A 57,671-nucleotide genomic window follows, 5' to 3' on the forward strand; every position below is an offset into this window, starting at 1 on the left:
ACAAGCTGGATGAAAGAACCGTGGTGGTGGGAGATCTCAGTCAACGGCAAATGGTGATGAACGAACATCGAGAGCGGAACAAGTACCTCAACCGAGCAGTGTTCAACGACTGGGGCTTGTATCCCTTCACACAAATGCTCATCTACAAATGCCAGTTGTACGGAAAAGACCTCCACTTTTTAGATGAACGCGAGACGTCGAAAACCTGTAGCGGCTGTGGGCACAAGCAAGCCATGCCGCTCTGGAAACGGACGTATTGTTGCACGGAATGCGGACTCGTCATGGATCGCGACGACAATAGCGCCGTCAACATCTTGATGAGGTTCCTTGCCCGGCTGGGGCCACACACGGGCGATCCCGTGCGGTGTGCGGTCGTTTTCCCCGCAATCGACAATGTAAATACGTTTGAACACATTTAGAATGGCAGATAGGTATGCAGGAGAAGAGTATCCTTGTTGTTGGTAGTCTGAACATGGACCAGGTTGTGCATGTGCCACATATTCCCCAGCTGGGGGAAACATTATTAGGGGCAGGTTCGCTACGGCTTATTCCCGGTGGCAAAGGAGCCAACCAGGCGGTAGCAATGGCGAAGCTGGGCGCGCCTGTGACCATGGCAGGGCGAGTAGGAAGCGATCCTTTTGGAGCGCAGCTTATTAGCTCATTGCGGGCAAATGGGGTCGATGCGGGACTGGTCGTTGTCGATGAACAAGAAATGACCGGCACGGCATTTATTTTTCTCGCACCCGATGGTGATAATGCTATTGTGGTGGCTTCCGGCGCCAACATGCAGGTCGGGCAGGATCAGGAGCAAATGAGGCGTATTTCTGAGGCGCTTGTGCCTGCCAGGGCGCTGGTGTTACAACTGGAGATTCCATTGGAGACCGTTAAGACATTGATCGCAGCAGCGCATGACCGGAGCGTACCGGTAGTGCTGAATCTGGCTCCTGCCCAGCCGCTGCCGTGGGAGATACTCCAACAGGTGGATATATTGATCGTCAATGAGAATGAAGCCAGCCTGCTCAGTGGTCAACGTGTAGAGAGCCGCGAAGATGCCTACATTGTGGCTACCGTCCTGCGCGAACATGGCATATCCACGGTCGTCATCACCCTGGGCGCGCAAGGCGCTTTACTTGCTCATGACGATGGTATGGGGGGCACAAACATCGTCTATCAAGACGCCCCAAAAGTGCAGGTCATCGATACCACTGCCGCGGGCGATTGCTTTGCCGGAGCACTGGCGGTGGCTTTGACGGAAGGCCAGACGCCCCAGGATGCCCTACGCTTCGCCGTCTATGCCGGAGCCTTGAAGGTGACGAAATTCGGCGCCCAGACGGGACTACCAGGTAGGGCAGAGGTGGAGGCGCTACTGCGAGCATCGTAGCCAAAAAATTTCATAGCAATTTCATCCCTCATATGCTATCCTCTATTACAATCAAAGCAATAAAGAGGTGAACAGATGACAGTCTATCCGCAGCGTCGAACCTCTGAGCGGGACGACAGGAGTGAAGGAGTTTCTACCATGTCAATCAGCTACCACGATGTCGAAAAGCTCCAGGCGCTTTACCCCAACCATCAAATCGAATTGAAAGAAGGTAAACTTATTCTTATGGGTCCATCGGATGCCATATCAGCTATAATCGGAGCTCGTTTCATAGCATTCTTAAGTCCCTGGGTATTTCGCAATAATCGGGGGCAGGTCCTGGATTCGAGTATCGGTTATCGTTTACCTGATGGTGATCTGCTGTCTCCTGCTGTCTCTTTTGTTTCACGAGAGCGGCTCAAACAATTTCCTCTCCCGAACTGTTCCCCGGCTGGGAAATACCCGTTACCAGTATCTGGCCGCCCGTCTTCGACTAATGTTTTTACCAAATAGAGGAATCTAGTGGCACCCCTGCGGGTGCCAGGCACAAGACAACAAGGGAGTCGTGCAAATGCAAGTAGGAGTTGGCCTGCCAACCGGCGTCCCTGGCACATATGGGCAGCTTGTCATAGAATGGGCGCACCGTGCCGATGAAGGCCCGTTTTCTAGCCTGGGCGTTATCGACCGCCTCGTCTACGATAGCTATGAGCCTTTGATTGCTCTGTCCGCTGCCGCCGGTGTTACGCGCAGAGTGAAACTCGCTACCACCATCGTCATCAGTCTTCTACATAATACCGCCATGCTTGCCAAAATGTCCGCCACGCTCGATGCCATTTCCAATGGGCGTTTAGTGCTGGGGCTGGCGGTGGGCGCCCGCGAAGAAGATTATATCGCCGCTGGCGTCGATTACCATGGGCGAGGCAAACGCCTCTCGGAGCAGCTTGCTGCCCTGCGTTCCCTGTGGGAAGATGACCAGCTTCGTCCTGCGGCAGCGCGTCCCGGTGGCCCTCCAATACTCGTCGGTGGGTTGAGCGACTCGGGGTTTGCGCGCATGGCCCGTTATACTGATGGCTATGTGCATGGTGGGGGTCCGCCAAGGGCATTTGCGCGAGCCGCTGATAAGGTGTTCGCGGCCTGGAGCGATGCCGGACGACCGGGTAGGCCCCGGTTATGGGCGCAAGGCTATTTTGCGCTCGGCGACGATGAAGTTGTCGAAAAGGGCAGGCGTTACATGCGCGACTATTATGCCTTTACCGGGCCATTTGCCGAGAGGATTGTTGCCGGAATGCTTACCACTCCCCAGGCCATCGCGCAATTTATCCGCGGCTATGAGGATGCCGGTTGCGATGAACTGGTATTGTTTCCCACCGTACCCGATCTTGCTCAGCTTGACAGGCTGGCCGATGTACTGAATGGGCTGGGAAGGAAACCATCATGAAGATTGTGATTCTTGGCGCGGGTCCGGCAGGACTCTATGCGGGGTTGCTCATTAAAAAAGCCAATCCCGCGCACGATATTTCTATCATCGAACGCAATCCTGCCGATGTCACCTATGGCTGGGGCGTCGTCTTCTCTGACCGCACCCTGGCGTCGTTCCAGCGCGCCGATTATAAAACCTATGAGCAGATTCGCGATCATTTCGTGATCTGGAACGATATCGATACCCGTTATCGCGGTGAAACAATCCGTTGCGGCGGTCATGTGATTGCCAGTATCTCGCGCAAGCTGCTGCTGAACATCTTGCAAAGGCGCTGCGCTGAACTCGGTATCAGCCTCACGTTTGGTCGCGAGATTGCTGATCTCTCCGAACTCGGCAGCTATGACCTGCTGGTTGCCGCCGATGGCATTAACAGTATCGTGCGCAAAACATACGAACCCATTTTCAAGCCGAGCATCGAGTTGGGCAAGGCAAGGTATATCTGGCTCGGCGCAAACAAAGTCCTCGATGCCTTCACCTTTATCTTTCGCGAGAACGAACAAGGTCTTTTCCAGGTGCATGCTTATCCTTTCAGCGGCACCACCAGCACCTTCATCGTTGAATGCGACGAAGCAACCTGGTTGCGCGCGGGGCTTGACCAGGCCGATGAAGCACAAAGCCTTGCCTTTTGCCAGCAGTTGCTGGCCGGTGATCTGAATGGGGCGCAATTGCTCTCGAATAACTCGAAGTGGATTAACTTTGCCACGCTCAAGACCCGCCACTGGCACCATCAGAATATCGTGCTGCTGGGAGATGCCGTTCACACCGCTCATTTTTCGATTGGCTCAGGGACAAAGCTGGCTATGGAGGATGCAATCGCATTGGCGGGCGCACTGGAACAACATTCCGATCTCGAAACCGCTCTTAATGAGTATGAATTGGAGCGCAAGCCGGTGGTCGAAACCTTTCAGCGCGCTGCCCAGGAAAGCCAGACCTATTTCGAGACGCTCAAACGCTACCTTGGCCTGGAGCCGTTGCAGTTCACGTTCCAGCTATTGACGCGCAGTGGCAGGATTACCTATGACGATCTGCGCATGCGCGATATCCATTTCGTCGAAGCGGTTGATCGCTGGTTTGCGTTCAGAGCTTTCGGTGATCTGCCTACTGACGTCGAGGATGGAGAACTATCTCCTGATGATATATCCATAGTTGTTCCGCCCGTCGCTGCCCCTGCCATCATCGCCTCGTCGGCTGCATTCACACTACTGCGGCTGCGGGATCTCGTGCTATCCAATCGTATTGCCGTTTGTCATACGACTCATCGTGCTTCATCCTATTACCCTGTACAAAACGGGCTGCTCAACGAAGCCTACGCTAACCAGCTCGTCAGCCTCGGCCTCAGTGGAGCGGGCCTGGTGCTGACCGAAATCGTCGCTGTTTCCCCTGGTGGACGCATTAGTCCTGATTGTCCCGGCATGTATGATGCTTCCCATGAGTTTGCCTGGGAATGGACGGTTGCGGGTTTTCATGGCAACACGCTGGCGAAAATGGCTATCCAACTCGGTCACGCCGGGCACCGTGGCTCGACCCGCCCGCGTTCAGAAGGCCTGGACAGGCCACTGCGGAATGGCAACTGGCCGCTACTCTCGGCCTCACCCCTGCCCTATACATCCCATAGCCAGGTTCCTAAAGAGATGGATCTTGAAGATATGCAGCGTGTGCGCGATGATTTTGTACGGGCGGCACAAATGGCAGGGGAAGCGCACTTCGACATGCTGCAACTGCACTTTGGTCATGGTTATCTGCTGGCCAGCTTTCTCTCCCCGCTCACCAACAGGCGCACCGATGAATACGGCGGAGACTTGCAGCATCGCATGCGCTATCCATTAGAGGTTTTCGATGCTGTACGCGCGGTCTGGCCAGAAGATAAGCCTATCTCGGTTGCCTTATCTGTTACTGATGGCGTAAAAGGTGGCTTCGAAATAGAGGATGCAATTGTTGTTGCGCAGGCGCTTAAGGAGCATGGTTGTGATATAATCCAGGTACTCGCGGGCCAGACCACTATGGACGGCGAACCCGCTTATGGCCGTGGTTTCCTGACTTCTTTGAGCGACCGCGTGCGCAACGAAGCAGGCATTCCTACGATGGTGGGCGGCTATCTAACCACGAGCGACGAGGTCAATACTATTCTGGCCGCCGGTCGCGCCGACCTCTGTCTCATGGACTCGCCGCACCTGAACGATGCAGCCTGGGCGGCTGCCATTAATATCGAACTAAATGAGGATTTGCTCCAATATAAGGAGCTGCATAGCTAGTTTCAATCCACAGCGAGAGGTCGGGAAAGGGTTCAGCTCCTGCCGCTTTCCATAGGGGAGCATACTGGCAAACCCGAAAAAGTCAAGTGGAAATGTACTAGAGAGGCGGGTACAGCGATATGGCAGACGAAAATAATCTCGTACTTGCGGGAAAACGAGCAGTAGTAACCGGTGCAGGTCGAGGCATAGGACGCAGCATTGCCCTTGCTCTCGCTGGAGCAGGCGCGGACGTGGCCGTGACCGCTCGCACGATAGCTGATCTCGAAACATTAGTCGAGCAGATTTCTGCAATGGGCCGTAAAAGCCTGTCGGCTCCCTGCGACGTAACCGAGCCTGAGCAGGTGCAGTCGATGGCTCAGACCTTTCTTGAAGGTCTCGGAGGAGTAGACATCCTGGTTAATAATGCCGGCAATGCAGGTAGTCACAAGTTCCTGAATCATCCCGACGAGCTGTGGCACCGCATGCTTGCCATCAACCTGACCAGTGTCTACTACGTCACCAAAGCCTTCGTGCCCGCTCTCATAAATCAGCGCAGTGGTCGCATTATCAACATCGCCTCGATTGCCTCGCGTGTTGGCGGCAGCTACATCGCGGCCTATACCGCTGCCAAGCATGGCGTACTTGGCCTGACTCGCGCTCTCGCCGTCGAATTGCTGCCCTATAACATCACGGTGAATGCCATCTGCCCCGGCTATGTAGACACGCCCATGACCGACGCGAGCGTTGCCAACATCTCGAGCCGCACCGGCATGCCAGAGGAGAAGGCGCGCGAAGTCTTAGCAAAAACCAGCCCTCAGAATCGCCTGATAGAGCCGGAGGAGATAGCGGCAATTGCCCTCTTCCTGGCGCAGGATGTGACCAAAGGCATTACCGGGCAGGCGTTCAATATCGATGGCGGCGGCGTGATGTCGTAAGCCGCCAGCTCGTAGGGACCGATTGATCGCGCTCAGCGCCGGTGATGAATTTTTTCGATCAAGACCGGTAATCCGAGCAGTCTACCATGTCATTCTGAGCGGAGCGAAGAATCTTAGCTGGACTCGACGCAGATTCTTCGCTCCGCTCAGAATGACATGCAATGGTAAAGGAATCATGAAAGAGGTGTAGCATGCCCTATCAGAATGACATGCAATGGTAAATGACATGCAATGGTAAAGGAATCATGAAAGAGGTGTAGCATGCCCTACGATTTTCTCTACGAAGTAAGCGACGGCATCGCAACCCTGACGCTGAATCGTCCCGAAGTGATGAACGCGCTCACTTTCGAGGTATACGCCCAGCTTCGTGACCTGTTTGAGACGCTGCGTTACGACGATGCTGTGCGCGCCGTGGTGCTGACCGGCGCGGGGGATAATTTCTGCTCCGGTGGTGATGTGCATGCCATTATCGGCGAATTATTGAAACGCGATATGAAAGGCCACCTGGAATTTACACGCATGACCGGAGCCGTCGTCCATAACATGCGGCAACTAGATAAACCGATTATCGCGGCCCTCAACGGCATGACTGCCGGAGCGGGAGCCGTACTTGCCCTCGCGTCCGATCTGCGCATCGCCTCTGAGAAAGCGCGTTTCGCTTTCCTCTTCACAAAAGTCGGACTGACCGGTGCCGATATGGGTGCTGGTTACCTGCTGCCGCGTGTGGTGGGAGCCGGGCGCGCCTTCGAATTACTGCTGCTGGGCGATACCATCGATGTCGCCACTGCCGAACGCTATGGTCTCGTCAATCTCGTCGTTCCACATGACGAACTGCTATCAAAAGCGCGCGAATGGGCAAAGAGACTGGCCGATGGCCCGGCCCTGGCTATTTCGATGACCAAGCGTATGATTAACTCCGAACTGGATATGGACTTCGTCTCCGCCATCGAAGCTGAGGCCCAGGCGCAGGCCCTGATGCTTATGGGCGATGCCCATCGTGAGTTTTATGAAAGGTTTAAGGCGAGGCAGCAGAAGATCTCATGAAGAGGAACCGCCCGCTGGAACCACCGCCAGGATACCCACTCCAGAAGATGAGGAAGGATCAGGCCCAGGCACGCTAAGGTTGCCTGCAACTTTCCCATCAGAGAGGCGCAGTACCTGTATCTGACCACTGTAGTAATTGGCATAAAGAACATTCGTGCCGGGAACGATCTGAGGCGCAGAAGAAAACTCAATTGAAGCACGCGAGAGAGCGGAATCCGTCCAACGTACATGACCATTATTTGCATCAAGGGAGATGATAGAGGCATTGCTTTTACCATCCTCTCGTGAAACGGTGATTGATACGATTCCGTTCTGCACCGTCAGTGACCAGACGCCTGCTGAAGCAGGATAGTGCCACAGTTGTGTTCCATCTGCCGCTCGCACCGCGTATACGCTTCCGCTTGCCGCGTAGGTAGTGTTGTCCTGGGTCGTCTGGAATTGAACTGTATTGCTATAAACAACACCGTTGAACTCGGTGAGGCTATAAACCTCTCCATCAAGCGAAACACTCCATCTTGCCGCTCCATTGGTTGCATCAAACCCATACAGATGACGATGGCCCGGCTGATCTACAGCAGATGCGGAAATGCAGAGGATGCCGTTCACCACCAATCCGCCAGTGTAATCCGGCTGCTCGTTATCTGTCGGAATCTTCTTTTGCCAGAGAATCACACCATTTTTAGCATTGATGGCATAGAGCGTCGTCGTTGGCGCATCGATTTTGCCAGTATACGTTGTTCCATAGAGTATTTTGTTGGTCGCAGCTTCCAGAGTAAGCCCGGCTGCGGCATCGACAAGATGATCCCGTGTCGCAATGCCCGTTCCGTTATAACGGTGCTGCCAGCGAATCGTTCCCATCACGGCATCCAGGGCTGTTACAATACTATAACCTTTCGCATCCTCTGCTTCTGAAAGATAGACAGTCCCATCAGCAAGCAGTGGGTTTCCTAGAAGATTGAGACTGGCAGTCTGATAATCAACTTTGAACCGCCAGCGTACCGTTCCATCAGCTGTATTGATGGCGTAAAAGTAGTAGCCATTACTACCGGTGCCGAGCGCGTACAGGATATTTCCTATCACCTGTCCGTCCGGCGGAACAGGGTCGGTACCATTCTGGATAGGCATCTTAAAGCTCCAGACTTGCTTATGTGTCGCGGCGTCGTAGCGGTAAATCGTGTTATTCACTATGAGATAGAGCGCATCTGAACGTACAACCGGTTGCTTTGTTGGAGTCTGATGTCCCGTGGCAGGCTTCTGTCCTTGATGAGCTTGCTGTAGCACGACAAGCATGCTTCCGACCAGCAGAATAGCAAACACGATTGCCGCGATCGTGCTGAGGCGGCGCAGGGGTACATTTTGGGATTGCGAACCCTTAAAAACCAGTTTCATGGGCTTGCTCCTATCATTCTGCGTATGGGTGCCCTGACGTATCTCTGGTATTACTGCGCTGCGGGATGCGCGATGCTGCGCAAGACGGTTCCAGACTCGCTCTACCGGTTCATTGCTTGCATTGCCGGCAGAGTAATAGTCCTGTAGGGTGCGGACAATCTGAATATCAAGAGGGTCAGAATGCTGAGTGTTCTGCAGGCCTGCCTGGAAAGCATCGATCTGTTCGTCTACTGTATCTGCATGAAAATGTTCGCGTTCATAATTTGCCATATGAATCCTCCTCTGATCTTATTGTCTGTAAATGCCGCGCAGCGTATTGAGCGCACGTGAAAGCATGGTGCGAATTGCGCCTTCGTTTTTATTGAGAATGGTAGCGATCTCAGCACAGCGCAAACCGGCCATGAAGCGCAGCTCTAACACTTCCTGTTGCGACACCGGCAATTGTTTCAGATAGGCATGAAGATGTTCATACTCTTCCTGTTGTAATGCAAGCTCATCAGGAGTCGCTTCGTCGTCGATGTTTTCGGCCAGGTGATCGAGCGGGACCATACTCCAACGGGAACTTCTTCTGTGGTAATCGATGATCTTATTACGGGCAACCGTCCAGAGCCATGCTCTTCGTTCGTCTTCAGGCATCATCGCAAGTTTTTGTTCATGCTCCATTGCTATCAAGAAAACTTCAAAGAGCAGATCTTCAGCATCGTTTGATGTTTGCGCATGCCGGCATACGTAGGCATACATTTTTGATGCGCATTGCCGGTAGCATTCCGCGATTACTGAGCCATCTCCCGCGGGAATATCTGCCCGGTCATCTTTCCTACCCTGATGGGATGAGTGCATTTTTCAACCCTCACGTCTTTTTGTAGAGATATCTCGTACATAGCAACGTCCAACGGGCAGAAATGTTACATTGTTGTGACACAACAACTCGTGCTATACTGTCACCATGCCGGATTGTTCTGTAGGGCGCACCCTTGCGGTCGCCTGCTGAGGTGATGCAGATGCAAAAAACGATCATCAATCCTCCCACGCTGGCCCGGCCACGAGGCTTCAGCCATGGTGTGCTCGTCACGGGTGGGCAACTTCTCTTCCTGGCCGGTCAGACCGGTAGTAACGCGGAAGGCAATATCATAGACGGAGACCTGGTAGGCCAGTATGAACAGGTTTTGCGCAATCTTCAAACGGTGGTCGAGGCGGCGGGCGGCACTATGCAGGATATTACCAAAATCAATATTTTTGTACGCGACCGCGACGACTACCTCGCGCACCTCAAGTCCCTGGGTCAGGTTCATCGCTCATTCTTTGGCGATTACTATCCGGCCACTGCCCTGTTTGAGATCTCGCGCTTTTTCCAGGACGATGCACTGATCGAGATAGAGGGTATGGCCGTAGTAAATCCAGATTCGAAAGCATAATCTGCTTGAATGGCGTTGCAATGAAAAAGGTTCTCTGGCATGTCATTCTGAGTGCCATGAAAAAGGCTTTTTGGATGTCATTCCGAGCGCAGCGAAGAATCGAAGGCATTCACCCTGGCATGTCATTCTGAGCGCAGCGAAGAATCTGCGTCGAGGCCGCCGGGATTCTGAGCGCAGCGAAGAATGACATGGGGTGGGTACTTTCCTTATAGTATACTGTTCACATAGAGAGAGTAACTACATGGACTTCGAACTGACAGAAGCACAAAAACGAGTCCAGGCCAGGGCGCGCCAGTTTGCTGAGCAAGAAGTTGCTCCGCTGGCACGCGAGGCCGATGAGAAAGGCCGGTTTCCCTTGCAACTTGTGCGTCGCATGGGTGAGCTTGGCTTCCTGGCCGGGCCGATTGATCCAGCATACGGTGGCTCCGGCATGGACTACGTCAGTTATGCCCTGCTGTGCGAAGAATTGGGACGGGTCGATTCCTCTGTGCGTGGTTTCCTGACCGTGCATGCCAGTCTCGTTTCGTTGTGCATTCAGGAATGGGGTACCGAAGAGCAGAAACGCTACTACCTGCCCCGCCTGGCAAGCGGCGAATGGATTGGCTGCTACGCGCTGACAGAGCCGAACGCGGGTTCCGATGTCGCCAGCATGGAGACGACCGCGCGCGAAGAGGGTGATAGCTACATCCTGAACGGCGAGAAAATCTGGATCACCAACGGTACCAGCGCCCGAATCGCCATCGTCTTTGCCAGCCGGGATCGTTCAGCGCGGCACAAAGGCATCTGCGCCTTTATCGTCGATACCGACGCTCCCGGTTTCCAGCGCGAGCCGATGCCGGGTAAAGAATTGGGCCATCGCGCTTCCGAGCATGTCCATATTATCCTAAAAGAATGTCGCGTGCCGAAAAGTGCCTTGCTGGGCGCTCCCGGCGAGGGCTTCAAGCTTGCCATGTCTGCCCTGGATCGCGGTCGCCTGGGTGTGGCTGCCGGAGCAGTAGGTGTGGCGCAGGCGTGTCTTGATGCCTGTGTCGCATATGCAAAAGAACGCCGCCAGTTTGGTCAGCGCATCGCCGATTTCGAGATGATACAGGCGACTCTGGCCGATATGGCCGCCGACGTAGAGGCTTCCCGCCTGCTTGTTTACCAGGCCGCCTGGACGAAAGACCAGAACCTGCCGGCGACGAAAGCTACATCCATTGCCAAGCTCTTCGCGACAGAGGCGGCTATGCGCGCGGCATCGCAAGCGGTCTTACTGCACGGCAATCGTGGCTATTCCAATGAATACCCGGTCGAGCGTTACTACCGCGATATCAAGGGTTTGCAAATCTATGAAGGAACCAGTCATATTCAGCGCATCATCATTGCCCGCGAACTGGTTGGACGCGCACCGTAGGGCCTATTTTGATTTTAAACGGTCAAGATCGGCAATCCGAGCGAGCCCGGCTGTGTCATTCTGAGCGCAGGAGCCGAAGCCCTGAGCAGAGCGAACGGGGAAGAATCTGCAGCGATGGCATACCGAGATTCTTCGCTGCGCTCAGAATGACACGGCTGGCTGATACTTATCGATTTTGATTGTGAAAGTTCGGCATCGGCCCTTGTGGTCGCTCTTTGCATTTAAATCAATGATGTCTATTTTATCTCGAGGAGGAGAAACGTATGGCCTATTCGGAATACTGGAATCCCAAGAACGAAACGATGCCTCGCGAGGAATTGCAGGCGCTGCAACTCCTCAAGCTCCGCCGCATGTGCGATTGGGCGTATGCCAAATCGCCATTTCACCGGCGCAAGTTCGACGCGGCAGGCTTCCATCCCGAACAGCTCAAAACGCTGGATGATCTGCGGCGCATCCCTTTTATGACGCGTGAAGAGTGGATGGAATCCATCTTCAATACTCCCATGTTCGGTGATATCACCACGACCGATCACAACCATGCCATTCGCTATCACCTCACTTCCGGCACCAGCGGGCGCACTCCCATACGCGTGCTGGATGGTACGAAGGACTGGGATTGGATCGCCGAAATGTGGTGCTACGGCCTATGGGGCTTCGGCGTGCGCCCTGAAGACAGCGTGTATTTCGCCTTTGGTTATGGCTCCTTCATCGGCTTCTGGGGCGCGCACTACTGCTGCGAGAAAATCGGCGCGCTGGTCATTCCAGGTGGCGCGCAAACTACCGAGGCTCGCGTTAAACAAATCGTCGAGATGGGCGTGACCACCGTCTGCTCCACGCCTACCTATGCCCTGACGATGTGGCAAAAGGCGCGCGAACTTGGTATTGACCTGGCAAAGGATAGCAAGGTTAACAAGCTGATCTGCTCCGGCGAACCTGCCGGCTCCATCCCCGCCGTCAAACGCCAACTGGAAGAGGCCTGGGGCGCGAAATGCGGCGATACCGCCGGTATGACCGAACTCGGCACCATCATGATCTTCGAATGCTCGCACCAGCCGGGTGGCACACATATCATCGAGGACAACTACATCGAAGAGGTACTAGACCCGGCAACCGGCGAGCCGGTAGGCTATGGCGAACTCGGCGAGCGCGTCGTGACCTCCTTTGGCCGCGGCTTCATCCCCGCCATTCGCTATCGCACCAAGGACATGGTCATGAAGGTTCCGGCCAGCACCTGTAGTTGCGGGCGCACCTGGGATATCTACGATGGTGGCATTCGCGGGCGCTGGGACGACATGAAGCTCATTCGCGGCACCAACGTCTACCCACGTGCCGTCGAATCGATTGTGCGCGAATATCCCGCCATCGACGAATTCCAGATTTACATCTGGCGCAAAGATACGCTCACAGACGAGATCACCATCAAAGTCGAGATCAAGCCTGGCTTCGAGTCACAATGGGAGACTCTGCAGCGCGACCTGGCGAAAGACCTGGCCAACGCCCACGAGGGCCTGCGCTTCAACATCGAACGTGTCGACTACGGCGTCCTGCCACACTTCGAACTGAAGGCGAAACGCCTGGTGGATGCTCGTCCCGTCGCCCAATATAATCAGTAAGAGGAGCAACAACGATGACTACAAGCACTACCGATCTCCTTGGCAAGCCGCTTACCGAACAGGAGCAAGAACTGCTCAATGTCTACGATGCATTGAAGAAACTGGCCGCGCAGGATGACCTTCCGCCCTGCGTGGCCCGCAATGTCCGCCAGGCCCTGGCCTCGATGTGGCAGGCCACCAATGACCTGGACTTGCAGTTTGAGCAGTTGTATGAATATGGCGTGTAGGATTTCTTCATGCAAGAACAGGCCTGCAACGCGCCGGCGCGTTGCAGGCCTGTTCTTGCATGAAGAAATCCTACATCATATCAAATGCTCTTTCAAAAACTCCACTGTCATGCGAATAATCTCGCGAGATCGCGCGTCGTCATTGAAAATATCGAAACCATGCCGACCTGCTGGATGATTTACGAAGGTAAACGGGATATTGCGTGTGCTTGCCTCCTGCACAAACTCGTCGATAGATTTGTTAAGGGCAGGCTGATCAAGCCCGGCTTTCGCAATAAACAGTGGGGGTATATTGCCAGGCTCTGTACGTAGATAGTATACCGGTGAAAATTCCTGAAACGTTGGCTCCTCTTCTGGCGAATAGTGGAAATACTCCTTGTTCAAAATACTCATTCCTCCGTAGTAAGAGACAATGCAGCGAATATATGGAGGCGTGCCCCGCATTGCAGTTCGCAGGCCATATAAAGCACCGGCTGAGAAAGCCCATATACAGAGAGCATGTGCATCTATTCCCAGTGATGAAGCATTCTCACGGACATAGGATACCAGGTCATCGATATCGCTCCCAACCTCATGCAACTTTGTATATCCCTCAATGGAGCGATGGTTAAAGGTAACAGCCACAAAACCTGATGCCGCTATCAATTGTCCGTAAGAAATGTAGAGTCCAATATCCTTGCCTCGTACTAGCAACTCTGGCGATAAATCTCCGCCGGAAACAAGTATGACAGCGGGACGCGTTGTACCCGGTTCCATTTCCCACGGATAGTACACGTCCATTTTTAGCGCAAGTTCGCCAATCTGCTTGAATGTAATGTCTTTCCTGACTGGAACCTGTTCCATGTCAGGAACAGCATACACTAATCGCTTACTGGCTAGCTCGTTGAACGTTGCCTTGTCCATTTGGCCCCCGTGCGGCTATATTTCTAGCAGGTGTATCTTCAAAAATTCTAATGTCGCCTGGATAATCTCCTTCGACCGTGCATCATCATCCAGCATGTCGAAGGCATGCTGCCCCGTAGCATGGTTCATGAAATCGATGTTCACATTTTTCGTGACCGCCATCGTCACAAGACGAGCGATGGATGCATTCAGCCTGGGATCATCCAAACCTGCCCGAACAACTAACAGAGGAGCGACAGTAGCACTTTTATTGACAAGTGCAGCACTTGAGAATTCATCAAGAACTTCCTGCGAAAGGTCAGGTAAAGGCGGTCCGGGAAACTCTGTTTCCTCTTGCGGCTCCTCATAGTACACTTTCAGGTCTGAAATCGCATAGTAGGAAACGATGCAGCGGATATACGCTTGATTATCTCTCAGCGCGGAACGCAGTCCAATCGGACCTCCTGCTGAGCAGACCCAGATGCCGATCTTGTTAGCATCGATGCCCAGCATTTTGCTATCATCGCGCACGAATGCAATCAGATCGTCAACATCGCTTGCTGCCTCGTACAGCTTTGCCAGCATCTCGGTAGAGCGATGGTTAAATGTAACACCGATAAGACCCATTGCCGCAGCCAGTTGTCCCCAGCAAGTGTAAGCTGCCCATTCCTTCGCATCCTTCAGAAATTCTGGTGGCCCATCTCCATGCACAAAAATCACTGCCGGAAGCCGTGTCTCTCCAGTATAGTTGGATGGATAGTACACATCCAGCTTCAATTCGTTCTCATCCACGGTTTTGTAAACGATATCTTTTTGCACGATAGCCTCTTCCATCCCAGGAATGGCATACACAACGGGTTTTAGTCGAAAATCGTCTTGCTCTTGATTGTCGCGGTTGTCTTGTTCTTCCATTTGCCTTCAGAACTCCTTTTCATATTCCTGAATTTCCAGAAGATATAGTAGCATATTCTCGCAACTGGCCCGCTGGCCCAATACTCAATTCTTCAAAACCATACTGAGAACGACCATCGAAAAAAGTTGCACTATGCTAACGGATGGGGTAGGATAAGCAAGCAGCAAAAGAAATGAAGGAGGCCGCAACTATGTCCCTGCAAGACGAAACGTTTACCCTTGGCGTCGAAGAGGAATTTCAGATCGTCAATCCTGATACATACGAATTGAGTCCAGATGCCGATCAACTGGTCCCTGAAGCCCAGAAGTTATTGGGCGAGGGCGTGCAGAATGAAATGATGCTCTCACAGGTAGAAGTGGCTACGCCCGTGTGCCGCACACTCGATGAAGTGCGAGCAGAACTGACACGCATGCGTTCGGGCTTGATAGACATAGCAGGGCGTATGGGAAGGCAAATCGCCGCCGCAGGTACGCATCCATTTTCGCCCTGGCAAGAACAGCTCATCACTCCCAGGGAACGCTATCAACAGCTTGTGCGCCAGCAGCAGCGTATGGTGCGCCAGCAGGTTATTTTTGGCTGTCACGTGCATGTTGGCCTGAAAGACCGCGAGTTGGGTATTCCACTCGTGAACCGCACCCGACTCTGGCTTTCACCACTGCTCGCGCTCGCTGCCAATTCTCCGTTCTGGGCGAGCGAGGACACACAGTATTCCAGTTACCGGACGCCATTATGGTGGGCCACTCCCATGTCTGGTCCCCCGCCGGCATTTGAATCAAAAGTTGATTATGATGAACTTGTACAGGCGCTGGTCGCAACCAAAAGCCTGGAAGATGTAACCAGAATCTATTGGGACATACGCCTGCCGGAACGCTTTCCCACCATCGAATTTCGTGTGATGGATGTATGCATGACCCTAAACGAGGCTGTAATGGCCGCCGGGCTTGTGCGCGCATTAGTACGTACCTGCTACGAACAGGCTTTGCGCAATGAACCGTTTCCGCTGGCGCATACTGAGTTGCTGAGCGCGGCCCATTGGCGTGCCGCCCGCTACGGCCTGGATAGCGATTTGATCGATGTGTACACTGAGCGGCTGGTTCCCGCAACTCAACTCATCGAACAGTTCCTCGCATTTTTACGCCCGGCGCTCGAAGCCGAAGGCGATTGGAAGCATGTCTCATATCAGGTGAATGAACTGCTGCGACGCGGCAATGGGGCCGCAAGACAGCGTGAAGTCTACCGGCGCACAGGGCAATTGAAGGATGTCGTGGAGTACATAGTTGCTGAGACAATTCCTCATCCATAGGTCACAATCTCTTGTAATCAATCCGTAATCCTGGTATACTTGTTCTAAATCGATAAATTATTCAGGCGTTCCGTTCTTTTCTTGTAGTTAGTACAGACCTTTCCGAGGTGGTCATGGATGCACAACCTGCCGTTCCAAGTGTCACAGTCGTCCTTCCTCACGTGCTGCGTGCCAAAATAGGCAACCGCAAGTCGGTAACGGCGAGCGGCAGTACCATTCGTGAAGTTATCCATGCGCTTGACCGCGACTACCCCGGCCTCGAATTCCATATCTGTCACGAAACAGGAGAACTCCGCCCCTACGTTAACATCTTTTTGAATCGCGAAAGCATCCGCTATCTCCAGGACCTTGATACCCCGGTTACACCTGGAGCAACCATTCATATCCTGCAATCCGTCGCAGGAGGCCAACCAGGCACTCACTGACAATTGGTAATTGACTACAAAGAACAATTCCAGGAGGTAAAACATGACTCTGCACAGTCTGAAAAGCAAGTATACTCCCGGCACCACCTTATTAACTGTTGGCACCAAACGTGGCCTTTTTCTCTTAAGCTCGCAGGATCGCGAAATATGGGAGGTCGAGGCTACCACATTGAAAGGCACCCGTGTTTTCAATGCTATTCTTGATCAACGCGACGGCCGGCGTTTGTTCGCAACCGATAACGGCGACTTCTTCGGCACGTTTTTGCGCTTCAGCGATGACTTCGGCCAGACGTGGCAGGAACCGGAACAGGGTATCCAGTTCCCCAAAGATAGCGGCCAGAAACTTACCAACATCTGGCTAATCCAGCCTGGGCGACCGAATGAAGCGGGTGTGGTTTACGCGGGTGTTGATCCGGCCAGCCTCTGGGTCAGCGAAGATAATGGCGCGCATTGGGAAATGAATGCGGGACTGGCGAATCATCCTACACGGGAACACTGGCAGCCCGGTGCCGGCGGTCTCTGCCTGCACACCATCGTTCCTGATCCTACCAATGCATCGCGTATGTGGATAGGCATCTCGGCTGTAGGCTGCATGCGCACAGATGACGGCGGCAAGAGCTGGGTCTTTGCTAACAAAAATACACGCGCCAGTTTCTTGCCTGATATATATCCAGAGTATGGCCAGTGCATCCACCGTTTTGTCCAGCATCCCACGCAGCCCGATGTCCTCTACCAGCAGAACCACTGCGGCATCTACAAAACTTTGAACGCGGGCGATGACTGGATAGACATTCAGCATAACCTGCCCTCGGAATTCGGTTTTCCTATAGCCATTGATCAACATCATCCTGATACCGTGTTCGTGATTGTTGAGGACCCATATGGTCGTCAGAATGTTGGCGAGCATTTTAGTGTGTATCGTACCCGCAACGGCGGCGAAAGCTGGGAGCCGCTTACCGAAGGTTTACCGGCAGGCCCGGGGGTTCGGCTTGGTGTCTTGCGCCATGGAATGTGTACCGATACTTCTGACCCCTGTGGAGTCTATGTCGGTACCAATACCGGGCAGATCTTTGCCACTCGCGATGGCGGTGATAGCTGGCAGCTGATCGCCGACTTCTTGCCGGCAATCTATTCAGTGAACGCGACTGTGATCGCTTAAATCAACTTCAATCTCCTGTTGCCGGGATGATTTTTGTTGGTGCTAAGCGGTGATGAGGTAGCGCCTGGTACCTGGCCTGGTGGGATTAACAGGCCAGGTACCAGGCGCTGTCCCTAATGAATTTTTCCAACCGAATCGAGGAATCCGTGCGTGTCATTCTGAGCGCAGCGAAGAATCTCGGTGCGCCTGGACGCAGATTCTTCGCTGCGCTCAGAATGACACGGCTTCGGTCAGAATGACACGCACGGATGCGCTCAGAATGACACGGCTTCGGTCAGAATGACACGATTGGCACCACTCAGATTACCGATTTTGCCAGGGAAAATTCATCAGGGGGCCGGGGTCAATAATCTGCCATCTAGCAACCTCTGCAACCATTTTTACGCCTCATTCGTGTAACACATTAAGGTTATCTTAGAAATAACTGTAGGGATTACTAATATTACTACCTGTTTTGGGGAACCACATAGCCTTTCAAATTTGAAAGGCTTTTGCAGTTTACAGCTACATGGGGCAGTAAGGACGTTGATGTGCGTGCAGCTAACCCATGTAGTTTCTCAGGTAAAGTGCCGGATAGAGGAAGAACAGAGGTGTATGATTTGAATGTCTCCGCGTCCCCGGAAGCTCCTGATGGGGAAAAACAACCATTCTTCAAACGCGATCCGGCAATGCGGTTGTGGCACTCTATACGCGATTGGATGCGAAAAAGGACGTTCGCGCCGGATTGGTTGCCGGGGAGTTGGCGTCATCCCGTATCTGGCTACGTTGCGGCGGTATTGCTACAGGTACTCGCTGTTATCATCATATGGTTGCTAATCTCCCTCTTTCCTGCCTTCGAGTTCGCCGGGATACTGGGAGTGCTGGCTATCGTACTCGTAGCCGTGAATTGGGGTATTGGCCCCGGCTTACTGGCGACCGTGCTGGGTATCGTCCTGCTCGATTCTTTCGTCTTATTGCCGCACAGTGGCGAGAGCTTTTTTGGGGCGAAAAACGTTGTCGAGGTTTTGTTTTTCCTGGTCAGCGGATGTGTCACCAGCATTACAGCTGGCCGGGGCGAGCATAAAGCGGCACATCAAACAGGGGAATTTGAGGCCATTTTCGAATCGATGGCCGATGGCGTCTTCGTTTACGGCAGCGAGGGCTCTATGCTGCGTATGAATGCTGCGTTTCGCAAGATGGTTGGCCTCAAGGCTGAGAACGAAAGAAGTTTTTTCTCCCAGTCACTCGATGAAAGACGCACACAGCTAACAATGGCCGATGAATTCGGTCAACCCCTACCCTTCGAGCGATGGCCACAGTCCCGTATTTTACGCGGTGAGGTGCTTACTGAAGCAAATACTGCCGATGTAATATTTCATACCTTTGATGGACGTATTTTGCATGTCAATGTCAGCGGCGCTCCGGTGCGCAATGCCGATGGAGAGCCTGTTGCCGCGCTCTGTATCTGTCGGGATGTGACGGAGCGTCGCAGGCTAGAACGCCGCACTCATGATGCCCTCAATGCCCTGCTTGCCATGGCAGAATCGCTTGTTTCCTTGCCTGAAAGCGTGAAAATTACCGGACAACTGTCGCAAGATGCATCTGACAGGATAGCACAGAAACTGGTAGAGCTGACACGTGATGTTATGGGTTGTGAGCGTGTTGGAATTACCGTCGTAGACCCACAGACACAAAATCTTCGTTCCGTGGCAGTCGTGGGACTTCCTGCCGAGCAGGAACTGCTATGGCGAGCCAGGCGTCCAGGTTTTCACCTCAGTGATATGCTCATGAATGAAGCATACCAGCAGCAACTTCTTGAGGGCGAGCCGATCATTCTGGATATGACACAGCCGCCGCTTTCGCAGTATCCCAATCCTTTCGATATTCATCGCATGCTGCTTGTGCCGATGTCTATAGACAATCAACTCATCGGCCTGATCTCCTTAGATTACGCCGATAAGGCTCACCAATACACGCAGGAAGAGAAAGCGTTTGCAAGTGCAGTGGCCAGGCTGGTAACGCTGGTGTTCGAGCGCGAACGATTGTTGCGCGAGCGGGCCGAGGCGCGCGCGAACGAACTGGCCCTTCGCCAGGCGAACCAGCAGATGGAAGAATTCCTTGGCATGATCAGCCACGAATTGAAGACGCCTCTAACAAGCATTAAGGGTAATACGCAGCTGGCGGTGCGCCAGTTGAAAAATAGTTTGCAATCGCTCGAGAAAATTTTGGGATTGTACGAAAGCGCTGAACAGCAGAGCCGGCGCTTAAATCGGCTGGTGGACGATCTGCTGGATGTCTCACGCGTGCAAGCTGGTTACCTCGACCTGCATCTTGCTCCTCATGATCTGTTATTGATTGTGCGGCAAGCGGTTGAAGAACAACAGCAGGTGTGGTCTGATCGCACAATAACATTGGAATCCGGTGACATTCAAACAGCGCCTGTCGAAGTGGATGCTGATCGCATCGCGCAAGCCATCATGAACTATCTGACCAATGCTTTGAAGTACTCGAGCGAAGATCGGCCCGTCCAGGTACGTTTGCAAGAACAGGAGAATGAGGTCAAGGTCAGCGTGCGCGATTATGGACCCGGCATCTCCACTGAGCAACAGGAATATATCTGGGAGCGCTTCCGGCGGGTCCCCGAAATGGAGATACAGAGCCGTTCCCATCTCTCAAATGCGGGCCTTGGTCTCGGTCTCTATATTAGCAAGACCATTATCGAACAGCACCATGGGCAGGTAGGCGTCGATAGTATACCTGGCGAAGGCTCTACCTTCTGGTTCACATTGCCGCTGGCACCGGACGCCAGGGGTGAAGCGAATAGCCAGGAGGAATCGTGACATTAGGGACGAGATTTCCCAATTTGATTGTGAAAAGCCATTATGGAACCAGATGAGGAGAGAACGAGAGTGTCCAATATACGCGGCGTTATTCTTGATGTTGATGGCACGCTGGTCTTAAGCAATGAAGCGCAGGCAAAATCCTGGGTGGAGGCCATGGCCGATTTCGGATATTATGTTTCCGTCGAAAGAATAGGCCCATTAGTCGGTATGGGTGGCGACAAAGTCTTGCCTGAGACAACCGGGCTGCAAAAAAATAGTGAAGACGGCATAAAGATCGATGCAAGACGCGCGGAAATCTTCAAACAAAAATATCTTCCAACGCTGCAAGCCGCGCCCGGCGCCAGAGATTTGCTACAGCATATGCGCGAAAAAGGTCTCAAGCTTGCAGTCGCCAGTTCCGCTAAAATGGATGAATTGAAACCCCTGTTGCAGGTGGTGGGTGCCGCTGACCTCGTGCAAGAAGAAACTTCCGCCAGCGACGCCAGCCAATCCAAACCGAACCCCGATATTATCCAGGTGACGCTTCAACGCATCGGCCTGCCTGCTGACCAGGTTCTTATGCTCGGCGATACGGTTTACGATATTGAAGCGGCGGGCAGAGCTGGCATCGGCACCATCGCCCTGCGTTGTGGCGGCTGGTCTGATCGCGACCTTAAAGGCGCACTTGCTATTTACAATGATCCTGCCGATTTGCTAGAACACTACGACACTTCGCCCCTCGGAGATTCCTCGTCGGGCCGGTCATTCTGAGCGCAGTGAAGAATCTCTGGCGGCACGCGGATTCTTCACTGCGTTCAGAATGACCGGGATCGTTCTGTCTACCGGTCAAGATAGGACGTTTATACTATGCCAGGAACACATCCGGTTAAGAAATCATAACTAAGAACTAGTACTTTCAACTAACGCTTAACCTCTATATGCTTAACGGCGCGCGGCATATGCTACAAATGAAATGGCAGTTGTTCGTGGTAAATAGCTCTGTATGGGCCTGGAACACAGCGAGATTTTTCGTTTATTTGTAGCGTTTATGTTCCTGGGGGATCGGACTGGCAAGCCAGGCAACTACAGGCGACTATGATGGTTGCCTCTACAAGTTATTTTTTCTCTTGGGAAAGGGAAAGCGCCATGCATTTTGACACGGTCAGGTTTTCACATATCCTGGAAAAAGATAAGCTGCATGATGTAGCTTATTTTTTGTCCCATACAGCTTTTGTTGTTTCACATAAGACGGAAAGCCTCGAGACGTTATTGGGAGTCCTGTGGTATTTGCCGGGTGATAGTCCGGTAATTGTGGTGACGAACTGCCCTGAAGAACAACTGCCGGGTATCAAATGCGGCATTCAGGATCATTTAGTCGGTCATAAGAACATCTTCCTGGTGCATCAAAAAGATGAACATGTGGCGCGATTATTGGAGCTCTCTGGAGTCACACATATCCTTGGCCATGATGGGAAAGTGCTTGATGGCAAGGGCGAGGGTATGTATATCGGTACGCTTTTTGCGACGCTTTTGGGATATCCTGAGTGGATCGTCTTTTACGATGCGGATAACATCGTACCATGCGCGCTGCTTGAATATACGCTCGCCATGGGAAGATTATTCCTCGCGGCGCGTCCAACATTCTCCTCATTTGAAAGCGGCGTACCTGCCTTTTTGCATAATGTGCGCATCTGCTGGTCATCCAAGCCCTCTCTTACCGGCGGGAAACTGGAACAAAACGTGTTAGGTCGCTGTACGCGGGTTATTTCTCCTCTCTTTCACGACGTATTAGAACACTGGCTGGGCGTGCGCAACTACGTGGTCAGCTCATCGAATGCCGGCGAGCAAGGTATGACGATGACAACGGCCAGAGCTTTACGCTTCTCTTCAGGCTTTTCGGTAGAAACATTTCAGTTGCTTGATTTCTTACTCAAGGCTGCAACCCTGAAAGACCTGCCTGGAAGCACAATCTACCAGCAGTACCAATCCAGGAGTCCTCATTTTCATACCAAAAAAGAGGACGAGCATATTCGCAAAATGATCGCCGTTAGCCTGGGCAGTTTCTTCGTATTCCGCCACTATCTCCCACAAAGTGTCGAGGATCGGATAAATCGCCTGATCGATGAACTGAACCTCGATGTGGCCTGTCCCCTGATCTATCCGTCTTTAGATAGCCTGAGCCTGATGGGTAACGAGGCATTTGTGGATGCATACAGACTATTCGACGAAGTAGAAACTGGAGAGTACGAAATTGCGGCTGCTGTTAGTCCGTCATGGAGCGACGCCTAATAATATCGAGGCGCGCTATACCGGGCAATCAGATGTTGAACTCAGCGTCTCAGGCCTGCAGCAGGCAAAGTTGCTTGCTGCGCGCCTGGCTGCAGAGACATTTGATGCGATTGTTTCCTCTGACCTGCGCCGCTCACTTGCCACGGCGCAGGCTGTTGCCGATTATCATGGGCTTTCCGTATGGGAGGATGCCGACCTGCGCGAGTTTTCCCTCGGCGCCTGGGAAGAGGTGCCATACGCCGAGGTCAAAGCCCGTGACGCGGCCCTGTTAGATCGCTGGCGGAACGACCCGGAACATACCGCTCCTCCAGGAGGAGAGACCGGCGCCCAGGTGCGCGACCGCATATTACGCGCGCTCGAACGCTGGCAAGCACAATACCCGAAAGGAACTGTGCTATGGGTGACGCATGGTGGGACACTAGGGGTGCTGCTCTGTCACCTGCTGGGAATGGAACTGAGACGCCGCAACCAGTTTCGGTTCGCGAATGCTTCAATCACTGAACTCAAGCTCGATGATCAGCTCGCGATACTTAAATATTGTAATGACACGGCCCATTTAAGGGATGTCAATCCAGTATCTTAGCTTCTTTACCGGTGAGTCATCGCTTTTGATGGCATTCTCGAACTGGCCGCCGTTCTTTTCGATGATCTTCTTTGATCCAATGTTGTTCTCGTCGCACGTCAGCAGTACTCTGTATAGTCCGAGTTCTTTGGCTTTCTGAAGTCCAAGTTTCAATATCTGACTACCGTAACCACGTCTCCTTTTGGATGGGCGTATCTCATAGCCGATATGACCACCCACCTTCATCAGGCGGTCGTTCAGCTCGTGCCGGACTGATAGCCGCCCGATATACTCGTCATTCTCAATGAGCCAGAAATCGGAGGATGGAACCCATTCTGATGGTAATTTGGAGCGGTCAGTACGCGACAGAACTGCCTGGACGAAACTGCCGAAGTTCTCGTTCAAGTTTTCCGCATCTATATTGAGATTCCTGCCCTCGGCCTGAAATTCAAGCAGGGCCTGGATATAGCTTTCTTTGTATCTCTCTGACGGGAGCGCAAGAAAGGGCATCGCTCTTCTCTTTCTGTCTGTAACGCGGGAAAGCAATTCCCGCTGCATCCCATTATAACCGATGGATAGCAGAATATAGTAGTTTTGCAACGGTGCTTTGATCTACCAGATTATTCTCATATAAACTTACCATTTATCATCTTATTACTTGACAAAAATTGTAAGATATTGTATCTTATAGACAAACCCGTCAGTAGAAGTATCTTCGGTAGTGGCTGAGGGTATATGTAAACCAGGGGTAAGAAAGGAAGTTCAGCATGAAAAGGCGTCCAAGGCCTGACACGCAGGGGGTGAATGGTAATAGCCCGACCTTGCCAAAATATACGATTGGCGTGGTCTCCCAGCTGTTAGGATTGCCCCCTCAGGTGCTACGGCGCTACGAGGAAGCAGGTTTGCTGGAACCGGCTCGCCAGTCGGGTAAGAACCGCCTGTATTCAGATCAGGATATAGCCATCCTCGAAGAGATCGCCGAGCTTTCTGAACAGGGCGTGAATGCGATAGGTATACGTCATATTATCCAGATTCGCAAAGATGTCACTATTCTGCAACAAGAGATCAAAGAGATGCGCGAAGCCTTGCATCGCTATGAGGAGGAGAGGGTGCGCATCGAGATGAGTAGCCAGAGCATCGATATGGATTCTGAGACAATTGAAATGAGCAGCCAGAGCGTTGATGTGCATGCTGAGGTGGAAGAGTGAGCAATTTTTTGACTTCTATGCAAAACCGGCGTACCAGGGCTTTTCTGTAGTCGCAATCAGGACGAACCTCTTCACTTTGAGGTGCGATTTCCGGTCGTATCTCTCCTTGACCTGTTGAATTGTTAAAGATGTGTTAGAATTTGTTATTTTACTTGACGAAATACGTTAAATGATGTACGATAATGATGTAAAGAAAAGATGGGAGTGAGACGTGGCAGAGGTTTTCATAGCGCTGTTTGCTATGAAGTCATGTGAAAGGAAATAGAGTATGCAGTTTGACCAGGAAGATCGGACTACCGTTGCTCCTCAGCAGGCAACGGGGGGCGGACAAGACGAACAATCTCATCAAAATGATGCAGAGATGACAGCTGAGTTGAAGACGGCGCTTGTGGCAGAGCAGGCCAAATCAGAAGAATACCTGGATATGCTGCGGCGCACGCAGGCAGATTTCATTAACTATAAGCGGCGCACAGGCCAGGAACAAAATGAATCGCGCATCGTTGCTCAGGCAGCCGTTCTGTCTCAAATTCTTCCCATATTGGATGATCTTGGAAGGGCGTTACAGGCGGCTCCGCCGGAGCTCCGGGATAATTCCTGGGTGCAGGGCATCCTTCTCGTTGCCAAGCGACTGATGAGCGTGCTTGAGCAAATGGGCGTGCGGCAAATCGGTCAACCCGGCGAGAAATTCGATCCGCGCTGGCATGAAGCAGTATCGCGAGAGGCACGTTCGGATGTACCGGAAGGAACTATTCTGCAAGTGTTCCGACCAGGTTATGTACTGGGAGATCGTGTTATTCGCCCGGCACAGGTTGCCGTTGCCGGTTCTGTCTAAACCATTCAAGATCATCTCCGAACGGGAATATTACAGAGACCTCTCTGGTTATCATTAACAGAAAACGTTAGTTCATCTAACATAAAATGTGAAATAGGAAAATATAGGGGTTTTGATCTGGGGCCAGGGTGAGAAGGATGCGGAAGAGAAAAGCGTTCGTTCACCGGTGGTTCCCAGTAGCTCTTATATCAAGGAGGCGAAACATATATGGCCAAAGTAATTGGCATAGACCTGGGAACAACGAACTCAGTTGTGGCGGTCATGGAGGCAGGTGAGCCTACCGTCCTCGAGAACAGCGAGGGATCGCGTCTCACTCCTTCTGTCGTAGCCATGACCAAGGGCGGTGAGCGACTGGTAGGGCAGGTGGCGAAGCGGCAAGCGGTTACCAACCCTGAGAACACCATTTATTCGATCAAGCGCCTGATGGGTCGGAAATTCGATGATCCTGAGGTACAGCGCACGATGAAAAGCGTGCCTTACAAGATCACTCGTGCCTCGAATGGCGATGCGCGGGTCATCATGGGAGGGCGCGAGTATAGCCCGCCAGAAATTTCAGCGATGATCCTGCAAAAGCTGAAGACCGACGCAGAGGCCAAACTTGGCGAGCGCATTACCCAGGCAGTGATTACCGTTCCTGCCTACTTTAATGATACGCAGCGGCAGGCGACCAAAGATGCAGGAAAGATTGCCGGATTGGAAGTGTTGCGTATCATCAACGAGCCAACGGCCGCTTCCCTGGCATACGGATTGGATAAGAAAAAGGATGAGACTATCGCCGTCTATGACCTTGGTGGTGGTACGTTCGATATCTCCATCTTGCAGTTAGGCGAAGGCGTCTTTGAAGTCAAGGCGACCAATGGCGATACGCACCTTGGTGGCGATGATTTCGATCAGCGTATTATCGACTGGATGGCCGACGAGTTCCGCAAAGAACAGGGGATTGACCTGCGCAACGACCGCATGGCGTTGCAGCGCTTGAAGGAAGCTGCTGAAAGGGCCAAGATCGAGCTTTCTTCTTCGATGCAAACAGAGATCAACCTGCCGTTCATTACGGCTGATGCCAGCGGTCCCAAGCACCTGCTGCTGACCCTGACCCGTTCGAAGCTGGAGCAGCTGGTGGGTGACCTGATCGAGCGCACGCGTGGCCCGGTCATGAAGGCCCTGGAGGATGCAGGCATTCGTGCATCCGATGTCAACGAAGTGGTGCTGGTAGGCGGACAGACCCGCATGCCCGCCGTCGTAGACCTGGTGCGCAAGATCTTCGGCAAGGAGCCGCATAAGGGCGTCAATCCTGATGAGGTCGTGGCTATCGGCGCGGCTATTCAAGCCGGTGTGCTGAAAGGCGAGGTCAAAGACGTACTGCTGCTCGATGTCACTCCGCTGTCCCTGGGTGTTGAGACCCTCGGTGGTGTAATGACCAAACTGATCGAGCGCAACACGACCATCCCAACCCGTAAGAGCGAGGTCTTCAGCACGGCGGAAGACAACCAGCCGGCGGTGGAGATACATGTCTTGCAGGGCGAGCGCGAACTAGCACGCGACAACAAGAGCCTTGGTCATTTCCGCCTGGAGGGTATTGCGCCTGCGCCGCGTGGCGTTCCTCAGATTGAGGTAACATTCGATATCGATGCCAATGGTATCCTCAATGTCACGGCGCGCGATAAGGCGACCGGGCGCGAGCAGAAGATCACCATCACAGCTTCCAGCGGTCTCACGAAAGAGGAGATCGATCGCATGGTGCGCGATGCTGAGATGCATGCTCAGGAAGACCGCCAGCGCAAGGAAGAGATCGAGCTGCGCAACCGCGCCGACAGCATGGCATACCAGTCTGAGCGCACACTGAACGATCTGGGCGATAAGGTTTCTCCCAGCGCCCGCAGCGAGGCTCAGGACAAGATCAACGCCGTTCGCGATGCTCTGAAGAGCAACGACATGCCGCGCGTTCGCACCGCAATGGAAGACCTGGAGCGCACGATGCAGCGTATCGGCACAGACATCTACAGCCAGGCAGGAGCCGGAGCCGGCACGAATCCGGGACCGCAAGGCCCAGACGATAGCGGCACCGTTGAAGGCGAGTACCGCGAGGTCTAAGTTGCTAATGCATGTACCAACTATCGGTTACAGAGCCAACGACCCTGTAACCGATAGTTGGTATATGCATTACGAAATTAATCTCGTTCGCCATTATCTTATTTTATTGAACTCGATAATAGCAGATCATTTTTAGGGAGGAGCGCGTATGGCCGTTGATTATAAAGATTATTACAAAATATTGGGCGTCAAAAAGGATGCAACCGAAAAGGAAATCCGGCAGGCCTATCGCAAGCTGGCGCGCAAATACCATCCTGATGTAAACCCCGGTGATAAAGCGGCAGAAGAGAAATTTAAGGAAATCAACGAGGCGAACGAGGTCCTTTCCGATCCAGAGAAGCGCAAGAAGTATGATGAGATAAGCAATTACTACCAGCAATATGGGCGTATGCCTGGCGCCGGTGGCTTCCCAGGAGCGGAGGGTGGAGGCACGTACCAGTATCGTACCATGAACGAAGAGGATCTGAATGATCTTTTCGGCGGACAGTCACCTTTCTCTGACTTCTTTGAGCAACTCTTTGGAGGCGGAGGTTTTGCTAGAGGTGGTGTGGGAGGTCGCACAGGCACGGCAGGACGCGCTCAGCAGCGCGCAACGGTAGGGCGCGATGTGGAGTCGCAGGTAGAGGTGACGCTGGCAGAAGCCTATAACGGTGTGACGCGCGTGTTCGAACTGACGCAGTCTGATGGCACGAGCAAGCGCATAGAAGTGAAGATTCCGGCTGGCGTGGATACCGGTTCGCGTATCCGTATCGCCGGCCAGGGAACTCAAGGCACTGCCGGGCGAGGAGATCTCTACCTGGTTATGGAAGTGCTGCCAGATCCACATTTCACCCGTGAAGGCACAACCTTGCGCACGCGGGTCGAGGTACCCCTGGCAGTGGCAATGCTGGGCGGCGAGGCTCCGGTCGAACTTCCCGATGGCAAGCGGTTGATGCTGCGTATTCCAGAAGGAACGCAGAATGGCAAGTCGATCCGTATCCGTGGGAAAGGTATGCCGCATTTGGGGCAACCCGATAATCGTGGCGACCTCTACACGGAAGTGGCGGTGGTTCTGCCCACGCATTTGAATGCCGAGCAGCGCAAGCTCTTTGAGGCGTTTGCCCGCGCAACCGGCTATAGCGAGCGGGCGACCGTTTAGGTAGAGAGTAAGGAGAGAGGTAGCTATGAACGAACATCGATATACCCGTATTGTGATACAGGCGGCTCGACCCACGACTCTCTACACTGAAGAGGAGACTGCCAGGTATGCCCACCTGGAGATTCAAGTAATCCGTCGCCTGCAAGCTGTTGGCCTGGTCGAAGGTATCCTGACCGTCGAAGGCGAGCGCCGCTACAGCGAAGAGGATGTGCAGCGCCTGCGCCGCATCCGGCGTCTCCGCCGCGACCTCGGCGTCAACCTGGCAGGAGCCGAAGTGATTCTGGAGTTGAGCAGGCGGCTGGAGGAGTTGCAGCGGGAGCTCGAGGAGTATAGAAGAAAGTGAGTTGTCTAGCAACCTACACTTCAATCTAACCTTTGGGCTTCGCCGGCAATGGTCTGCCCGGCAACCACCAGTTCCAGCGTCCCAGCAGGCGCATGGTAGCCGGAACGAGCAGCATGCGGATAATGGCTGCATCGACCACGACGGCCACCGTCATACCCACGCCCATCTCTTTGATCAGCAGGATGGAGGTGAAAATGAACGCGCCTGCGACGATGACGAAGAGCAGCGCGGCATTCGTAATCACACCCCCGGTCTTTTCCAGGCCACGCGCTACCGCCTGGCGATTATCATGCGTGCGCAGCCATTCTTCGTAGACACGGCTCAGCAAAAAGACTTCGTAGTCCATTGAGAGGCCGAAGAGAATGCAGAATAGCAGGATAGGGATGGTGCTGTCCAGGGAGCCTTCAGACGTGAAGTTCAGAACGTTGCTGAAGTTGCCCCACTGGAAAATGAAGACCAGTACTCCGTAGCAGGCGCTCAAAGAGAGCACATTCATCAAAATGGCCTTGAGCGGCAGCAATAGTGAGCGGAACATCAACATCAGCAGGATATAGGTGCTGGCCAGGATGAACAGGATAGCGCGAGGGAAGTTACCATAGAGGTAATTGTTGAAATCCAGGCTATCCGCCTGGTCGCCGCCCACGAGGACGGCCAGCCCTTGCCCGGCGGCTTTATCACCCGCGCGCAGGTTGACAATCAGCGCCTTGCCCGCGCTGCTATCCACAACTGTATTGGCGCTGGCGGTGATGAGCGTGATATTACCACTGGTTGTCGCTGAGACGAGCTGAGCGAGCGCGGGATTCTCCTTGTAGGCACCACTGCTATAGAGCGCACTCAGTTGCTGCCCCGTTAGCGCTGGACCGCCGTTAGAGACTGGCAGGTGCGTCAGGCTGACAACGCTCGTTATGTGTGGCTGGCGGGCAATCCAGTTTGATAAAGCATCAACCTTCGCCAGGTTACTGGCCGTCAATATACTCGATCCGTCGGGCGCCTGCGCGATGATCGAGATGATATTCTCTTTCGTCTGCGGGAACTCGGCATTCAGTATTTCGAGACCCTGGCGCGATGCCGCGCTTGTTGGTAGCGCCGTGACATCGGGAGTGCCGAGGTTGAGAGAAAAGATGGGCCAGCCGAGACCGATGAGAATAGCAGTCACTATCAGGATAATCAGCACGGGACGGCGCATGACCGCCATCGCCCATTTTTGCCAGAAACCCTGGCTTTCCTCTACCGGTTGCTCGACTTGCGCCGAAGTGCTATGCCGCGCGTCCATCGTGAAGCGGCTCAGGAGAGGCACGCGCAAGGTGTTGATGCGATAGCCAAGCACGCTTAGCAGGGACGGTAACAACGTGAGGGCCGCCAGTACGGATGTTGCCACGACAACCGCGCCACCTACGCCAAAGGAAGTCATAAAAGGAATACCGATCAGCAGCAGGCCACAGAAGCCGATCATTACGATCAGGCCGCTGAAGAGAATGGCTTCTCCCGAGGTTGCGATTGTCCATGCCACTGCTTCGCGCACAGTGCGCCCGTTGGCTAGCTCATCACGGAAACGCCGCGTCATGAAAAGGCTGTAGTCGATGGAGATACCAAGTCCTACCACCGATGCCACATTCAGCACGAAGATACTCATGTTAGTATGCAGCGCAATGGCGTAGATCAGAGCAAGAGCTATCGGTACCGCGACCATGGCCAGCATTAACGGCGTTAGAGCGGCAAGCAGCGTGCCAAAAACCACCAGCAGTACCAGCAATGCAATCGGCAGCGCGAAGAACTCGGCATGCTCGGTATCCGATTGAGTGATATGCGAAAAATCTCTGCTGATGGCCGGATCACCGGTAACGTAGGCATGTGCAGGACCGGCGGAAGCCTCAGCGGACACTAGCTTCTGGAAATCATCAAGCTGATCCTTCACAGCGCTCGAATTTACGCTGAAACTGACCGTGACAAACAGTGTGCGGCCATCCTGACCCGGCCCGCTCTCGACAACGCCGGAAACATACGGAAAAGCGCGAACCTTACTGGTGAAATTTTGTACCTCTTGCCGGTAATTCGCGGCATTAACGCTCGTCTGATCTGATTGGAAGACTACCAGTAGCTGTGTGGGCGTCGGACGTAATTTGCTGGAAATAATGCTACTGACATGCCCCGCTTCACTGCCGCTATAAGAATATCCCCCGCTTTGCAGGACAGACCCCACCTTCGTCACGAATGGAATGCTGACGGCGAGCGCGACAACCCAGAATACCAGGATGAACCAGCGAAAGCGATGCACCTGCCGGCCGTAAGCAAGCCCCAGCCGGTACAGCCAGTGCTTTTCAACGCCTGCATTGGCTTCCCCCTGATTCTGTTCTAAACGCTTCGCCTCAACTATATGTACTTGATCGTTTTTTGATTCTTCTCGTATCTGCATGGAACACAACCCCTTAACTGAAAGCGAACCAGAAACATCCTGGCCCGGCACTATTGTATGCGCAACAGTCAAGATGTTTTATCGTGCTATTGCTTATGTTTTGATATGTACTGTTTCATAGTATACTATCAATTTCATATGATTTGGTAGGGCCTTGAATTGCTGTGATAGATCAATCCAGATGTGTAAACCCTCAAGAAGCCCCGCTTTAATGGTCTTTTTGGTATACAGTGGGCTTACAATGAAAGCGAGAAAAAAAGTTTTTGTAGGAAAATTATGCTATGCTCTTCCATCCAGCCCTTTATCAGATATTTGCAAATTCTTGCCAAGTATCTGATTTTTATTGCCAAATATATTGACAATTTCACCAATCCATGTTAATATCTGCATAGAGTTAACGATAATTGCCAGGCAATCGAAGAGAAACGTCAAGAAGACCGGTCTTTGACATAACAAGCCAGGAGGCAAGGCAATGAATTTTAATGTCAACCATTATGATAGATTGGCGGTTGAGCATCGTCAAGGGATACAGCATGAGAGCGAACAGCAGCATTTGCTGGCATGCCTTCCCCATCATCTTATGGCTCGTCGAGCGGCCGGTCGGTTGGGCGTTCTACTCGTAACCCTGGGCACCAGATTAGAGAAGCTTGACCGGCGCAGTGAGACGGTGGCTTATGATCTGGGAAGATGAGCGAACCAAGAACATGAAGATGGATTTAGGAGGAATGTAGCATGCATCCTATTATTACACGCGACCCGGTGAGTGGCAACGAATTGATTGTGACCCGCCTGGAATGTCCCCAGAGCGGCATTGTGATCGAGGGGCAATTCAGCCTGGGTTGGATCGGTCGTTTGAGCCGCGAGCAACTTGATTTTGTCGAGTTGCTGGTGAAGAATCGCGGAAACATCCAGAAACTGGCCGCGGACCTGGATATCGCCTATAATACCGCGCGCAGTCGTCTAGACGAGATCGTGACCGCGTTGGGTGGAACGCCGGAGAGCAATGGCCGCGTTGACCGTCGCTTAATTCTGGACCGCCTCGCTTCCAAAGAGATCAGTGTAGAGGAAGCTATGCGCTTGCTGAGAGGTTAATATCATGATCACTGCTGGCGATGAGCGCGGCGATACGCCGGGAGGTTTTTACAGATTGGATCTGTATGCAGGTAGTACACTGTCAGGGTCAACCTCGGAGCGCAATCGCATTCTGATGATGGTCGAATCTGGACAAATTTCGGCAGTGGAAGCCGCGCAACTACTGGATGCGCTGCAATCCCAACGCGAGCGAGCGGGGGAGCGCAACTCGAACCGCACGCTACGTATCTGGATGTCCGATATGACGACCAGGCGCAAAAAATACAATATGACCGCGACTCTGCCAATCAACCTGATCGGCGCGTGCCTGCACCTGCTGGGGCGCCTTGTGCCGCAATTGAATAACAACACTATAGAAGACTTATTGCGCACCATCGAGAGTGGTGCCACAGGTCGCCTGCTGGATTTGCAAGACCTGGAAGAAGGCAAACGTGTAGAAATTTTTGTCGAGCGATAAACGAAGGAGAAAACGATGCAGCAGACTTTTCCTACCGGCGATGAACCACGAGTGATTATTGCGCAGGCAAACGGCGACTTGAGCGTGCGCGGCTGGGATGGGCAGTCCATCAAGATCGAAACCGATGGGCGCGTGAGCGACCTGCACCAGGAAGGTGATACGCTGATGGTCATCGACTGTGATAGCGATATTAACTTGATGGTGCCTTTCAATACAGAAATTCGAGTGACGAGCCAGGATGGAGATGTTTCGATCACACAGGTACGTCGTGTCGAGTTGGAGGATATCAACGGCGATGTGGTGCTGGAAGACATCGGGGTAAACGCAGAATTGGCTCGTGAAGCCGTCGCATTAACGAATCTTGCCGCCGATGTAAGTGTAAAGAATGCGCCTGCGCTGCGCTCTCGTGGCGGCATTGGCGCAGACGCGGTACTCAAAGACGTGGCGATCATTGAAATCGAGGCCGTTGGTGCTGACCTGGCGCTTACCAATGCCGAAACCGTCGTTATTGGTACCGTTGGTGGAGATCTGGATGTAGAGGATATCTCGCACGCCCTGAGTTGCGGCACTATCGGAGGCGATTGCAAAGTTGAGCAGAGTGTTGATGCTGAGCTTACATTTGGCAATATCGGCGGGGATGTACAGGTCGAAGGCGCGGCCAGCATCCAATTGGGGAGTGTCGGAGGCGATTGCGAACTACAGGATATCCAGGGTGCCGTTGAAGTCGGTAACATAGGAGGCGATGGCAACTTTGATGGGGTCGGTGGAAACTTACAGGTCGGTAGTATCGGCGGCGATGCGGATTTAGAGAGAATACAGGGGGCTATCGAGGTGGGCAGCATCGGCGGTGACCTGTCCCTGGAGGCGGCATTCCCTGCCAGCAGCCATACGCGCTTGAATGTTGGCGGCGATGCCAGTATCCGGTTGCCGGATAATCCCAACCTGAGCATTCAGGCCGCGGTTGGTGGCGACGTATCAGGACAATCTATCTCCTCTAGCGGTCATGGCAACCTGATCAACCTGGTCTATGGTGAAGGCGCGGCCAGGCTTGAAGTAAGTGTTGGTGGTGACCTGGATTTGCACGGCAACGGAAAACCGCGCAGCAGTAGTATGAGCAGTTCATGGGGTGATTTTGGCAACGAAATGGCCCAACTGGGGCTTGAGATGGGAAAGCTCGGCCAGGATTTAGGGCGCGAACTGGCTTCTGCGTTCAGTGGTATCAACTGGTCGAAAGGTCCCAACTGGGGCGACGAGATTTCGCGCAAGGTTGAGGAGCGCGTGCGCCGCGCGCAGCGTAAGGCCGAGGAAAAAGCGCGCGATGCTGAGAGACGGGCCCGCCATGCCAACGAGCGCGCGGCTCGCGTGCGAGTACGTGTCAATGATCGCGAATGGCAGCTCGATCCTGAACGGCTGGAGCGGCTCAAGGAACAGGCTCGCAAAGCCGCGACCGAGGGCGTATCTGGAGCGTTGGAGGCCGTGGAACGGGCTGTAAGCAATTTGCGTATCCCCAACTCACCAAAGCCACCAACTCCGCCTTCGGGCTTGAACGTGCCGCCAGTCCCGCCGGTTCCACCGGTTTCCCCGGTGCCGCCAGTCCCACCGGTAAATCCGATGACCGGGCAGGCTAACTTTGGGTCTCAAGGTGAGGGACCGGCCCAGCAGAGTAACGGTGGCGCGCAAGGCGCATCGGATACAGACGAGCCGAATCTGGAGCAGGAACGCGAAGCCATTCTGCGCATGATCGCCGAAGGGCGCATCTCGCCAGAAGAGGGAGATCTATTGCTCGAAGGGCTGGGTTAGAGCCTGATTACCGATGGCCAGAGAAGCCTGGTAAACCGCATGGTTTGCCAGGCTTCTCTGGCCATCGGTGATTATCGTATCAGTGATGTGGCTGTGGTGGCGGGGAAGGCTTGTGCCCCTGTACATGGGGGGATAATCTTGTAGCCTTCTTCCCATCACTTGAAATATGAGCTTTTCGGCTAAAATCAAAGCAGATGACGTACAATTGTGATATAACATATCTAATATGTGCATAACACAACAGATTTCCTGGTGCCGAGTTATCTGTTTATGCAAATGCATACATATCCACGAATTTTCATATAAAAGGAGAAAATATGCCATCTCAAGGATATGTGCGATTCCCTGCTATTCACCAGGATCGCATCGTGTTTGTTTCTGAGGATGATCTATGGTTGTTGTCGAGCGAGGGCGGGCGAGCCGAACGCCTGACAGCAGGTGTGGGCGAAGTGAGTTTCCCCCGTTTTTCACCGGATGGAACTCAGATCGCTTTTGTCGGCCATGAAGAGGGGCCGGGCGAAGTCTATATCATGCCTGCCGATGGGGGAGATGCGCGCCGTCTGACCTTTCAGGACGCTTCCTGCCGCGTATTAGGCTGGTCGCCTGAAGGCAAAGAGATTCTTTATGCCAGCAATGCCGGTCAGTTTGCCGAGCGTTTTGAGGTCATCTACGCCATCAGCCCGGACGGTGGGCAGCCGCGAGAGCTCCCTTATGGCCTGGCAAATGCCATCTCATTTGGCCCAGATGGGGGTGTCGTGATTGGCCGCAATATCAATGTGCGTGAAATGTCCTATCAGAAACGCTATCGCGGTGGTAGGGTTGGGCATCTCTGGTGCGATATTAATGGTAGTGGTACATTCCAACGCCTGCTCAATCTCGATGGCAATGTTGCCGATCCCTGCTGGGTAGGCGGGCGTATCTACTTTATCTCCGATCACGAAGGCGTCGGCAACGTCTATTCCTGTACTCCTCGCGGTGAGGACTTGCGCCGCCATACCGATCACCAGGATTTCTACGCGCGTCATCTCTCGAGCGATGGGCAGCGGCTGGTCTATCAAGCGGGCGCTGATTTGTATCTTTTTGACCCAGCAGAAAATACTACACGTCGTCTGAATGCCGAATTGCCCAGCATACGCACGCAGCGCAATCGCAAATTCGTGCCCGCTAGCAGCTATCTGGATAGCTACGCCCTGCATCCTCAAGGCTATGCTGTAGCCCTTACCACGCGCGGAAAGGCCTTTACCCTGGGCAACTGGGAGGGACCGGTAGTGCAGCTTGGCGAACCCGACGGCGTGCGTTATCGCAAACTTGAATGGCTCAATGATGGCAAGCGCCTGGTGGCAGTCAATGACGCAACGGGGCGCGAAAGCCTGGTCGTCTTCGATCCGCAGGGAGCCGGTGAACCAACGTTGCTCAACGATATTGAGTTTGGGCGCGTCGTGCATCTGGCCGTTTCGCCAACAGACGATGTCGTTGCCATTACCAATCATCGCAATGAAGTGCTTGTCGTCGATCTCGAGGCAGAAGCTGCTCGTGTGCTTGACCGTAGCGATTACGGCAAGATTCAAGGCATCTCATGGTCACCGGATGGACGCTGGCTCGCGTATGGTTTCCCATTTACCTCACAGAAAACGGCCATTAAGTTGTGCGATGTAGAGAGCGGCGAAACGCACTTTGCGACTGAGCCTGTCCTGCAAGATATCTTGCCCGCCTTTGATCCAGAAGGGAAATACCTCTACTTCCTGGGTTATCGCATCCTCAACCCGGTCTACGATAACCTGCAATTCGACCTCGGCTTCCCGCGCGGTGTGAAACCTTATGTCATTATGTTGCAGAAGGATTTGCGCTCGCCTTTCGTTGCCGAGCCGAAGGCCCCCGGTGAAAAAGAGAAGGACAAGGAGAAAGCGAAAGACAAGGAGCAGGAGAATACAGGAGATAAGCAGCAGGAAGGCGATGCCGCAGAAACCTCGGAAGAGCAGGATGAGGAAGAGAATGGAGCATCGTCAAAGCCACCCGCTATAGTGGTCGATCTCGAAGGAATAACCTCGCGAGCCTTGCCATTTCCTGTAGCGGAGGGCCGCTATGACAAAATCCTGGGCATAAAGGGGAAAGCGCTCTTCTTATCGCACGCTGTCGAAGGGACGCTCGATCTATCTCTCGATAGGTCCGATATCAAGGGCCATATCGATAGCTATGACTTCGAAGCGCATAAAAGCGAGTCGATCATTGAGGGAGTCAACGACTTTACCGTCTCGCGCAATGGCAAAACGTTGCTCTATCGCAGCAATCATCGCCTGCGCGTGCTGAAGGCGGGTGAGAAACCACCCAAGACGGAAAATAATGATCGTCCCGGTCGTGAAAGCGGCTGGCTCGACCTGCATCGTGTCAAAGTCTCGGTTCAACCGGAGGCGGAGTGGAAGCAGATGTTCCACGAGGCCTGGCGCTTGCAGCGCGAACACTTCTGGACTGAAGATATGTCGGGCATCGATTGGGATGCCATCTACGCGCAATATGCCCCATTGTTGGATCGGGTCGGGTCGCGCTCGGAACTATCCGATCTCTTCTGGGAACTGCAAGGAGAGCTGAATACGTCCCATGCCTACGAGCAGGGAGGCGATTACCGGCACGGTCCGCAGTATCATCAGGGATTCCTGGGCGTAGACTGGCACTATGACGTGGAAAGCGACCGTTATCGCATTGCCCGCATTGTCAAGGGCGACCCTGCCGATAGCCGCGCAACATCGCCGCTTACCGGCCCTGGTCTGAATGTTTCTGAAGGAGATGCTGTCGTGGCCGTCAATGGTCAGCGTGTCAGCGCAAAGCGCAGCCCGCAGGTATTGCTGGTCAACCAGGCCGGGAATGAGGTACAACTCACTGTTGAAGATGCGGAAACAAAAGAAACACGTGTCATTACCGTCAAGGCTTTATCGGATGAGACGCCTGCCCGCTATCGCGACTGGGTAGAACACAATCGCGCGCTGGTTCACGAGATCTCGCAGGGGCGGGTTGGCTACGTGCATATTCCCGATATGGGCCCCAGTGGCTACGCGGAATTTCATCGCAGCTACCTGACTGAATATGATTATCCCGCGCTGCTCGTCGATGTGAGATGGAATCGTGGCGGTCATGTATCCGGTCTCTTGTTAGAGAAGCTGGCCAGGCGCCGCATTGGCTATGATTTCTCGCGCTGGAGCCAACCGGAGCCGTATCCTGCCGAATCGCCGCGTGGCCCGATGGTGGCTCTTACCAACGAACACGCGGGTTCGGACGGCGACATCTTCAGTCACAGTTTCAAGCTGATGGGATTGGGTCCATTGATTGGCAAGCGTACCTGGGGTGGTGTCATTGGTATCAATCCTCATCATAAGCTGGTTGATGGTACCATTACTACCCAACCTGAGGCTGCATTCTGGTTCAAAGATGTTGGCTGGAACGTCGAAAATTATGGCACCGATCCCGACATCGAGGTCGATATCTCCCCTCAGGACTACGCACACAACGTCGATCCACAACTCCAGCGTGCCATCGAAGAGGCCCTGCACCAGATCGAAGTGCGCCCAGCTTTGGAGCCGGAACCGGAAGAACGACCAAGGAAAGCGGTACGGTAAGAAAAATCAATTGACATTCCACCCCGAACTCAGTACAATATACTCAAGCAACTGAATACGAAGCTCCTCTGGGAAGAGTAAACATCAGTATCCTGATAGAGAAGGTGGGCCAGAAGGCTGGAAGCCCCCGCAGCATCCTGATGTTGAACGTCGCTCGGATTGACTGCCGCAGAAATCCCTCTTGTAAAGGGAAAATAGAGCGGCACGGGTGAGCCCGTTATAGCGAGACCCCGATAGAACCCTGTGGAATATGCAGGACTGGTCGGGGTGGTGAGTGCGCCGGGTCGGCAACGTCCGGCGAAATGAGGTGGTACCGCGAAAAAGTGCCCTTTTCGTCCTCATATGGATGAATTGGGCTTTTTTATTGGTCTGAAATTTGTATCAATCTCATGCAGAGATTCTTCGCTTCGCTCAGAATGACATGGCCCGCACCATGTCATTCTGAGTGCAAGAAGTCGAAGCCCTGAGCAACGAAGGGGAAGCATCTCTCGAAGGCGCACTTAAATCAAAGGAGGAGATCATGAGCTTACCAAAACGGTACAATCCTGCCACGGCGGAGCCGGAGTTGCAGGCTTTCTGGCAACAATCCGGCACCTATCATTTTTCGCGTACCAGCAATAAACCTGTTTACTCAATCGATACGCCGCCGCCCACGGTTTCGGGCCATCTACACCTGGGTCATGTTTATTCTTATAGCCATACAGATTTTATGGCGCGTTTCTGGCGTATGAATGGCTACAATGTCTACTATCCTATGGGTTTCGATGATAACGGCCTGCCAACCGAGCGGCTGGTGGAGAAGCGCCTGCATATCAGCGCTCCCCAGATTGGGCGCAAGGCATTCATCGAAAAATGCCTGGAGATGAGCGCCGAGGAGGAGAAAAACTACGAGGCGCTGTGGCAGCGACTGGGACTTTCGATAGACTGGCGCTATACCTACAGCACCATCAATACGCTATCAAGGCGCACCTCGCAACTCTCTTTCATTGATCTCTATCGCAAGGGATTGGCCTATCGCAAGGAGGCGCCTACGATCTGGTGTCCTGAGTGCCGCACCGCAATCGCGCAGGCGGAATTAAGCGACCTGGAGCGAGAGAGCGAGTTTATCACCCTGGCCTTTCATCTTGCAGATGGGGAGCCTTTTCCTATAGCCACAACACGACCTGAGCTATTGCCGGCCTGCGTTGCGATATTCGTGCATCCAGGCGACCCTCGTTATCAAAAGTATGTTGGACAGCAGGCAACGGTGCCGCTTTTCGGTCAGCAGGTGCCAATACTGGAAGACGCAAAGGCCGATCCCGAAAAGGGAACCGGGGCCGTGATGTGTTGTACGTTCGGTGATGTAACAGACGTGGAATGGTGGTACAAATATAACCTGCCGTTGAAAATAGTGATTGGACGCGATGGCAGGATGACCGAAGCGGCAGGCCAGTTTGCCGGTTTGACGATAAGAGAGGCGCGACGTGCTATTGTCGAGGTCCTGGAGAAGCATGGACTGGTGCTGGCTCGCCAACCGGTGAGGCAATCGGTGCGTGTACACGAACGCTGCGATACGCCTGTTGAGTATATTGTGACGCGCCAGTGGTTTATTCGCGTGCTGGACTTCAAGCAGGCATTGCTTGATGCTGGGGAACAGATTACCTGGCATCCTGAGCATATGAAAGCGCGTTATCATGAATGGGTGGAGAACCTGGGCTGGGACTGGTGTATCTCGCGCCAGCGCTATTATGGTGTGACGTTTCCGGTATGGTATTGCACCGAGTGCGGTGCAGTTCTGCTGGCCGGTGAGGATCAATTGCCCGTAGACCCGGCGGAACAGCAACCGGCAAAAGCCTGTCCTTGTGGAAGCACATCCTTTATCCCTGAGGAGGATGTAATGGACACCTGGGCAACATCGTCCATGTCGCCGCAGATCGTTGGGCGCTGGTTGGAGGATAAGGAACTCTACGATAAGGTCTTTCCCATGTCGCTGCGCCCGCAGGCGCACGAGATCATTCGCACCTGGGCCTTCTATACTATCGTGAAGTCCTATCATGAGTTCGGGATATTACCGTGGAAGGAGATTGCCATTTCCGGCTGGGGTATTGCCGGAGAGGGCGCCGGTAAGATCAGCAAAAGTCGTGGCGGCGGGCCGATGCCCCCAATGGAGATGATCGAGAAGTACTCAGCGGACGCGGTACGTTACTGGGCCGCCAGCACGGGCTTTGGCAAGGACTCGATTATCAGTGAGGAGAAGATTTCCACCGGGGCCAAACTGGTCACGAAGCTGTGGAATGTGGCCCGCTTCAGCGAGCGTTTCCTGGCCGGGTATCAAGTACCGGCGGAACTGCCAGCCTTCACGCCAACGGATCGCTGGTTGCTTTCCCGCACGCAGCGGCTGATCCTGCGCGCGACAGAACTGATGAGTAACTACGATTACGCGGCTGCCAAAAGCGAGACGGAGAGCTTTTTCTGGCGCGAACTGGCAGACAACTACCTGGAAATGTCAAAGGAGCGCCTGTATGATGCATCCAATGAGATGCACGAGGGCGCACGCTATACACTCTATCACGTATTCCTGGCAGTCCTGAAGCTGTTTGCGCCGTTCCTGCCCTATATAACGGAGACGATCTACCAGGCGCTTTTCGCTACCAATGATGGAGCGAAATCTATTCACAATGCCCGCTGGCCGCAGGCGAATGAGACATTGATCGATGAGCAGGCTGAGGATGCCGGAGAATTGTTGGTAGAACTGGCGACTGCCATACGCCGCTATAAGAGCGAGGCGAGCATCTCGCTTGGCACGGAGTTGCAGCGTTTGCAACTGGCTACGGAGGATGCCGGTATAGCTACCATGTTGCGAGAGGCCAGGCCCGATATTAAAAGCGTGACGCGCGCCAGGGAGATCGAGGTGAGCCAGAGTCTTGATCCTGGCCTGGCGCCGGTAAAATCACAGGGTAAGGTTCGTGTCGCTTTGTATACTGAATAAAGAGGACACCCTGTAGGAATAGTACCTGGTGTCTGTCCTTCTCTGGATACGGGACAGGCACAGGCACTGTCCCTACGGGAGTATTTTGTCAAAGTCCATGTGCTGTCTCCTTTCTTCCAAAGATATTCGTACCATCTATGGAGACGGAAAATTCCTACTGTGTTACAAATTTCCGTCTCCACCAGTTTGCTTATCTGGAAGAGGAAAAAACTGTTTTGAGAGGAGAATAATAGCCTGGGTATTTGTGGAATAATAGGTATATATGTCACGTTGTCATTAATGCAGGTAGAAATACCTGCTCCTTCTCAAACAATCTTACCTGGTTCTCTTACCCCACCCATCAATATCCGCACTTTCTTGTGGTCTGATGGGTGAGAGATAGGGGCTGGGGAGTGAGGAAAATCTTTCACCCGGCTATTCTACATCAGGAGTTGAAATATGAATCAAGCAGCAGATGTTGGTCGCCGGGCCGTCTTTCATGAAAACGACCTGGTCATCTGGCATTATTCTCATGGCAATCGTTCTATCCCTGTTCCCGCCGTCGTGGTTCGCGAGGAACAGGATGGAGTGGTCATCAGGGCACGCATCGAGGGCAAAACCGAGGTGCTGCATGTTGATCCCAATCAGCTCGTTACCCGCTAGTTCATACCTACTGGAAGCGAGAGCAAATCGGCGCTTTTCCTACATATGCTGCTCATTCCGGCGCAACATATCGGGAGTGGCGCTATTTTTTTTATTTCGTAAACCTGCGCAACTCATTGTGCCCCCTGTGCTAAACTCGAGATGCGCTGGCAGGTACTCGAATGTGGGGAATCCCTTGTAGCTTACATAGGTGTAGGTTTTTGGTTAGTACTGACCCTGGGCGTGTCATTGTGAGTGCAGCGAAGAATCTGCGCCCGACCACAGATTCTTCGCTGCGCTCACAATGACATGCCCAGAACGGCAAGAAATCTACCTGTGTAAGGTCCCTTGTGGTCGCCGGCAAGTTTCGCCTGGTGAACTACATTGATTTTGAGTGTGCCTGCAAATGCCGGGAATGTGCCTGCTTTACCAGATTGATCGTTGAAGCCTCAACCTCATTTTGAGCTGTGGGCAGGCTGTGCAGTGCGACCGGAATCACCTCATCCATGCGCTCGACGGGTACAAATTGCAGCGCTTTGATGACCTCTTGCGGCACATCTACCAGGTCGTTCAAGTTGCGTTTGGGCAGGATGAACGTTTTAATGCCTGCACGGTGGGCTGCCAGCACCTTCTCCTTGATGCCGCCGACCGGTAACACCCTGCCGCGCAGTGTAATCTCACCCGTCATCGCCACATCGCGCCTCGCTGCCCGTTTTGTCAACGCCGAAATCAGCGCTGTTGCCATGGTAATCCCTGCTGATGGGCCGTCCTTGGGAATGGAACCCGCGGGCAAATGCAGGTGGATATCATACTTCTCGTAAAAACGGTTCTCCGCTCCAAGCTGCCCAGCTCGCGAGCGCGCATACGAGAGGGCCGCCTGCGCCGATTCCTTCATCACATCGCCAAGCTGGCCGGTCAGCGTCAGATTTCCCTTGCCTTCCATCAGTGTTGCCTCCACGGTCATTAAATCGCCGCCGGCGCTTGTCCATGCCACTCCTGTCGCAATTCCTGCCTCGTCCTCCTCTTCTGGCAGCCCATAATAATGCTTTTGCGGCCCCAGGTAGTCAGCAATTTTCTCCGGCGTGACTCTCGTCTTCGTGCGGCGGCCCTCGGCCACTTTGCGTGCCACCTTACGCATCACCGTTGCTATCTCACGTTCCAGATTGCGTACCCCGGCCTCGAATGTATAATCGCGAATGATGCGCTGCACCGCCTGGTCGCTGATTTCTACCCGCGAGGGCTTCAACCCATGTTCTTTCATCTGCTTCGGAACCAGGAACTGGCGCGCGATGTGCAATTTCTCTTCTTCCGTATACCCTGGCAGCTCGATCACCTCCAGGCGGTCGCGCAGGGCCGGGGGAACAGGGTGCAGCACATTCGCTGTCGTGAGAAACATGACCTTTGAAAGATCGTAGGGCACCTCCAGGTAGTGATCGGAAAAGGCGGAATTTTGCTCAGGATCGAGGACTTCCAATAGCGCGGCGGATGGATCGCCCCGGAAATCCGCGCCGATCTTATCGATCTCATCCAGCACAAACAGGGGATTGATCGTACCGGCCGTCTTCATCGTCTGGATAATACGACCGGGCAGCGCTCCCACATAGGTACGGCGATGCCCGCGAATCTCGGCCTCGTCATGGATGCCGCCTAAGGAGAGACGCACGAATTTACGATTGAGCGCTGCCGCGATTGAACGCCCAAGCGAGGTTTTGCCGACACCAGGAGGGCCAACGAAACATAGGATTGGGCTGCGCATCGTATCCGAAAGCTTACGTACAGCGATATACTCCAGTATGCGCTCCTTCACCTTCTCCAGCCCATAGTGGTTCTCGGCCAGGACGCTTGCCGCCGCCGCTATATCCAGCCGGTCAACGGTAGCATTATTCCAGGGAATGCTCACCAGCCAGTCCAGGTAGGTGCGAATGATCCCGCCATCAGGAGCCATGGAGGGCATGCTATTGAGCCGTTCCAGTTCTTTCAGCGCTCGCTCCTGCACCTCTTCGGGCATACCACAGCTCAGTATCTTCTCGCGCAACTCGGAGGTTTCGCGGAATGCGGGGTCTGTCTCGCCCAGTTCGCGCTGAATGGCCTTCAATTGCTCACGCAGGAAATATTCGCGTTGGGTTTTATCGACCTCTTGCTGCACCTGGTCATGAATATGATTTTCCAGTTCCAGAATGCTCAGTTCTTTCGAAAGGAGAATGCTCGTTTTCTGTAATCGTTCTTCGACGTTGAATGTTTCTAGAATAGTCTGGCGCGCCTTTAGAGGGGCATCAAGCGTTGAGACGATAAAATCCGCCAACCACCCGGGTGAATCGATATTCATGGCGGTGATAGTTGCCTCATCAGAAAGATTATTGCTGAGCCTGACGCATTTTTCGTACAGCGCCCGTACTGCTCGCACCAGGGCTTCAAGCCCCAAAGTATATTCTACCTCGTCGAGTACAACTTCAGCGCGCACATACATAGATGACTTTTTTGGCAAATTTTCAAGGCGGCGCAAACGACGCTGCCCATGAATAAGTATACTTGTCGTGCCATCGGGCATTTTCAGCATGCGGTCGATCACTGCCTCGACTCCAACATCGTACAGGTCTTCAGGATCGGGGTCTTCTTGTTCCTCGTCCAATTGCATGGCAACAAAGAGCGTGCGCTTCTTCCTCATGGCCTCTTCGATGGCTTTGATTGATTGTGCGCGCCCTACAAATAAAGGCGTCACGACATTTGGAAACAGCACCGTATTGCGAATTGGTAGCAGGGGAAGTTCCACCACCTCTCTATGCTTCTCGGGCGCTATACGACCAGCGCCTGGCGCCTGTCCTATATGCCCCAGGGTGTCCGTGTTTTGATCAGTTTTCTCGAGAGATGTGATTTCAGCGATTGCTTGTGGCGTTTTCTTCCTGGCCATTTATGCGCCTCTTATGTGTGTGTCCGATTGATTAGTATTTCGATATCACTCTTAATAACGATACACTCCAACAAAGATTACAACGTCGTCTAACCATTATACAACTCTGCCGCACCCCCTGATGAATTTTCCAACCAAATGGGGGAATGCGATGGGGCACAGGGACAGGCCACTGTCCCTACAGGGCTTCTTTGTTTGCGATAGTTTCTCGCAGTATCTCAGCCTTTTCAAATCTCCCCAGTTTCATGTATGCCTCATACTCATATTCCAGCGCTAGCACCGGAATCATCATACCCCGGAACTCTACGAACCGTTTGTACTGCTCCAGGTCTACCGGTTTCTCCCAGGTGCCATCTGCCAACCGCTTCTGAACGTCCCCCATAATCTCAACTTTGATACCATAGATACAAAGCTCTCCAAAGTGGGACCGTATCTTTTCCGTGGTCGAGAACTTTACCTTGCGCACAACATACTTCGAAAGATATTGTTCAATTGCCAATGCCCCTGGCAGATCTGCCTGTAGATCGATATCATTGGGGATGACAGGCACTCCCTGGAGCGCGAAACTGCAACTGCCCGTCACTACCCAGTTCACGGGTTTATCTTGTAACGTGCTAGAGATTCTACGCAAAACTTTGAAATAGCTCATATCAAGCATTTGCCCACCTCTCAAAGAGTATGTTCTATCTACGGCCTGAATCCAGCGCCTGGTGCCTGTCCTCCAAAGAGAGCCAGCAATCTTCTTTGCTCATCAGAAAGTAGCAAGCGCGTATTTCTTTGCACGGGGAATATTTCGGCGCGATCCCATAGTTGTCCAATAACGCTGGTTCTCGTGCCTATTTGAACGCCGCGTTCCCGTAATGCCGCCAGCAATTCCTTTGCATCGAAAAGGAAAACGGACTCAATAATCCAGGGAGTAACATAGCCGTGCGGCATGCCCGGCACAGGTTTTGGCCCGGCGAAGACCAGATAATAATCAGGCGAAGGGTCTGTTTTAAGGCTTAAGTCTCCATCGCGCCTGAGATGCCATTGTACATCAACACTCTTTCCCACGAGTGGTTCCTGCGCGAATATGCCGGCAAATTCCTTATGAGTAGCAGATTCTATAAGCGTAATGCCAAAAATAGTGGACGCAATGTAATCACCCACCGAACCAATATTTACCGGATGTTCAATGAGATGGGCAATATTATTCTCAACAGTATTTCTTGATCTGATTAGCTCAGCAAGCCGGGGCAAGTTATGCATATCTGATGCTCCTCCAATCGGAAATATGGCTGGGGATAAGCGACACTTCTACTTTATTTTATCATTTGTGTCAATAAGCCCTGCTATTGAGGGACGCTATTTCCTTGCATGCGATCTTTTCAACCCTTGCTTTGCAGGTAGGCACGAAGCCGTGAGCAGAGCGCGGCTATCTCTTGTGGACCTCCATGTGGTGCATCAGGCCACTCGTCGGTGCGGACGCCCCAGTATTCGCGGGGAGTGCCAGGATAGCGCGGTACGAGATGGATATGCAGGTGTGGTACATGATGCCCCAGCACCCATTCATAAATATGCTCCGCCCCCTCCGAATCTCTCAATGCACGACTGAGCCGCGTTACCATCAAACCTATTGCCTGTGCCTCCTGATCTGTTAGATCGGCCAGGCCCGCTACATGCCGCTTCGGTTCGACCATCAAGTAGCCGAGATAGGTATTTTGGTTGTCGTGGAGCAGATAAAGATGCCCTACGTAGAGCATATCGTCTTCATATATTGCTTGCCCAGGTATGTCGATTTCTCCCCGGTGCTTGCGGCATACAAAGCAATCATTGGTTTGATTCTGTGTACTCATGATGCTGAACCTCCATATGTACTAAACGATTTACGTGTACTTGACAAGAGCCTTGACCGGCGAAATGGTACCCATTGCCAGTTGTTCAAACGTGTCTGCCAGCTTATTTTTCGTCGTGATGCAATCAAAGAGCTTTTCCAGATGGTGCGTATGTGCTTGCAATACCTCTTTCATCTCGTTTGTAGAATCGCTTGCGTGGTCTTAAAATGCAGTTTCGCGACTTCCGTCAATATATCTTTGCCGGATTCTGCCGCAAGCTCACGCCCAACTGCTATAATTGCCGGGTCTGAAGCTCCTTTCGGTAGTACCTTACCTACGCGTCTCGATAATTGCTCCAACTGCTGCACAAATTTGGCGCGTGCCAGGATGGAGGCAGCTGCCACGGCAATATCTTCCTCGGCCCGGGGACGTTGCACGATAGTAATCGAACGTCCCTTTTCCCTCAACGCCTGGAGTATATATGATTCGTCACCGAACTGGTCAATTACGGCAAGCTTACCGGGTACTTTCTCCAGCATCTGTTCCAGGGTCCAGGCATGCCCCCATGCCAGCAGGCGATTCAAATGTTGGATTTTATTGTACAACTCGTTATAGCGTTTCGGCTCAATCGGCACCACGAAATGCGGACAGAGCGTCTGAATCCCTTCGGCCAGCGCCAGGATACGCGAATCGGTCAGCAGCTTGCTATCACGTACCCCCAGCGCCAGCAATCGCTCTTCTGTTCGCTCATCGACATAGACTGCCCCAATTACCAGCGGCCCAAAATAATCGCCCTTACCCGATTCGTCCAGCCCGATGCGCGGTCTGCCTGCAGTGTTTATGACAGGTGGAGATGCTATTGAAGGAGCTTCGAGAAAAGATAGTTGCGTACCTATTGGTTCTGCTGGCCGGTCTAAGAACGTTCTTCTTGCATTCCACCATGCTTGAATTTGCGAGCGTAACTCTCCTTCTTTGCCCTGAATAAGCGCCTTGCCACTTTTATAAAAGGCAGCCACGACTCTAGCTCTGCCATCAGTTACTGCTATCTGATAACCGGATTGAACCTCTTTTTCTTCGACGATTGTCCATCCGTTTTCCTGAATAAGTTCTCGGAAAGCATCGATATTCACCTGCAACTTAGGCTCTACCATGAAATTCTGTCTCCGTTTAGTTTTAAATCATATTGCCCTTATTATAGTATTTTACGCGCACTATGTCAGCAGGGAGAACAAAAGATTCCTACTCATCTCTGCCCACTTTCTGAGGAATCGCCGGGGAGGATGAGAGAATTTTACAAGAGTACTCCTTGTAATCCTCACGTAAATCGATGTACAATTTCAATACACTAGCCAGAAAGGAACGGCTCATGTTCGCTCACTATTGACGCTGACACGCTTCGCAACATAGATACACTCGACTGCACCTCGTTTGCAGGTTCGTAGGTAGGTTTTTTTGTCGTTATTTTGCCCCGGCTTTCTGGCATTATTTTGTCTATCATTTCCTTCCTTCGATTCGTGCGCCGCCGTCTCCTCACGGCATCGCTCAAGGGGTACAAAGGCTTTCATTCCATGGGTTACCAGTATCCTGCTGGTCGTATCCCTGCTCAAATACCCCCTGATGCTCATATTACATCGCTTGTTGCTTTTGCTAAAAATCAATCGCATACTAGAGGAGACAAAATTGTTCATTATTCCTGATAACTTTGCGCGCTTCATGATAGAGCTGTTTGGAGAAGAAGGCCGCTCCTGGCTCGACCGTTTGCCTGCTATCCTTGCCGCCTGCGAGGAGCGTTGGAATATGAAAATAGGCGCTCCGGTTGGCAACCTCTCATTCAATTATGTGGCCCCGGCTGTTCTGGCCGGTGGCACTGAGGTCATGCTGAAAGTAGGTCTGACCGACGAGTTCCCGTCGCAGCCGGAGGCATTGCGCCACTTCGATGGGCATGGCATGGTGCAGCTACTGGCCTATGATGAGCATGATGCCGCAATGCTCATGGAGCGTCTGAAGCCTGGTACATCACTGCGCCTGGTAGAGGATGATGAGGCTGCGATTTCGGCGGCGGCAGAGGTCATGCGCAAGATAGGGCGTCCCCTGCCACCGCAACATTATCCTTTTCCCACTATCAATGATTGGGGAAAGGGCTTTACCCGGCTGCGCAAACTATATGACGGAGGAACCGGTCCAATCCCTTCTGCCAGGTTTGATAAGGCGGAGCAGCTTTATGCTGAATTGAGCGCTTCTATGGATGAACCTGTGCTGCTGCATGGCGACCTGCACCAGGATAATATCCTGTCCGCCGAGCGCGAACCCTGGCTGGCGGTCGATCCCAAGGGATTGATCGGCGAGCCTGCCTATGAGACGGGCGCTATCTTGCGCAATTTCTGGCCGGACATCCTCGCCATTCCCGACCCGGTATCACTCATGAAACGCCGCATAGACCAGCTTTCGGCGGAATTAGGCTTTGACCGCGAGCGCATTTATAACTGGGGCTTTGCTCAGGCTGTGCTTTCAGTGATCTGGGGTGTCGAAGATACGGGTAGGGCCGAAGACGAGGGACTTTTCTTCGTCGAGGTGCTTAACGCCATTCAGATGAAGTAATACAGGCTTCAATGCTTTACCGTAATCGCGATGTTTCACAGACTATGAACAAACAGTTACCCCTCTGATCCACCGTATAGAGGGGTAACTGTTTCAGAATTTTTTATTGCCCATATGCGATACTCACTCCTGGTGCGGCTTCTTGATCATAGAGATGCCGAAAGCTCATCCTCAAGTACTCTGTAAAATTTCTCCGCTGCATACCTTTCACGCCATGGTTCATGCCCGCATTTCTCCAGCAAGATCATGCGGAAATCCTTCAATCTGGTAGTGAGTGGTTCCTGGACGCCTGCTGCCGGATGTGGGTCGCAGTCACCGTGGATGGCCACGACCGGGCAGGTAATCTGCTCTGCCAGTTTGAGCAGTTCTCCAGTGCTTCGCAATTCGGCGGCCTCTGGCCAGACACCCTGGTACACTTCAGCCGGATCAGCGATAAAATCAGGGCTTGTAGCATCAATTGGTCCCTCAATAAGGTCGTAGGAATCGGACTTGTCTCCAAGCTGGCCCAGGCGTGCGAAGAAAGCATCTTTTTCAGGGACATCCGCCTTCTCCAGCAGTTCAACAAGCTGGCGATATTCTTCTTGCTCTTCCTGACTGAGTCTTCTGAGACGGTTTTTCGTGATCAATGGGACATAACGCTCTTCAAACGGGCCGCTGCCCACAAGAATCAATTTGCGTACCAGCGCGGGGTATCTGGCAGTAACGATATAGCTTAGCCAGGCTCCCCAGGAGTGGCCGATCAGTATAATGGGTGTCATGGCATTTTGTTCGATGAACTGACGTAATTCCTCCACCTGTCCATTAAGTGTTTTAGCAGTCTGGAGCGGTTCCAGGACGCCTCTTGCCTCCCCTAGTTTTCGAGCAACTGGCGCCACTGAGCCAGCGACTCCCGGCCCCCCATGAATGATGGCCACACGGTAAGGAGCATTTCCATACTCCCTGAAGGTTTCCAACTGTGCTTTCTTCCTTTACAAAGGCGTGGAATCTGGTGACTGCAAGAATCGCCAGTACCTTTCCAATGATAAAGCAACGGCGCTCAATTCTCAACTACTGATACTTTAGAACGTAAATCCTAAAATAGCAATAGGATTTTTACATAAAAGTCCTCGTTCTCTTGCAAACCTCTTCATCACATGGTATTCTTTCGTACATATGATCTATGTTACAACAGATCATGTGGGGAGAGAGTTTATGGCTCAGGAAGTAAGCAGTACACCGCAGCAAGGGGCATTGCTGCGGCGCGCGCACGAATTGCTGGAGGGCATCGGGCAGCCTGTATCCGAGGATCTCCTGCTGCAACATCTCTTTGGCGTTGGCGAGGGGATAGCCCACAATGCCATATGGCCAACATTATTGCGTCGAACCCTCGAAAGTTCTACACTTTTTGAACAAATCGATGGACAGCAGTGGTCGCTCGTTGCCTGGCGCAGCACCCAGCAATCGCTCAAAGAAATCGACTTTGTTGTACTGGATACTGAAACGACGGGGCTGCGTCCCGGGCATCACCGCGTAATCGAAATTGCCGGTATTCGGATGCGATACGGTGAAGTGACGGGTTCATTCCAGAGCCTGGTCAACCCGGGTACTCGCCTACCCGGGTTTATCGTCCAGTTCACGGGCATTACGCAGGAGATGGTCGAGAAAGCCCCCAAAGCCCACGAAGTTCTCCCCGACTTCCTGCATTTTATCGATGGTGCCATCCTCGTCGGCCATAATATCGGCTTTGATATCGGTTTCCTCAGCTACGAAGCGCGATTGCTCGGCTACGATTTTCCCATCGATGGCCTGGATACCATTCCCCTGGCGCGACGATTTCTCCCCGGCCTGCGGCGTTTCAAGCTCGATTATGTCGCCGACCACCTCAAGATTCCTACCCAGAATCGTCACCGCGCCCTGGGTGACGCCAGGGTAACAGCCGCCATCTTTTTGAAACTGCTCGAACTGGCCCAACAGCAGGGTATTCTGACGCTTGGACACCTGCGCCGTCGCCTGCAATTGCCCGTCGCCTGGAGCGGAGATATCACCGAGGCCTCCACGACCCGGCAGATGGAACATATGCGCGCCGATGGTCGCATATCCAGGCAGTCCGACGTGATCCGGCCAACAGGAACGCTTTTCCTGAATCCAGCATGGAAACGTGACTTTCCGACCAGACCTGGCGTCTACCTGATGAAGGACGCAAATGGGCAGGTTATCTACGTCGGCAAGGCCAAGTGCCTCAAAGATCGCCTGGCATCATACTACAACCAGCCTCTTGGCTATACACGCAAGATGGATGGCCTGTTGCAAAACGTGAAGGAGATCGAAACGCGCGTGCTTGGCTCCGAACTGGAAGCCTTGCTCGTTGAATCGCAACTCATCAAACAATTACAGCCCACCTACAATGTGCAGCTGCGTAACTACGAACTCTATCCATTTATCAAAATCGACATCCAGCATCCTTTTCCTCGCGTTTATGCCACGCGCGAGGTAGCCGCCGATGGCGCTCGATACTTTGGTCCATTCCGCAGCCGGCGCATCGTCGATCTCACCATCGAACTGGTACAGAAAGTCTTTCCTATTCGCACCTGTACCCGTTCCCTGCCGCCGCAGGCCAAACCATCCGATCCATGTTTACGCCTGCATCTTAATCGTTGCCCAGGCCCCTGCCGGGGCGAGGCCGATTCATCCGCGTACCGCCAGATGATTGAGGAGGTCTGTGCCTTCCTGGGTGGAGAACGCGAAGACCTGCTTGACCGGTTGCGCCGTCAAATGCTCGAAGCCTCCCAGCAACTAAATTTTGAACGCGCTGCCTGGCTGCGCGATACTATCCGCAGCGCCGACGAAGTATTGATCGGCCAGCGCCTCATCACGGGGGCAGTCGAGGCCAACAACCTCTTCATCGTCTATCCATCCGCGCAAGAAGGATATAACGAACTCTTCCTTATTCGTCATGGGCGCCTGGTAGAGCAACGCTGCGTCCCTCATGAACCCGATTCGATGAAACTTGCCGTTCGCGAACTCCTGCACCTCGCCGCCTCACTTGGCGACCCTCCCAGCATCGTCGGCAAGGCCGAAGTTGACCAGATCAATATCATCAGCCGCTGGATACATCATCACAGCAATGACCGGGCCTTCTTCCCATTCCAGCAGGCTCTCACCGATGAGAATGAGGCACGGTTGCTGGCGCAGCGCATCTGGATTGAGATTGACGCGGTACGGACGTTGCCGAGCGAAATGGGTGAAGAGGAGCCGCTTGATACGTTGTAACATACAGAGAGATTGTGGTACACTCTGTCCACATAACTGACGGGATGGTGCGGGATTGGCCGCAACGACTTGCGTGAAGGAGACGCTCCACTATGTTGCTTTCTGATAAACGTATTCTGGAAGAATTGAAAAACGGCAATATCGTCATTGAACCATTTGACCCGCGCCAGTTGGGAACCAACTCCTACGACTGTCGTATGGGCGAATGGTATTACCAGGGTGATGCCAATGTAGAGGTGATGCACCTGGATAATCCAGACGAAATTCGCCGTTATTGGGGCGAGCCACGTAGGGCGAGAGATGGGAAAGTTGCTATACGTGCGGGTACCACCATTCTGGCTCATACCCAGGAAATTATTGGAGGGCATAATGGATACCTCGCAAAGATGTACTCGCGCAGCACTGTCGCCAGGTCGGGCCTATCGGTATGTCGCTGCGCAGGTGTTGGCGACGTTGGCTATATCAGCCGCTGGACGATGGAGATCAGCAATCATACCCAGACCACCATCTGGGTACCTGTCGGATTTCGTATCTGCCAGCTCACCTTCGAGTATGTGGGTGAAACGTTAAAGGAATACACGGGCAAATACGGTAGAGCCAACCATGAATGGACGCCAGAGGATATGCTGCCCAAACCCCACTTCGATTGGGATTATGATGTCTATCGCACGGATAAAGGGATGCGTGTGTGAGGAAGGGGTCTCTTGTATCATTTGAGGGCCTGGACGGTGCCGGAAAAACCACACAGATGGCATTGTTGGAGCAATGGCTTCAGTCTCAACAAATACCATATGTGCGTACGCGCGAGCCGGGGGGAACGCCGCTCGGCATCGAACTGCGGCAATTGTTGCTGCATCGCCCTGACCTGCAGATCATGCCGCTAGCTGAGGCCTTTCTGTTCCAGGCCGATCGCGCGCAGCACTTCGCTCAACTTGTCCTGCCAGCCCTTGCTGAAGGCAAACTTGTTATCACTGATCGCTGCTTCGATGCCAGCATCGCTTATCAGGGCTATGCTCGTGGCGTTGGCATGGAGCTGGTTGAGCGTCTTTCAATGATGGCAACACAAGGGCATGTGCCTGATCTCACTATCCTGCTTGACCTCGATCCCTCTCAGGTACATGTAAGAACGGATAGCTCACAGGCCGAAAATAGAGACCGTGAAGAGCAAACACGATTCGATGTTGAGCCTGAAGATTTTCACCAGCGTGTGCAGGAAGGCTTTCGCATACTTGCGCGCAAATACCCCGAACGTATCAAAGTAGTAGATGCCTCGAATACGCCAGAAGAGATTCACCAGGAGATAGTAGCATTAGTGAAGCAATTGTTAGAATCCTAAAATTCCTCTAACCTTTTCTTCCTCTTCATGGCGTCGAAATACCCTGGTTCCAGTTCCAATGCTCGATGAACGGCCGCCAGTGCCTCCTCTTTCTGACCCAGAATTCCCAACACCCAGGCTTTCCCATCCCATGCTGCTGCATACCGGTCATCGAGTTCGAGTGTGCGATCAAAAGCCGCCAGCGCCTCAGCATAGCGCCCCAACATTCCCAGGTATGTTCCCCTGGCGTACCATGCTTCTTTACTTGTTTCATCCAAAGCCAGGGCTCGTTCTACTGCCGCCAGCGCCTCAGTATAGCGAATTGCCCCTGATAACTGCTGGCTGTACTCCAGCCAGAATTTTGCGCGTCTCTTGTCCTCTTCAGATATCATCGGTTCTCCATTCTGGGGCGCGACCATGCGGTTGAACGAAATATAGTGGGAATCCACGTAGCCGATGAATCGGCGCTGGGCGCGATGAATCGGCCCCTACAGCTGCGACGGGGTCGATTCATGGCTTCCCTGATTATTGCGTTCAAGTGCATCATCTGGCCCCTACAATCTCATTTCGCCTGTTTGCGTTCCCATGCCGCCAAAACCTGCTGGTACGCTTCCCAGGTATCCACGTCGTAGTTTGCCATGGCATCGCTTATTTCGACCAGTTCCACCTCTTTCTTATGGTTTTCGACTACTTTGCGTCCGCCTTCGTCACCCTCAATCTGCAGTAGTTCGGGGAACAGGCTCCTGTCGAACAGCACCGGGCTGCCGCGTTTCCCATCATAAACCGGCGCGACGATGCGTTTTCCTGTCCTGCGATAGATGGTAATTAAACTATCGATTACTTGCTGGGTCAACAAAGGCTGATCTCCGAGTACGACGAGGGCGCTATCAACGAAGTAATTCCTCTCGCCTTTCGTATAGCCATTAGCAGTGAGCATCTGTATACCCAGGCGCATCGATGTACTCATTCCTTGCAGGTAGTCGGGATTTTCGATGAGCATGATGTCCTGTGGGATGCTGCCGGGGAAGATAGTCGTTCGAACCTGTTCTGCCTGGTGTCCCAATACAATTACCGCCGGGCGGGCCTGCGATGCCAATACTGCATCTATAACATGCGCCAGTACTGGCCGATTATGTAAGGGTAGCAACAGTTTGTGCCGTCCGCCCCCCATGCGGCTGGAGCTACCGGCAGCCAGAATAATGGCCGCTGTGGAAACAGAAAGTTGCATTTCATTTTCTCTTACAGTTGTGCTTAGATTACATCGTCGATGATGTTATAATACAGCAGGTGCTTTGTAATCACCAGAAGATGTGCAGGCTTAATAGCTTTCTATCTTATCCCACCCTGCTTGCCTGAAGTGCAGGCAAGCAGAATAGATAGCGCGATCCTGGTCCAGGAGAACATCGTATCATGCTCGATACTCAACAAGTCAATACCGGTAACATTGAAAAATTGGATGCTGAAACGCAGGCTAAATATGACCATTTACAGGCAATATTACGCGACATGGAATCCGTGCTGGTCGCCTATTCGGGTGGAGTCGATAGCGCCCTGCTGTTGAAAGTGGCCCATGATGTGCTTGGCCCGCGTGCCCTTGGAGCCATCGCCTCTTCCCCCGCTTATGCCGATGAAGAGACTGCTCAGGCTATCGCAGTCGCGGAGGAGATGGGCGTTCCATTGATTATGCTGGAGACGCACGAACTTGAAGATGAGCGCTATGTCAAAAATGATTTCAATCGCTGCTACTTCTGCAAAACAGAATTGTTTTCCCAACTAGTACCGCTAGCTCAGCAGCATCATTTGCTCCATATCGCCTATGGGATTAACAAGGACGATGACGGTGATTTTCGCCCCGGGCAGCGCGCCGCGCGTGAATTCAGTGTGCGCGGCCCGTTGAAGGAGGCTGGTATGGGCAAACGCGAGATACGCGCGGTAGCCCGTATGCTCAATGTGCCTGTATGGGATAAACCGGCCATGGCCTGCTTCTCCTCGCGCATTCCTTATGGCAGTAAAGTCGATGTAGCCTCGTTACAGATGATTTATAAGGCGGAAAAGCTGCTGCGCGAGCTGGGGTTTCGCCAGGTACGTGTGCGGCACCATGACAAACTGGCGCGTATTGAGGTCGAGCGGACAGAGATTCCGCGTTTGATCGAGGATGAAATGAGTCGCGTCGTCACGGATGGATTGCGCAAGATAGGCTATACCTATGTTACCGTTGACCTCCTGGGCTATCGTACCGGCAGTATGAACGAAGGATTTTTTAAGAGGAAGAGATGAGAAATGATGCCGGAGCGTACCATTTACCTTGACCATGCCGCCACCACCGCGCTCGATGCGCGCGTGCTGGACGCTATGATACCCTATCTGACGACCGAATATGGCAATGCCAGCAGCATCTATACGCTCGGTCGTCATGCCATGCAAGCCATCGACGGCGCGCGCGAGCAGGTGGCCGAAATCCTGAATTGTCGTCCCACTGAGATCACCTTTACGGGCTGCGGTTCCGAATCCGATAACCTGGCGATCAAGGGTATGGCCTTTGCCTCGCAGAAAAAGGGCAACCATATCATCACGTCGTCGATAGAGCACCATGCCGTACTGCATACATGCCAGTACCTGGAGCGTTTTGGCTTCAAAACCACCTATCTTCCGGTTGATGGCTATGGCCGCGTGAACCCTGATGATGTCGAGCGTGCCATTACCGATCAAACGATACTCGTCTCGATCATGTATGCCAACAACGAGGTGGGAACCATCGAGCCAATCGCGGAAATTGGTCGCATCTGCCGTGCCAGGAAGTTAGCGTTCCATGTTGATGCAGTGCAGGCAGGCGGATCGCTGCCTATCGATGTCGCCGCGCTCAACGTTGACCTGCTCTCGCTCTCGGCTCATAAATTCTATGGCCCCAAGGGAATAGGTATCCTTTATGCCCGCCAGGGAATGCGCATCCTGCCACAGATGCAGGGTGGCTCGCAGGAGCGTGGCAAGCGTGCCGGTACGGAGAATGTCGCCGGGATCGTGGGAGCGGCAACGGCCTTACGCCTGGCCTATGAAGACCTGCCACAAGTCCAACCACGTATCCAGGCTCTGAGAGATCGCCTGATTGCAGGCGTTTTAACCATTCCTAGAAGCCAGTTGACGGGGCATCCAATCGAGCGCTTGCCAAACAATGCGAGCTTTGTCTTTGAGGGCGTTGAGGGCGAATCTATCCTGCTCAGCCTTGACCTGCTCGGCATCGCAGCCTCGACCGGTTCGGCCTGCACTTCAGGTTCAGTTGACCCTTCACACGTGCTGCTGGCTATGGGCCTACCCGTCGAACTGGCACATGGCAGCCTGCGCCTGACCGTGGGTAAAGGTAATACTGAGGAAGACGTGGAGACAATCCTTTCCGCGCTGCCGGGGATTATCGAGAAATTACGCGAACTGCGTTGAGCAGAGATTATTCTAGCTCGACGGTAACTTTGATAGGCTCTTCGCCCTCCTCAGCGTGCCGGATGGTGATATCCGCAGTAAGGTTGAGCGCGTCAAGCAATTCTATCAATGTGTTGAGCGTAGGATCCGAGTATTGGCTGGTCGCCGGATCGACCCTGGCTCATTGTCAAGTAGTCCTTTTTTGTGCTACATTGAAAGGTAGATACAGGCAATCATCAGCATTGGCTATGCTTTTGCTATGAATCTTATTCGCTACTATATGCCACAGCCGGTGGGGAACAGGCAACAAGGATGTTGCAGTCCTTTCGCTCCCGCCTTTGCCAGAGAGAAGGAGTAAATTATTCATGGATACGCTCAAACGTG

The 57,671-nt window shown here is 53.2% G+C and carries 52 protein-coding genes (1 of these 52 running past the window's edge); 37 read left to right on the forward strand and 15 right to left on the reverse strand.

Annotation, left to right across the window (positions count from 1 at the left end; translation table 11 throughout):
• From VFA09_11205 to VFA09_11235, 7 genes are all read left to right on the forward strand, one after another.
• Positions 1-419, forward strand: a 419-nt coding sequence (locus VFA09_11205; protein ID HZU67832.1) for a transposase, incomplete at its 5' end; no start/stop codon positions are given.
• A 14-nt stretch (positions 420-433) separates the two neighbouring features.
• On the forward strand, positions 434-1,381 hold the full coding sequence (rbsK, locus tag VFA09_11210) for a ribokinase (protein ID HZU67833.1): 948 nt from the start codon (positions 434-436) through the stop codon (positions 1,379-1,381).
• Positions 1,382-1,519: 138 nt separating this feature from the next.
• Positions 1,520-1,873 carry a Uma2 family endonuclease gene (locus tag VFA09_11215; protein HZU67834.1) on the forward strand — a complete coding sequence of 118 codons (354 nt, stop codon included), beginning with the start codon at positions 1,520-1,522 and terminating at the stop codon, positions 1,871-1,873.
• Between the two features lie 58 nt (positions 1,874-1,931).
• Positions 1,932-2,798 carry an LLM class flavin-dependent oxidoreductase gene (locus VFA09_11220; GenBank protein HZU67835.1) on the forward strand — a complete coding sequence of 289 codons (867 nt, stop codon included), beginning with the start codon at positions 1,932-1,934 and terminating at the stop codon, positions 2,796-2,798.
• Positions 2,795-5,092, forward strand: a complete 2,298-nt coding sequence (locus VFA09_11225) for an FAD-dependent monooxygenase (GenBank protein HZU67836.1) — start codon at positions 2,795-2,797, stop codon at positions 5,090-5,092. The genes VFA09_11220 and VFA09_11225 overlap by 4 nt, the downstream gene beginning before the upstream one ends.
• Before the next feature lie 119 nt (positions 5,093-5,211).
• The gene (locus VFA09_11230) at positions 5,212-6,006 is read left to right on the forward strand and encodes an SDR family NAD(P)-dependent oxidoreductase (GenBank protein HZU67837.1); all 795 of its coding nucleotides are present in this window, start codon (positions 5,212-5,214) and stop codon (positions 6,004-6,006) included.
• 261 nt (positions 6,007-6,267) lie between these two features.
• Entirely contained in the window at positions 6,268-7,050 is a 783-nt protein-coding gene (locus tag VFA09_11235; GenBank protein HZU67838.1) for an enoyl-CoA hydratase family protein, read from the forward strand.
• Here VFA09_11235 and VFA09_11240 read toward each other — a convergent pair.
• Positions 7,045-8,709: a PQQ-binding-like beta-propeller repeat protein gene (locus VFA09_11240; protein ID HZU67839.1), complete on the reverse strand. Its 1,665-nt coding sequence runs from the start codon at positions 8,707-8,709 to the stop codon at positions 7,045-7,047. The genes VFA09_11235 and VFA09_11240 overlap by 6 nt on opposite strands.
• A gap of 18 nt (positions 8,710-8,727) precedes the next feature.
• Complete coding sequence (locus VFA09_11245; protein HZU67840.1) at positions 8,728-9,279, reverse strand: sigma-70 family RNA polymerase sigma factor; 552 nt, start codon at positions 9,277-9,279, stop codon at positions 8,728-8,730.
• A gap of 161 nt (positions 9,280-9,440) precedes the next feature.
• Between VFA09_11245 and VFA09_11250 the strand changes: the two genes are divergently transcribed.
• The 4 genes from VFA09_11250 to VFA09_11265 all read left to right on the forward strand — a co-directional run bounded on the left by VFA09_11250 (position 9,441) and on the right by VFA09_11265 (position 13,087).
• Positions 9,441-9,854, forward strand: a complete 414-nt coding sequence (locus VFA09_11250; protein HZU67841.1) for a RidA family protein — start codon at positions 9,441-9,443, stop codon at positions 9,852-9,854.
• 241 nt (positions 9,855-10,095) lie between these two features.
• Entirely contained in the window at positions 10,096-11,247 is a 1,152-nt protein-coding gene (locus VFA09_11255) for an acyl-CoA dehydrogenase family protein (GenBank protein ID HZU67842.1), read from the forward strand.
• Between the two features lie 263 nt (positions 11,248-11,510).
• Positions 11,511-12,860 (forward strand): AMP-binding protein, encoded by a 1,350-nt coding sequence (locus tag VFA09_11260; GenBank protein HZU67843.1) that lies wholly within the window; start codon positions 11,511-11,513, stop codon positions 12,858-12,860.
• 14 nt (positions 12,861-12,874) lie between these two features.
• Positions 12,875-13,087, forward strand: coding sequence for a hypothetical protein (locus VFA09_11265; protein ID HZU67844.1), 213 nt, complete (start codon positions 12,875-12,877; stop codon positions 13,085-13,087).
• A gap of 75 nt (positions 13,088-13,162) precedes the next feature.
• On the opposite strand, the gene VFA09_11270 is transcribed toward VFA09_11265, so the two are convergent.
• On the reverse strand, positions 13,163-13,990 hold the full coding sequence (locus VFA09_11270) for an alpha/beta hydrolase (protein ID HZU67845.1): 828 nt from the start codon (positions 13,988-13,990) through the stop codon (positions 13,163-13,165).
• Positions 13,991-14,005: 15 nt separating this feature from the next.
• A complete protein-coding gene (locus tag VFA09_11275; protein HZU67846.1) occupies positions 14,006-14,881 on the reverse strand; it encodes a prolyl oligopeptidase family serine peptidase in 876 nt (291 codons plus the stop codon).
• A 191-nt stretch (positions 14,882-15,072) separates the two neighbouring features.
• Between VFA09_11275 and VFA09_11280 the strand changes: the two genes are divergently transcribed.
• The 7 genes from VFA09_11280 to VFA09_11310 all read left to right on the forward strand — a co-directional run bounded on the left by VFA09_11280 (position 15,073) and on the right by VFA09_11310 (position 23,442).
• A complete protein-coding gene (locus VFA09_11280; protein HZU67847.1) occupies positions 15,073-16,185 on the forward strand; it encodes a carboxylate-amine ligase in 1,113 nt (370 codons plus the stop codon).
• A gap of 113 nt (positions 16,186-16,298) precedes the next feature.
• The gene (locus VFA09_11285; protein ID HZU67848.1) at positions 16,299-16,610 is read left to right on the forward strand and encodes a MoaD/ThiS family protein; all 312 of its coding nucleotides are present in this window, start codon (positions 16,299-16,301) and stop codon (positions 16,608-16,610) included.
• A gap of 43 nt (positions 16,611-16,653) precedes the next feature.
• The gene (locus VFA09_11290; GenBank protein HZU67849.1) at positions 16,654-17,769 is read left to right on the forward strand and encodes a sialidase family protein; all 1,116 of its coding nucleotides are present in this window, start codon (positions 16,654-16,656) and stop codon (positions 17,767-17,769) included.
• 590 nt (positions 17,770-18,359) lie between these two features.
• Positions 18,360-20,588, forward strand: a complete 2,229-nt coding sequence (locus tag VFA09_11295) for an ATP-binding protein (GenBank protein HZU67850.1) — start codon at positions 18,360-18,362, stop codon at positions 20,586-20,588.
• A gap of 69 nt (positions 20,589-20,657) precedes the next feature.
• Positions 20,658-21,341: an HAD family hydrolase gene (locus VFA09_11300; protein ID HZU67851.1), complete on the forward strand. Its 684-nt coding sequence runs from the start codon at positions 20,658-20,660 to the stop codon at positions 21,339-21,341.
• Positions 21,342-21,716: 375 nt separating this feature from the next.
• Complete coding sequence (locus tag VFA09_11305; protein HZU67852.1) at positions 21,717-22,859, forward strand: mannosyl-3-phosphoglycerate synthase; 1,143 nt, start codon at positions 21,717-21,719, stop codon at positions 22,857-22,859.
• Positions 22,822-23,442, forward strand: a complete 621-nt coding sequence (locus VFA09_11310) for a histidine phosphatase family protein (protein ID HZU67853.1) — start codon at positions 22,822-22,824, stop codon at positions 23,440-23,442. Before VFA09_11305 ends, VFA09_11310 begins: the two co-directional genes overlap by 38 nt.
• Here the strand turns inward: VFA09_11310 and VFA09_11315 are convergent.
• On the reverse strand, positions 23,416-23,931 hold the full coding sequence (locus tag VFA09_11315) for a GNAT family N-acetyltransferase (GenBank protein HZU67854.1): 516 nt from the start codon (positions 23,929-23,931) through the stop codon (positions 23,416-23,418). The two genes, VFA09_11310 and VFA09_11315, sit on opposite strands and share 27 nt — an antisense overlap.
• Positions 23,932-24,188: 257 nt before the next feature.
• On the opposite strand from VFA09_11315, the gene VFA09_11320 reads away from it, so the two are divergent.
• From VFA09_11320 to VFA09_11340, 5 genes are all read left to right on the forward strand, one after another.
• The gene (locus VFA09_11320) at positions 24,189-24,629 is read left to right on the forward strand and encodes a MerR family transcriptional regulator (protein ID HZU67855.1); all 441 of its coding nucleotides are present in this window, start codon (positions 24,189-24,191) and stop codon (positions 24,627-24,629) included.
• A gap of 268 nt (positions 24,630-24,897) precedes the next feature.
• The gene (locus VFA09_11325; GenBank protein HZU67856.1) at positions 24,898-25,461 is read left to right on the forward strand and encodes a nucleotide exchange factor GrpE; all 564 of its coding nucleotides are present in this window, start codon (positions 24,898-24,900) and stop codon (positions 25,459-25,461) included.
• A 207-nt stretch (positions 25,462-25,668) separates the two neighbouring features.
• On the forward strand, positions 25,669-27,552 hold the full coding sequence (gene dnaK / locus VFA09_11330; GenBank protein HZU67857.1) for a molecular chaperone DnaK: 1,884 nt from the start codon (positions 25,669-25,671) through the stop codon (positions 27,550-27,552).
• 148 nt (positions 27,553-27,700) lie between these two features.
• Complete coding sequence (locus VFA09_11335; protein HZU67858.1) at positions 27,701-28,690, forward strand: J domain-containing protein; 990 nt, start codon at positions 27,701-27,703, stop codon at positions 28,688-28,690.
• A gap of 25 nt (positions 28,691-28,715) precedes the next feature.
• A complete protein-coding gene (locus VFA09_11340) occupies positions 28,716-29,033 on the forward strand; it encodes a chaperone modulator CbpM (protein HZU67859.1) in 318 nt (105 codons plus the stop codon).
• A gap of 25 nt (positions 29,034-29,058) precedes the next feature.
• On the opposite strand, the gene VFA09_11345 is transcribed toward VFA09_11340, so the two are convergent.
• Entirely contained in the window at positions 29,059-31,446 is a 2,388-nt protein-coding gene (locus VFA09_11345) for an MMPL family transporter (protein ID HZU67860.1), read from the reverse strand.
• 472 nt (positions 31,447-31,918) lie between these two features.
• On the opposite strand from VFA09_11345, the gene VFA09_11350 reads away from it, so the two are divergent.
• From VFA09_11350 to VFA09_11380, 7 genes are all read left to right on the forward strand, one after another.
• Positions 31,919-32,137: a hypothetical protein gene (locus VFA09_11350; protein HZU67861.1), complete on the forward strand. Its 219-nt coding sequence runs from the start codon at positions 31,919-31,921 to the stop codon at positions 32,135-32,137.
• A gap of 41 nt (positions 32,138-32,178) precedes the next feature.
• Positions 32,179-32,538: a DUF2089 domain-containing protein gene (locus tag VFA09_11355; protein HZU67862.1), complete on the forward strand. Its 360-nt coding sequence runs from the start codon at positions 32,179-32,181 to the stop codon at positions 32,536-32,538.
• A 4-nt stretch (positions 32,539-32,542) separates the two neighbouring features.
• The gene (locus tag VFA09_11360; GenBank protein ID HZU67863.1) at positions 32,543-32,995 is read left to right on the forward strand and encodes a hypothetical protein; all 453 of its coding nucleotides are present in this window, start codon (positions 32,543-32,545) and stop codon (positions 32,993-32,995) included.
• A gap of 15 nt (positions 32,996-33,010) precedes the next feature.
• The gene (locus VFA09_11365) at positions 33,011-34,795 is read left to right on the forward strand and encodes a hypothetical protein (GenBank protein HZU67864.1); all 1,785 of its coding nucleotides are present in this window, start codon (positions 33,011-33,013) and stop codon (positions 34,793-34,795) included.
• A 317-nt stretch (positions 34,796-35,112) separates the two neighbouring features.
• Positions 35,113-38,403: a PDZ domain-containing protein gene (locus VFA09_11370; GenBank protein HZU67865.1), complete on the forward strand. Its 3,291-nt coding sequence runs from the start codon at positions 35,113-35,115 to the stop codon at positions 38,401-38,403.
• 520 nt (positions 38,404-38,923) lie between these two features.
• On the forward strand, positions 38,924-41,371 hold the full coding sequence (locus tag VFA09_11375; protein ID HZU67866.1) for a valine--tRNA ligase: 2,448 nt from the start codon (positions 38,924-38,926) through the stop codon (positions 41,369-41,371).
• 438 nt (positions 41,372-41,809) lie between these two features.
• Entirely contained in the window at positions 41,810-42,013 is a 204-nt protein-coding gene (locus tag VFA09_11380) for a hypothetical protein (GenBank protein HZU67867.1), read from the forward strand.
• 358 nt (positions 42,014-42,371) lie between these two features.
• On the opposite strand, the gene lon is transcribed toward VFA09_11380, so the two are convergent.
• From lon to rnhC, 6 genes are all read right to left on the reverse strand, one after another.
• Positions 42,372-44,900, reverse strand: coding sequence for an endopeptidase La (gene lon, locus VFA09_11385; GenBank protein ID HZU67868.1), 2,529 nt, complete (start codon positions 44,898-44,900; stop codon positions 42,372-42,374).
• A gap of 178 nt (positions 44,901-45,078) precedes the next feature.
• Positions 45,079-45,549, reverse strand: a complete 471-nt coding sequence (locus VFA09_11390; GenBank protein ID HZU67869.1) for a hypothetical protein — start codon at positions 45,547-45,549, stop codon at positions 45,079-45,081.
• 38 nt (positions 45,550-45,587) lie between these two features.
• The gene (locus VFA09_11395) at positions 45,588-46,148 is read right to left on the reverse strand and encodes a hypothetical protein (GenBank protein HZU67870.1); all 561 of its coding nucleotides are present in this window, start codon (positions 46,146-46,148) and stop codon (positions 45,588-45,590) included.
• A gap of 119 nt (positions 46,149-46,267) precedes the next feature.
• Positions 46,268-46,735: an HIT family protein gene (locus VFA09_11400; GenBank protein HZU67871.1), complete on the reverse strand. Its 468-nt coding sequence runs from the start codon at positions 46,733-46,735 to the stop codon at positions 46,268-46,270.
• A 30-nt stretch (positions 46,736-46,765) separates the two neighbouring features.
• The gene (locus VFA09_11405; GenBank protein HZU67872.1) at positions 46,766-46,897 is read right to left on the reverse strand and encodes a hypothetical protein; all 132 of its coding nucleotides are present in this window, start codon (positions 46,895-46,897) and stop codon (positions 46,766-46,768) included.
• An 8-nt stretch (positions 46,898-46,905) separates the two neighbouring features.
• Positions 46,906-47,865 carry a ribonuclease HIII gene (rnhC, locus tag VFA09_11410; GenBank protein HZU67873.1) on the reverse strand — a complete coding sequence of 320 codons (960 nt, stop codon included), beginning with the start codon at positions 47,863-47,865 and terminating at the stop codon, positions 46,906-46,908.
• A gap of 529 nt (positions 47,866-48,394) precedes the next feature.
• Between rnhC and VFA09_11415 the strand changes: the two genes are divergently transcribed.
• Entirely contained in the window at positions 48,395-49,312 is a 918-nt protein-coding gene (locus VFA09_11415) for an aminoglycoside phosphotransferase family protein (protein HZU67874.1), read from the forward strand.
• Between the two features lie 146 nt (positions 49,313-49,458).
• Here the strand turns inward: VFA09_11415 and VFA09_11420 are convergent, their stop codons facing one another.
• The gene (locus VFA09_11420; protein HZU67875.1) at positions 49,459-50,265 is read right to left on the reverse strand and encodes an alpha/beta hydrolase; all 807 of its coding nucleotides are present in this window, start codon (positions 50,263-50,265) and stop codon (positions 49,459-49,461) included.
• A gap of 238 nt (positions 50,266-50,503) precedes the next feature.
• On the opposite strand from VFA09_11420, the gene VFA09_11425 reads away from it, so the two are divergent.
• The 3 genes from VFA09_11425 (at position 50,504) to tmk (ending at position 53,897) form a co-directional block, all read left to right on the forward strand.
• On the forward strand, positions 50,504-52,561 hold the full coding sequence (locus tag VFA09_11425) for an exonuclease domain-containing protein (GenBank protein HZU67876.1): 2,058 nt from the start codon (positions 50,504-50,506) through the stop codon (positions 52,559-52,561).
• A gap of 92 nt (positions 52,562-52,653) precedes the next feature.
• Positions 52,654-53,253, forward strand: coding sequence for a hypothetical protein (locus tag VFA09_11430; protein ID HZU67877.1), 600 nt, complete (start codon positions 52,654-52,656; stop codon positions 53,251-53,253).
• Positions 53,250-53,897, forward strand: a complete 648-nt coding sequence (gene tmk, locus VFA09_11435; protein ID HZU67878.1) for a dTMP kinase — start codon at positions 53,250-53,252, stop codon at positions 53,895-53,897. The genes VFA09_11430 and tmk overlap by 4 nt, the downstream gene beginning before the upstream one ends.
• Here tmk and VFA09_11440 read toward each other — a convergent pair.
• On the reverse strand, positions 53,894-54,268 hold the full coding sequence (locus VFA09_11440; GenBank protein ID HZU67879.1) for a tetratricopeptide repeat protein: 375 nt from the start codon (positions 54,266-54,268) through the stop codon (positions 53,894-53,896). The two genes, tmk and VFA09_11440, sit on opposite strands and share 4 nt — an antisense overlap.
• 170 nt (positions 54,269-54,438) lie before the next feature.
• Positions 54,439-55,104 (reverse strand): nucleotidyltransferase family protein, encoded by a 666-nt coding sequence (locus VFA09_11445; GenBank protein HZU67880.1) that lies wholly within the window; start codon positions 55,102-55,104, stop codon positions 54,439-54,441.
• A gap of 182 nt (positions 55,105-55,286) precedes the next feature.
• Between VFA09_11445 and larE the strand changes: the two genes are divergently transcribed.
• The 3 genes from larE to VFA09_11460 all read left to right on the forward strand — a co-directional run.
• Positions 55,287-56,153: an ATP-dependent sacrificial sulfur transferase LarE gene (larE, locus tag VFA09_11450; GenBank protein ID HZU67881.1), complete on the forward strand. Its 867-nt coding sequence runs from the start codon at positions 55,287-55,289 to the stop codon at positions 56,151-56,153.
• Positions 56,154-56,156: 3 nt separating this feature from the next.
• Positions 56,157-57,308: a cysteine desulfurase NifS gene (gene nifS / locus VFA09_11455; GenBank protein ID HZU67882.1), complete on the forward strand. Its 1,152-nt coding sequence runs from the start codon at positions 56,157-56,159 to the stop codon at positions 57,306-57,308.
• A 344-nt stretch (positions 57,309-57,652) separates the two neighbouring features.
• A protein-coding gene (locus VFA09_11460) for an aminotransferase class I/II-fold pyridoxal phosphate-dependent enzyme (GenBank protein HZU67883.1) crosses the window boundary here: on the forward strand, positions 57,653-57,671 show its 5' portion. The gene runs 1,151 nt beyond the window's last position; only the first 19 of its 1,170 coding nucleotides appear in the window; it begins with the start codon at positions 57,653-57,655; its stop codon lies off the right edge, out of view.

It is taken from the genome of Ktedonobacteraceae bacterium, assembly GCA_035653615.1.
Taxonomy (GTDB): domain Bacteria; phylum Chloroflexota; class Ktedonobacteria; order Ktedonobacterales; family Ktedonobacteraceae; genus DASRBN01.

Excerpts from the sequence above, each read along its gene's own strand:
- rbsK (HZU67833.1), top strand. The coding sequence starts at position 434 with ATGCAGGAGAAGAGTATCCTTGTTGTTGGTAGTCTGAACATGGACCAG.
- VFA09_11215 (HZU67834.1), top strand. The coding sequence starts at position 1,520 with ATGTCAATCAGCTACCACGATGTCGAAAAGCTCCAGGCGCTTTACCCC.
- VFA09_11220 (HZU67835.1), top strand. The coding sequence starts at position 1,932 with ATGCAAGTAGGAGTTGGCCTGCCAACCGGCGTCCCTGGCACATATGGG.
- VFA09_11225 (HZU67836.1), top strand. The coding sequence starts at position 2,795 with ATGAAGATTGTGATTCTTGGCGCGGGTCCGGCAGGACTCTATGCGGGG.
- VFA09_11230 (HZU67837.1), top strand. The coding sequence starts at position 5,212 with ATGGCAGACGAAAATAATCTCGTACTTGCGGGAAAACGAGCAGTAGTA.
- VFA09_11235 (HZU67838.1), top strand. The coding sequence starts at position 6,268 with ATGCCCTACGATTTTCTCTACGAAGTAAGCGACGGCATCGCAACCCTG.
- VFA09_11240 (HZU67839.1), bottom strand. The coding sequence starts at position 8,709 with ATGGCAAATTATGAACGCGAACATTTTCATGCAGATACAGTAGACGAA.
- VFA09_11245 (HZU67840.1), bottom strand. The coding sequence starts at position 9,279 with ATGCACTCATCCCATCAGGGTAGGAAAGATGACCGGGCAGATATTCCC.
- VFA09_11250 (HZU67841.1), top strand. The coding sequence starts at position 9,441 with ATGCAAAAAACGATCATCAATCCTCCCACGCTGGCCCGGCCACGAGGC.
- VFA09_11255 (HZU67842.1), top strand. The coding sequence starts at position 10,096 with ATGGACTTCGAACTGACAGAAGCACAAAAACGAGTCCAGGCCAGGGCG.
- VFA09_11260 (HZU67843.1), top strand. The coding sequence starts at position 11,511 with ATGGCCTATTCGGAATACTGGAATCCCAAGAACGAAACGATGCCTCGC.
- VFA09_11265 (HZU67844.1), top strand. The coding sequence starts at position 12,875 with ATGACTACAAGCACTACCGATCTCCTTGGCAAGCCGCTTACCGAACAG.
- VFA09_11270 (HZU67845.1), bottom strand. The coding sequence starts at position 13,990 with ATGGACAAGGCAACGTTCAACGAGCTAGCCAGTAAGCGATTAGTGTAT.
- VFA09_11275 (HZU67846.1), bottom strand. The coding sequence starts at position 14,881 with ATGGAAGAACAAGACAACCGCGACAATCAAGAGCAAGACGATTTTCGA.
- VFA09_11280 (HZU67847.1), top strand. The coding sequence starts at position 15,073 with ATGTCCCTGCAAGACGAAACGTTTACCCTTGGCGTCGAAGAGGAATTT.
- VFA09_11285 (HZU67848.1), top strand. The coding sequence starts at position 16,299 with ATGGATGCACAACCTGCCGTTCCAAGTGTCACAGTCGTCCTTCCTCAC.
- VFA09_11290 (HZU67849.1), top strand. The coding sequence starts at position 16,654 with ATGACTCTGCACAGTCTGAAAAGCAAGTATACTCCCGGCACCACCTTA.
- VFA09_11305 (HZU67852.1), top strand. The coding sequence starts at position 21,717 with ATGCATTTTGACACGGTCAGGTTTTCACATATCCTGGAAAAAGATAAG.
- VFA09_11315 (HZU67854.1), bottom strand. The coding sequence starts at position 23,931 with ATGCCCTTTCTTGCGCTCCCGTCAGAGAGATACAAAGAAAGCTATATC.
- VFA09_11320 (HZU67855.1), top strand. The coding sequence starts at position 24,189 with ATGAAAAGGCGTCCAAGGCCTGACACGCAGGGGGTGAATGGTAATAGC.
- VFA09_11325 (HZU67856.1), top strand. The coding sequence starts at position 24,898 with ATGCAGTTTGACCAGGAAGATCGGACTACCGTTGCTCCTCAGCAGGCA.
- dnaK (HZU67857.1), top strand. The coding sequence starts at position 25,669 with ATGGCCAAAGTAATTGGCATAGACCTGGGAACAACGAACTCAGTTGTG.
- VFA09_11335 (HZU67858.1), top strand. The coding sequence starts at position 27,701 with ATGGCCGTTGATTATAAAGATTATTACAAAATATTGGGCGTCAAAAAG.
- VFA09_11340 (HZU67859.1), top strand. The coding sequence starts at position 28,716 with ATGAACGAACATCGATATACCCGTATTGTGATACAGGCGGCTCGACCC.
- VFA09_11345 (HZU67860.1), bottom strand. The coding sequence starts at position 31,446 with ATGCAGATACGAGAAGAATCAAAAAACGATCAAGTACATATAGTTGAG.
- VFA09_11350 (HZU67861.1), top strand. The coding sequence starts at position 31,919 with ATGAATTTTAATGTCAACCATTATGATAGATTGGCGGTTGAGCATCGT.
- VFA09_11355 (HZU67862.1), top strand. The coding sequence starts at position 32,179 with ATGCATCCTATTATTACACGCGACCCGGTGAGTGGCAACGAATTGATT.
- VFA09_11360 (HZU67863.1), top strand. The coding sequence starts at position 32,543 with ATGATCACTGCTGGCGATGAGCGCGGCGATACGCCGGGAGGTTTTTAC.
- VFA09_11365 (HZU67864.1), top strand. The coding sequence starts at position 33,011 with ATGCAGCAGACTTTTCCTACCGGCGATGAACCACGAGTGATTATTGCG.
- VFA09_11370 (HZU67865.1), top strand. The coding sequence starts at position 35,113 with ATGCCATCTCAAGGATATGTGCGATTCCCTGCTATTCACCAGGATCGC.
- VFA09_11375 (HZU67866.1), top strand. The coding sequence starts at position 38,924 with ATGAGCTTACCAAAACGGTACAATCCTGCCACGGCGGAGCCGGAGTTG.
- VFA09_11380 (HZU67867.1), top strand. The coding sequence starts at position 41,810 with ATGAATCAAGCAGCAGATGTTGGTCGCCGGGCCGTCTTTCATGAAAAC.
- lon (HZU67868.1), bottom strand. The coding sequence starts at position 44,900 with ATGGCCAGGAAGAAAACGCCACAAGCAATCGCTGAAATCACATCTCTC.
- VFA09_11390 (HZU67869.1), bottom strand. The coding sequence starts at position 45,549 with ATGAGCTATTTCAAAGTTTTGCGTAGAATCTCTAGCACGTTACAAGAT.
- VFA09_11395 (HZU67870.1), bottom strand. The coding sequence starts at position 46,148 with ATGCATAACTTGCCCCGGCTTGCTGAGCTAATCAGATCAAGAAATACT.
- VFA09_11400 (HZU67871.1), bottom strand. The coding sequence starts at position 46,735 with ATGAGTACACAGAATCAAACCAATGATTGCTTTGTATGCCGCAAGCAC.
- rnhC (HZU67873.1), bottom strand. The coding sequence starts at position 47,865 with ATGGTAGAGCCTAAGTTGCAGGTGAATATCGATGCTTTCCGAGAACTT.
- VFA09_11425 (HZU67876.1), top strand. The coding sequence starts at position 50,504 with ATGGCTCAGGAAGTAAGCAGTACACCGCAGCAAGGGGCATTGCTGCGG.
- VFA09_11430 (HZU67877.1), top strand. The coding sequence starts at position 52,654 with ATGTTGCTTTCTGATAAACGTATTCTGGAAGAATTGAAAAACGGCAAT.
- VFA09_11440 (HZU67879.1), bottom strand. The coding sequence starts at position 54,268 with ATGATATCTGAAGAGGACAAGAGACGCGCAAAATTCTGGCTGGAGTAC.
- VFA09_11445 (HZU67880.1), bottom strand. The coding sequence starts at position 55,104 with ATGCAACTTTCTGTTTCCACAGCGGCCATTATTCTGGCTGCCGGTAGC.
- larE (HZU67881.1), top strand. The coding sequence starts at position 55,287 with ATGCTCGATACTCAACAAGTCAATACCGGTAACATTGAAAAATTGGAT.
- nifS (HZU67882.1), top strand. The coding sequence starts at position 56,157 with ATGATGCCGGAGCGTACCATTTACCTTGACCATGCCGCCACCACCGCG.